The 57026-nt window shown below is 58.0% G+C and carries 51 protein-coding genes, 2 rRNA genes and 1 pseudogene; 33 read left to right on the top strand and 21 right to left on the bottom strand.

Going from position 1 to position 57026, the window contains the following annotated elements; translation table 11 throughout:
• Positions 1-133: 133 nt before the first annotated feature.
• Positions 134-775: a DUF1345 domain-containing protein gene (locus ACIOWE_RS00270; RefSeq protein ID WP_401385831.1), complete on the top strand. Its 642-nt coding sequence runs from the start codon at positions 134-136 to the stop codon at positions 773-775.
• A 55-nt stretch (positions 776-830) separates the two neighbouring features.
• Here the strand turns inward: ACIOWE_RS00270 and ACIOWE_RS00265 are convergent, their stop codons facing one another.
• Together ACIOWE_RS00265 and ACIOWE_RS00260 are read right to left on the bottom strand one after the other, a co-directional pair.
• A complete protein-coding gene (locus ACIOWE_RS00265) occupies positions 831-3365 on the bottom strand; it encodes an autotransporter outer membrane beta-barrel domain-containing protein (RefSeq protein ID WP_401385828.1) in 2535 nt (844 codons plus the stop codon).
• 249 nt (positions 3366-3614) lie between these two features.
• The gene (locus ACIOWE_RS00260) at positions 3615-6446 is read right to left on the bottom strand and encodes a hypothetical protein (protein ID WP_401385825.1); all 2832 of its coding nucleotides are present in this window, start codon (positions 6444-6446) and stop codon (positions 3615-3617) included.
• Between the two features lie 232 nt (positions 6447-6678).
• Here ACIOWE_RS00260 and ACIOWE_RS00255 point away from each other — a divergent pair, with 232 nt between their 5' ends.
• The 5 genes from ACIOWE_RS00255 (at position 6679) to ACIOWE_RS00235 (ending at position 12010) form a co-directional block, all read left to right on the top strand.
• The gene (locus ACIOWE_RS00255) at positions 6679-7704 is read left to right on the top strand and encodes a LacI family DNA-binding transcriptional regulator (protein WP_401385822.1); all 1026 of its coding nucleotides are present in this window, start codon (positions 6679-6681) and stop codon (positions 7702-7704) included.
• Between the two features lie 160 nt (positions 7705-7864).
• Complete coding sequence (locus ACIOWE_RS00250; RefSeq protein ID WP_401385819.1) at positions 7865-8647, top strand: sugar phosphate isomerase/epimerase family protein; 783 nt, start codon at positions 7865-7867, stop codon at positions 8645-8647.
• The gene (locus ACIOWE_RS00245) at positions 8640-9662 is read left to right on the top strand and encodes a sugar kinase (protein WP_401385816.1); all 1023 of its coding nucleotides are present in this window, start codon (positions 8640-8642) and stop codon (positions 9660-9662) included. Before ACIOWE_RS00250 ends, ACIOWE_RS00245 begins: the two co-directional genes overlap by 8 nt.
• Positions 9663-9720: 58 nt before the next feature.
• Entirely contained in the window at positions 9721-11019 is a 1299-nt protein-coding gene (locus tag ACIOWE_RS00240) for an MFS transporter (RefSeq protein ID WP_401385813.1), read from the top strand.
• A gap of 13 nt (positions 11020-11032) precedes the next feature.
• A complete protein-coding gene (locus tag ACIOWE_RS00235; protein WP_401385810.1) occupies positions 11033-12010 on the top strand; it encodes a 2-hydroxyacid dehydrogenase in 978 nt (325 codons plus the stop codon).
• A gap of 128 nt (positions 12011-12138) precedes the next feature.
• On the opposite strand, the gene ACIOWE_RS00230 is transcribed toward ACIOWE_RS00235, so the two are convergent.
• The 4 genes from ACIOWE_RS00230 to ACIOWE_RS00215 all read right to left on the bottom strand — a co-directional run bounded on the left by ACIOWE_RS00230 (position 12139) and on the right by ACIOWE_RS00215 (position 17830).
• Positions 12139-13326 carry a pyridoxal phosphate-dependent aminotransferase gene (locus ACIOWE_RS00230; protein WP_401385807.1) on the bottom strand — a complete coding sequence of 396 codons (1188 nt, stop codon included), beginning with the start codon at positions 13324-13326 and terminating at the stop codon, positions 12139-12141.
• Positions 13327-13367: 41 nt separating this feature from the next.
• Complete coding sequence (locus ACIOWE_RS00225) at positions 13368-14993, bottom strand: methyl-accepting chemotaxis protein (RefSeq protein WP_401385804.1); 1626 nt, start codon at positions 14991-14993, stop codon at positions 13368-13370.
• A 345-nt stretch (positions 14994-15338) separates the two neighbouring features.
• Positions 15339-16481 (bottom strand): glycerate kinase, encoded by a 1143-nt coding sequence (locus tag ACIOWE_RS00220; RefSeq protein WP_401385801.1) that lies wholly within the window; start codon positions 16479-16481, stop codon positions 15339-15341.
• Between the two features lie 230 nt (positions 16482-16711).
• A complete protein-coding gene (locus ACIOWE_RS00215; protein WP_401385798.1) occupies positions 16712-17830 on the bottom strand; it encodes a sugar diacid recognition domain-containing protein in 1119 nt (372 codons plus the stop codon).
• Positions 17831-18001: 171 nt separating this feature from the next.
• On the opposite strand from ACIOWE_RS00215, the gene ACIOWE_RS00210 reads away from it, so the two are divergent.
• A complete protein-coding gene (locus ACIOWE_RS00210) occupies positions 18002-19312 on the top strand; it encodes an MFS transporter (protein ID WP_401385796.1) in 1311 nt (436 codons plus the stop codon).
• Positions 19313-19408: 96 nt separating this feature from the next.
• Here ACIOWE_RS00210 and ACIOWE_RS00205 read toward each other — a convergent pair whose 3' ends face one another.
• A complete protein-coding gene (locus tag ACIOWE_RS00205) occupies positions 19409-19765 on the bottom strand; it encodes a hypothetical protein (protein WP_401385794.1) in 357 nt (118 codons plus the stop codon).
• 98 nt (positions 19766-19863) lie between these two features.
• Between ACIOWE_RS00205 and ACIOWE_RS00200 the strand changes: the two genes are divergently transcribed.
• From ACIOWE_RS00200 to rarD, 3 genes are all read left to right on the top strand, one after another.
• Entirely contained in the window at positions 19864-20763 is a 900-nt protein-coding gene (locus ACIOWE_RS00200; protein WP_401385792.1) for a LysR family transcriptional regulator, read from the top strand.
• 68 nt (positions 20764-20831) lie between these two features.
• The gene (locus tag ACIOWE_RS00195; RefSeq protein ID WP_103307154.1) at positions 20832-21845 is read left to right on the top strand and encodes an aldo/keto reductase; all 1014 of its coding nucleotides are present in this window, start codon (positions 20832-20834) and stop codon (positions 21843-21845) included.
• Between the two features lie 192 nt (positions 21846-22037).
• Positions 22038-22919 (top strand): EamA family transporter RarD, encoded by an 882-nt coding sequence (gene rarD / locus ACIOWE_RS00190; RefSeq protein ID WP_401385789.1) that lies wholly within the window; start codon positions 22038-22040, stop codon positions 22917-22919.
• A gap of 84 nt (positions 22920-23003) precedes the next feature.
• Here the strand turns inward: rarD and hppD are convergent, their stop codons facing one another.
• Both hppD and ACIOWE_RS00180 read right to left on the bottom strand, forming a co-directional pair.
• The gene (hppD, locus tag ACIOWE_RS00185; RefSeq protein WP_201238039.1) at positions 23004-24080 is read right to left on the bottom strand and encodes a 4-hydroxyphenylpyruvate dioxygenase; all 1077 of its coding nucleotides are present in this window, start codon (positions 24078-24080) and stop codon (positions 23004-23006) included.
• A 247-nt stretch (positions 24081-24327) separates the two neighbouring features.
• Positions 24328-25275 carry a DMT family transporter gene (locus ACIOWE_RS00180; RefSeq protein ID WP_401385786.1) on the bottom strand — a complete coding sequence of 316 codons (948 nt, stop codon included), beginning with the start codon at positions 25273-25275 and terminating at the stop codon, positions 24328-24330.
• A 78-nt stretch (positions 25276-25353) separates the two neighbouring features.
• On the opposite strand from ACIOWE_RS00180, the gene ACIOWE_RS00175 reads away from it, so the two are divergent.
• From ACIOWE_RS00175 to ACIOWE_RS00165, 3 genes are all read left to right on the top strand, one after another.
• Positions 25354-26226 carry a LysR family transcriptional regulator gene (locus tag ACIOWE_RS00175; protein WP_401385783.1) on the top strand — a complete coding sequence of 291 codons (873 nt, stop codon included), beginning with the start codon at positions 25354-25356 and terminating at the stop codon, positions 26224-26226.
• Positions 26227-26341: 115 nt separating this feature from the next.
• Positions 26342-27877, top strand: a complete 1536-nt coding sequence (locus tag ACIOWE_RS00170) for an EAL domain-containing protein (RefSeq protein WP_401385780.1) — start codon at positions 26342-26344, stop codon at positions 27875-27877.
• A 236-nt stretch (positions 27878-28113) separates the two neighbouring features.
• Positions 28114-28479, top strand: a complete 366-nt coding sequence (locus tag ACIOWE_RS00165) for a histone-like nucleoid-structuring protein, MvaT/MvaU family (RefSeq protein ID WP_201238036.1) — start codon at positions 28114-28116, stop codon at positions 28477-28479.
• Between the two features lie 218 nt (positions 28480-28697).
• Here ACIOWE_RS00165 and ACIOWE_RS00160 read toward each other — a convergent pair whose 3' ends face one another.
• Positions 28698-29216, bottom strand: coding sequence for a DUF4946 domain-containing protein (locus ACIOWE_RS00160; protein ID WP_401385777.1), 519 nt, complete (start codon positions 29214-29216; stop codon positions 28698-28700).
• 139 nt (positions 29217-29355) lie between these two features.
• On the opposite strand from ACIOWE_RS00160, the gene gloA reads away from it, so the two are divergent.
• Positions 29356-29877, top strand: a complete 522-nt coding sequence (gene gloA, locus ACIOWE_RS00155) for a lactoylglutathione lyase (RefSeq protein WP_103307162.1) — start codon at positions 29356-29358, stop codon at positions 29875-29877.
• Positions 29878-30053: 176 nt separating this feature from the next.
• Here the strand turns inward: gloA and ahpF are convergent, their stop codons facing one another.
• The 3 genes from ahpF to ACIOWE_RS00140 form a co-directional block, all read right to left on the bottom strand.
• Positions 30054-31616: an alkyl hydroperoxide reductase subunit F gene (gene ahpF, locus ACIOWE_RS00150; protein WP_401385775.1), complete on the bottom strand. Its 1563-nt coding sequence runs from the start codon at positions 31614-31616 to the stop codon at positions 30054-30056.
• 130 nt (positions 31617-31746) lie between these two features.
• Complete coding sequence (ahpC, locus tag ACIOWE_RS00145; RefSeq protein WP_007912224.1) at positions 31747-32310, bottom strand: alkyl hydroperoxide reductase subunit C; 564 nt, start codon at positions 32308-32310, stop codon at positions 31747-31749.
• Positions 32311-32448: 138 nt separating this feature from the next.
• A complete protein-coding gene (locus ACIOWE_RS00140) occupies positions 32449-33387 on the bottom strand; it encodes a site-specific integrase (protein ID WP_401385772.1) in 939 nt (312 codons plus the stop codon).
• Positions 33388-33564: 177 nt separating this feature from the next.
• Here ACIOWE_RS00140 and ACIOWE_RS00135 point away from each other — a divergent pair, with 177 nt between their 5' ends.
• Positions 33565-34581: a DNA-binding protein gene (locus ACIOWE_RS00135; protein ID WP_401385769.1), complete on the top strand. Its 1017-nt coding sequence runs from the start codon at positions 33565-33567 to the stop codon at positions 34579-34581.
• Here the strand turns inward: ACIOWE_RS00135 and gorA are convergent.
• Together gorA and galU are read right to left on the bottom strand one after the other, a co-directional pair.
• Complete coding sequence (gorA, locus tag ACIOWE_RS00130) at positions 34578-35936, bottom strand: glutathione-disulfide reductase (protein ID WP_401385767.1); 1359 nt, start codon at positions 35934-35936, stop codon at positions 34578-34580. The genes ACIOWE_RS00135 and gorA overlap by 4 nt on opposite strands.
• A 127-nt stretch (positions 35937-36063) precedes the next feature.
• Positions 36064-36903: a UTP--glucose-1-phosphate uridylyltransferase GalU gene (gene galU, locus ACIOWE_RS00125; RefSeq protein ID WP_401385764.1), complete on the bottom strand. Its 840-nt coding sequence runs from the start codon at positions 36901-36903 to the stop codon at positions 36064-36066.
• 258 nt (positions 36904-37161) lie between these two features.
• On the opposite strand from galU, the gene ACIOWE_RS00120 reads away from it, so the two are divergent.
• Complete coding sequence (locus ACIOWE_RS00120; protein ID WP_401385761.1) at positions 37162-37350, top strand: hypothetical protein; 189 nt, start codon at positions 37162-37164, stop codon at positions 37348-37350.
• A gap of 146 nt (positions 37351-37496) precedes the next feature.
• Complete coding sequence (locus tag ACIOWE_RS00115) at positions 37497-37778, top strand: hypothetical protein (protein WP_401386454.1); 282 nt, start codon at positions 37497-37499, stop codon at positions 37776-37778.
• Between the two features lie 3 nt (positions 37779-37781).
• Here the strand turns inward: ACIOWE_RS00115 and ACIOWE_RS00110 are convergent, their stop codons facing one another.
• Positions 37782-38012, bottom strand: a complete 231-nt coding sequence (locus ACIOWE_RS00110; protein WP_103307170.1) for a hypothetical protein — start codon at positions 38010-38012, stop codon at positions 37782-37784.
• Positions 38013-38089: 77 nt separating this feature from the next.
• Positions 38090-38446: a hypothetical protein gene (locus ACIOWE_RS00105; protein WP_401385758.1), complete on the bottom strand. Its 357-nt coding sequence runs from the start codon at positions 38444-38446 to the stop codon at positions 38090-38092.
• A gap of 210 nt (positions 38447-38656) precedes the next feature.
• Between ACIOWE_RS00105 and ACIOWE_RS00100 the strand changes: the two genes are divergently transcribed.
• The 5 genes from ACIOWE_RS00100 to ada all read left to right on the top strand — a co-directional run bounded on the left by ACIOWE_RS00100 (position 38657) and on the right by ada (position 41792).
• Positions 38657-38959, top strand: a complete 303-nt coding sequence (locus ACIOWE_RS00100) for a DUF1883 domain-containing protein (protein ID WP_007912251.1) — start codon at positions 38657-38659, stop codon at positions 38957-38959.
• A gap of 34 nt (positions 38960-38993) precedes the next feature.
• Positions 38994-39161 (top strand): hypothetical protein, encoded by a 168-nt coding sequence (locus ACIOWE_RS00095; protein ID WP_177431470.1) that lies wholly within the window; start codon positions 38994-38996, stop codon positions 39159-39161.
• A gap of 94 nt (positions 39162-39255) precedes the next feature.
• Positions 39256-39966, top strand: coding sequence for a 2OG-Fe(II) oxygenase (locus tag ACIOWE_RS00090; RefSeq protein WP_401385755.1), 711 nt, complete (start codon positions 39256-39258; stop codon positions 39964-39966).
• 5 nt (positions 39967-39971) lie between these two features.
• Positions 39972-40637 carry a DNA oxidative demethylase AlkB gene (gene alkB, locus ACIOWE_RS00085; protein WP_401386451.1) on the top strand — a complete coding sequence of 222 codons (666 nt, stop codon included), beginning with the start codon at positions 39972-39974 and terminating at the stop codon, positions 40635-40637.
• Between the two features lie 87 nt (positions 40638-40724).
• Positions 40725-41792, top strand: coding sequence for a bifunctional DNA-binding transcriptional regulator/O6-methylguanine-DNA methyltransferase Ada (ada, locus tag ACIOWE_RS00080; RefSeq protein WP_401385753.1), 1068 nt, complete (start codon positions 40725-40727; stop codon positions 41790-41792).
• On the opposite strand, the gene ACIOWE_RS00075 is transcribed toward ada, so the two are convergent.
• A complete protein-coding gene (locus ACIOWE_RS00075; RefSeq protein ID WP_401385751.1) occupies positions 41789-42247 on the bottom strand; it encodes a GyrI-like domain-containing protein in 459 nt (152 codons plus the stop codon). The two genes, ada and ACIOWE_RS00075, sit on opposite strands and share 4 nt — an antisense overlap.
• Before the next feature lie 62 nt (positions 42248-42309).
• Positions 42310-43293, bottom strand: coding sequence for an MDR family oxidoreductase (locus ACIOWE_RS00070; RefSeq protein ID WP_401385748.1), 984 nt, complete (start codon positions 43291-43293; stop codon positions 42310-42312).
• A gap of 187 nt (positions 43294-43480) precedes the next feature.
• Between ACIOWE_RS00070 and ACIOWE_RS00065 the strand changes: the two genes are divergently transcribed.
• The 11 genes and pseudogenes from ACIOWE_RS00065 (at position 43481) to ACIOWE_RS00015 (ending at position 53887) form a co-directional block, all read left to right on the top strand.
• A complete protein-coding gene (locus tag ACIOWE_RS00065) occupies positions 43481-45928 on the top strand; it encodes an autotransporter (protein ID WP_401385745.1) in 2448 nt (815 codons plus the stop codon).
• A gap of 112 nt (positions 45929-46040) precedes the next feature.
• Complete coding sequence (locus ACIOWE_RS00060) at positions 46041-47105, top strand: NAD(P)H-dependent flavin oxidoreductase (RefSeq protein WP_401385742.1); 1065 nt, start codon at positions 46041-46043, stop codon at positions 47103-47105.
• Between the two features lie 166 nt (positions 47106-47271).
• Positions 47272-48039, top strand: coding sequence for a molybdate ABC transporter substrate-binding protein (gene modA / locus ACIOWE_RS00055; protein WP_103307180.1), 768 nt, complete (start codon positions 47272-47274; stop codon positions 48037-48039).
• Complete coding sequence (gene modB / locus ACIOWE_RS00050; protein WP_008082690.1) at positions 48040-48720, top strand: molybdate ABC transporter permease subunit; 681 nt, start codon at positions 48040-48042, stop codon at positions 48718-48720.
• Positions 48721-48723: 3 nt separating this feature from the next.
• Entirely contained in the window at positions 48724-49803 is a 1080-nt protein-coding gene (modC, locus tag ACIOWE_RS00045; RefSeq protein WP_401385739.1) for a molybdenum ABC transporter ATP-binding protein, read from the top strand.
• A 70-nt stretch (positions 49804-49873) separates the two neighbouring features.
• Positions 49874-50911, top strand: coding sequence for a DNA topoisomerase IB (locus tag ACIOWE_RS00040; RefSeq protein WP_401385736.1), 1038 nt, complete (start codon positions 49874-49876; stop codon positions 50909-50911).
• A gap of 260 nt (positions 50912-51171) precedes the next feature.
• Positions 51172-51525, top strand: a pseudogene (locus ACIOWE_RS00035) (ATP-binding cassette domain-containing protein); the annotation flags it as partial.
• Positions 51526-51615: 90 nt separating this feature from the next.
• The gene (locus ACIOWE_RS00030) at positions 51616-52695 is read left to right on the top strand and encodes an ATP-binding cassette domain-containing protein (RefSeq protein ID WP_401386449.1); all 1080 of its coding nucleotides are present in this window, start codon (positions 51616-51618) and stop codon (positions 52693-52695) included.
• A 71-nt stretch (positions 52696-52766) separates the two neighbouring features.
• Positions 52767-52997: a hypothetical protein gene (locus ACIOWE_RS00025; protein ID WP_401385733.1), complete on the top strand. Its 231-nt coding sequence runs from the start codon at positions 52767-52769 to the stop codon at positions 52995-52997.
• A gap of 121 nt (positions 52998-53118) precedes the next feature.
• A complete protein-coding gene (locus ACIOWE_RS00020; protein WP_008082703.1) occupies positions 53119-53349 on the top strand; it encodes a hypothetical protein in 231 nt (76 codons plus the stop codon).
• Between the two features lie 253 nt (positions 53350-53602).
• A complete protein-coding gene (locus ACIOWE_RS00015; RefSeq protein WP_401385730.1) occupies positions 53603-53887 on the top strand; it encodes a hypothetical protein in 285 nt (94 codons plus the stop codon).
• A gap of 107 nt (positions 53888-53994) precedes the next feature.
• Here ACIOWE_RS00015 and rrf read toward each other — a convergent pair.
• Positions 53995-54110, bottom strand: a 5S ribosomal RNA gene (gene rrf, locus ACIOWE_RS00010).
• Positions 54111-54261: 151 nt separating this feature from the next.
• A 23S ribosomal RNA gene (locus ACIOWE_RS00005) occupies positions 54262-57026 on the bottom strand; the annotation flags it as partial.

Raw genomic sequence — 57026 nt, 5'->3', positions numbered from 1 at the left:
CTCTGTGGGAGCTGGCTTGCCAGCGATAGCGGTGGGTCGGTCAACATCAATGTTGACTGTGCCACCGTCATCGCTGGCAAGCCAGCTCCCACATGGCTAAGGTGTCTGAATCACCCTGGCCCCTCGAGTCCCCATGCCCTTCCTCGCCCGCACCCACCCTCGCCTTTCCGCCGCCGCCCTGTTCGGCCTTGCCACTGGCCTGCTGGCTCCCGCCGATTCCATCGTCAGCAAAATCCTCATCGGCTGGAACGCCGGCGTCTGGACTTATTTGATCCTGATGTTCTGGCTGACCGTGCGCGCCAAGGCACCGGACGTCAAACGCATCGCCGAAGTCGAAGATGAAAACGCCGGGCTGGTGCTGTTTGTGGTGTGCATTGCCGCGCTGGCCAGTCTCGCCACCATCACCTTTGAACTCGCCGGCAGCAAGGATCTGGAAACCACGCGCAAACTGATGCACTACGGCTTTACCGCCCTGACGGTGATCGGCTCCTGGTTGTTGATCGGGGTGATTTTTTGCGTGCATTACGCAAGGTTGTATTACACCTGGGACGGCAAGGAACCGGCGTTGCGCTTTGCCGAAGGGCTGACCACTCCCAACTATTGGGACTTTCTGTACTTTTCGTTCACTATCGGCGTGGCGGTGCAGACGGCCGATGTCGGGGTGGCGACGCGGGACATGCGCAAGATCGTACTGGCGCAATCGTTGATAGGTTTTGTGTTTAACACCGCCATTCTGGGTTTTTCCATCAACATCGCCGCCGGACTCTTCGGCTGAGCGAACAAAAAAACGCCCCGGCATCTCTGCACGGGGCGTTTGTTGTTTCAGCGTCTCAGAAGAAGTAACTGACTCGCAAGCTGCCGCTCCAGTCCTGACTGACGGTGTTGCCCTTGCTGCCGCCTACCTGACCGGAAACCTGCCAGTTGCGTTGCGCCGGTGTCCACTTCAGGCCTGCGCCATATTCGACCGCGCTGCTGGCGCGATCATCATTGAAGCTGTCGTCGTTGATTTTGATCCGGTTGGTTTTGACAAACTCATGGTTAGCTCCCAACGACAGGCTCGGCTCCAGCAGACTGCCGTTTTCAAGAGCAATGACTCGTCCCCCCCTCACACCAGCATTGCCCTGGACCGAACGCATAGTGTCGGCCTCAACCTTGAGACCATTGTCCAGACGATAGCTTTCGCTCTGGGTCGCACCGGTGGACACCCGGACTTGAGGCTCGACAAACCAATTGTCCTGCAGACGAATGTGTTTGCCCACTGCCACCGAACCGCTGGCGCCCAAAGCCTTGTAATCACCCTTGGTCCGGGTGCCGTCGCTCATGGTGACTTTGGCTTTGTTGTCGAACTGGTTGATCTTGGCCATGACGTTGACGAACACACCGCTTTCAACATCGTACGTGCTGCCGTAAACACCGGCATTCAGACTGTCGACTGTCGCGCTGGAGCCGTATTTGAGGTCCATCTCGGTGCGACTGGAGCCCACAAAACCACCGATCACCCAGGCACGACCGGCGATGTCCACCGTGGTATCGGCACCACCGGTGATGCCACTCTGGTTCTGGATGTAACCGTCGCCATAGGCATTCTTGACGTTGTACTGGTTGCCATAAGTGCGCACCCAGACACTGTTGCTCAGTTTTGTGGTGTCACTGTCACTGGCCGCGCGAAGCGAAGCATCCGGCCGAATGCTCAACCCACGATCACCGATCTGGTCGCTGAGCATATTCATTTCTGCGTTCAGTACACTACGGGCACTGCCGGCCAGTGCCAGGGCGGTGTTGGTCGAGGTGCTGACGGTTTCCTTGTCGGGGTTGAGGTACAGGCCCTGCCCGTCCTGCTTCAGTCGGTAAACGAATGTACCGGCATCCACCGTGTCTTTATTGGCCAGAGTAAAGGCGGCGTTGCCGGCGGCGATATTGCCGACCTTCACCGGTTCTGCGGTCACCGGCGTGCTGCCCGTGGCAGACACCAGCAATTGATGCTGACCGCTTGCAGACCCGGTCACGTTCAGGAAGTCAGTACTGCCTGTTCCCAGGTCGGTGCCCATCACAAACGTGCCGTTACCGGTGAGATTACCGACATTCAACTGCTGGAACTGCTCGTTGGTGCCCATCTGCACGACACCGTTGTTCAGGTCCAGATGCTGAACTTCGTTGTCACCGGTCATGACCCATCGCGCAGCATTGTTGATGCTCAGGTTGCCCGAGTTGGTGATTTGGCCGGTGAGTACCGAACTATTGTCCAGCAACACACTCCCGTTGGCATCGCTGGTGACGTCACCGGTCAGCGTGCTGGAATTATTCAACGAAAGGACCGCGACATTATTGACGTTACCGTTGATGGCTGAGCCGTGGTCCACGCTGACGGAGGCCGCTGTTCCCGCGACGCCTTCTACGTTGCCGTTCAAGGTACTGCCGGCGTCGAACCTGGACTGGGTGACATTCCGCAGATTGCCGTTCAGCGTGGCTGCATTTTCCATGATGAGTGAAACCGTACTGCCGGTCTCGGCAAGCACATCGCCGGTCAGGGTACTGCCATTGACATTGAAGTTGGCGGTGGAGCGGTTGATCGCCTGCAACACCAAGCCATCGCCGCCGACCAGTTCGGAACTGCCGCTGACATTGATGTTGGCGACAGTCCCGGCGCTGCCCGAGGAACCCAATACGATTGCAGATCCGGTCCCGCCGGTCACGCGGGTGTTGTTGAGCGTTACGGTGCTGGCGTTGACACCGACCGTGTCGGTCACGATTTGCAGGCCGTCCTTTGCGCCGGTAATCGTGCTGGCGGTCGCTGAAAGTGTTGCGCCACCCAGTTGCACACCGTAACTGGTGGCCCCGGTGCCGACGACAGTGGAGTCGTTAAGGTTCAGCACGGCAAAACCTACCGCTTGCACGCCGCCGATCGCACCGGTGATGACACTTTTGCCAGTAACGGTGGCAGAGGATGATGCAGGGGTGGTGATGTTACGTCCCAGCAAAAGCCCGAAACTGTTGGTGCTGGTGATAGTCGAGTTGTCGATCGTTGCAGTGCTGTCGATCAGTTGGATGGCTCCCCGGCCCGCTGCGCTATTGACGGTAGCGCCGGACATTTTCAACGAAGAGGTGTTTGCATCAATACGCTGACTCTGGCCACCGTTGAAAACGACATTGGCACTCTGTGAACCGATGGTCAACGCTGTCGAATTGTCGATGGTCAGCGTCCCCCCTTGGGACACCACCCAGGCTTCTGGCGCCGGTGGATTGGTGACTACTTCACTCTCGCCTGGCAACAGGGTTCGACTGTAAGCCTGGGGCGCAACGATCAATGTCGCCGCCATCATCAATCTGATGGCGCTCGGGTGTCTGGAACGAAAAAAAATGGGCATGGGTACTTCCTCAAATCCGAACAATTACAACCTCTGTTTTTTCGGCAGTGTTGCAAGCGCCCACCTAAAAAACGTCCGACAGACTAATAAGAAAACCGAATATTTTATGTAGGACTAATCCTTATATGCACAGCGATATATCCTTCCAGCGTGCAGGCATAATCCGAATTCTCCTGATGAGTGGTAAAAATCGCGAGAGAGACAATTGCCCCTCTCGCGATGCAAAAGATCACTCGATTTATCGCAACCCTAGACTGGCGCTGCTGTCAGATCGCAATATTGGAAGCTGTTATTGATCGTATCCAAAAGTTTAATGACCGGCGTTGATGATTGCAGGCCACCTTGGGCTTCATACCAGTATTTCCCCCATGCAACTGCACCTCGCTTAGGCTGTGCGGCCTTGAAGTTTGCATCAGTACCCACACCAGCAACATCGGGCACGTTCGCCGCCGCAATGGTGTAAGGCGCCGAGACCTTTGTACCGGCAATCAACGCAGTACCCGCGGCATTCGAGTGCGCTTCAAAATGTACCGTGATATTCGTGCCCGGCGGCAGCAGCGGATCTTTTCTGATTTGCAGTCCCAGAACATAACTACTCGTAGGACTGATCATCGCGTAGCACTCGATAAAGTCGCGAAGAACAGGGTTACGGATTTTGATCGTAGGCTCCGGCAGAACGATCGGAATCCGATTGACTGTTACTGTTTGCGGCAAGGACTTGTTAACGTTCTTGCCTGTTCCGGTCTTCTCAATCGTGTAGCGAGCTGTATCGCTTGGCGGTGTCAACTTGGACATTTCACTTGCAGGAATCGGAACTGAAAACTCTGATACAGCGACAAGCGGACTGAACTCCGCAAAAGCTATAGCGGAAGCCCCCAAGTAACACTTGACGGTATGCTCCGGTTCAAAATCCGGATCTGTAAGACCGTTTGTTACTTTGAATGTACCCTGCTTGTCGCGATCTGTAGCCTCCACCACGTTAGCAATATTGGAGACTCCCGTTACAACCGGTAGTTGGAGATCTGGATTGTTCAGATCAGGAGGTGTTGGTGGTTTCAGACCCGCAATATCGAATGCCAGGCTAATGGTTGCAGTAGGTGAAATAGCATTACTCGGAATACCGGTTCGTTCTATTTCATAGTGAAGCACGGCGTCCTTGGGCTCGTCGGCACCGGCAAATATTTTATCAAGAGCATCGTAGGCAAGATCGAAGCTCAAATTAGCGTTAGCCCATGGCTGTTTGGCCGTCTCGAAGAAGTTGGTGACATCAAGGGGATCGGTAATGACCAAGAAGATTTGGTCCCCCGTCACTGCGTGTTCGATAAATGCGTTTTCGACGATTGCCGCAATGCCGCCTTCAAAGTTTTCCCAATAGAGCGGTTCGCTGTAATTTGGATCGGTTTCAGGCACCAGCGGAGCTTTTTTGGCCAATGGGGGTTGCGGCAATGCCAATGTCAGAATCGGAGTAGAAACAGACTCCTCGCCCAGATTACCCAGCCAGTCATCCCAGCGATAAATCAGATTGACGCGTCCATTCGCGAATTGAAGCAACTCGCTGCTGAGAATACTAAAGGCACCCGTAGCAGGGACCGCGCCGTTAAAGAGTTGAACTCTTTGTGAACCTAGTGTCGCGGAGTTCAACCAGACGGTCAGGTTGTCGTCAAGACGACGCCCGAAATAAGTAACATTCACCGTGAAATTCATATTCGCATTAGCAGTTATCCAGGCCTGGTCAATATTGCGCAACGGAAGCGGAGTGCCGTTGACAAAAACAGGAGCTGGTGTCGGCTTGATTTTTCTCGGAGGGTTTTTTGTATTGACCGGTGCGAGCTGATCTACCGTAAAATCCAGAGTATTGGACGGGTCGAAGTTACCGCCCCCTCCTTTATAAAGCTCAATCTCAAGTTCCCAGATAGTCGGACCGGTTGAGGTAGCCTTTTCAGCGAACAAAACCGCATTCAACGGCAGTGGGATCGTGCCAGGCGGCCGAGTGGCAATCGGACCAAGCTCGATGGTATTTGGGTAAGGAAGCCAGATCAGCTCTCCTTTTTCACGGTACTTGACATCAATATTGTCTGCGTCCAATTCATCGGGCGTACGAGTGAAATTGATGTTCAAAACACCAGAGTCCATTACAGCTTTTGCGATAAAACCACCCGCCAGTGTATCAACTGCAATATCCGCCAAAGGCCCAGTGTCAGCTGAAACTTCAATAGAAACTGGCCGTTGTTTTTTAGGTACAAATATAATTCCCATTATCGTCTCTCCTTGCGAGTTCAGGCCGAAAGGGCCAGGTTTACCAGGTGTAATTCGATCGACTTTCACCAATCCTTTTTCTGACTCAGCAATGATCCTGCGACCCCTGAACAATTGGCAGACAACGATAGCGGAATCATTGTCAATCAACGAACTGATGTGATTCTGGAACGGCACTACATAGTTGAAGCCATTTGTTATATCTGTAGCGGAAAGTGTTTTATCCCAGCGACCATACGCTTCTGGCACTTCCGGACCACTTCCGTTAAGACTCCGATATCCCCTCCATTCAATCCACGCGACATCCAAGGGCTGAGCAATATTATTGAGAGGCCGAATTCGGAGCGTGCCACCACTTGTCAATGGAGGGTTCGTATTGTTATTCCAATATCCCCAGAGTGTTGCGTGCACCGCCAAGGGTTCCGGAAAGCTCAACAGCGCTGTGTGATCAATGGTCAGTATGCGCGATGGCGAATTATCCGGATTACCGCCACTTCCCTTCCAGAACTTGTAATAAACTTGCGCCACACCGTCAGTTGCCATTTGTTGCGGCGTCAGGGTCACATAAACAAAAGGATCAATAATCCCCGCAGGATAGGTATGGTCAAAAATAGTCGTTTCTATTGAATTCTGAACCCAAAACACCATCAATTGGTCATCGGGTCCGGTGTCATCCGGGCGAGGAATAACGATACGAGTGCCCTTCAACAAAATATCTCTGGGGATATGTCCGTCCAGATCATTGTCATCAACACCTTCGACTGAGAGTGGCGCGGCAAATACACCGTTTGACGGACTATTTTTGGTAATACCGACTGAACTCATGATTTCCATCCACCACTAAAAGTTAAGTTCCGCGTGTAAAAAAACTTGCTGATCCGTTGAGCGAATTAGGCGCTTCCGCCCATCATTCGCCAACTGTCAGATCTGACAGGTGTCGCTACCGTCTGTCGGAAACGGCAGTTTGCTTTTCCTCTAACGGCCAGCTCTTCACTTGACGCAACCCAAGAAATTGTTGTTTCCTGAAACCGGTTTCAGACAATAAGAAGACTCAACCGTGAATGACTTCTCCACCGCCCAGCGCAGCCGCGTGACCATGCTCGACGTTGCCGAACGCGCCGGTGTATCCAAGGCGAGCGTCTCGCGTTTCATCGGCGATGACCGCGCCCTGCTCTCCGATGCCATTGCTCAGCGCATCGAGCAAGCCATCGCCGAACTCGGCTACCGCCCCAACCAGATGGCCCGAGGCTTGAAGCGTGGCCGCACGCGTCTGATCGGCATGCTGGTGGCCGACATCCGTAACCCTTATTCGATTGCCGTGATGCACGGGGTGGAAACCGCTTGCCGTGCGCACGGCTACAGCCTGGTGGTGTGCAACACCGACCGCGATGACGAGCAGGAGCGTCAGCACTTGGCGCTGCTGCGCTCGTACAACATCGAAGGCCTGATCGTGAATACCCTCGGCCATCACCGTGACGAATTGCACGAGTTGCGTCGCGAGATGCCGCTGGTACTGGTGGATCGCAAGGTCGACGGGCTCGACAGCGACATGGTCGGGCTGAACAACCCGCAGGCCGTGGAAATCGCCCTCGCCCACCTTGAGCAGCGCGGTTATCGCGATGTGCTGCTGGTCACCGAGCCGTTTGACGGCACCAGCTCGCGAATCGAGCGGGTCAGCAGTTTTCAAACGCAGGTTGCGCAGCGTTCCGGGTTGACCGGAGCGGTGCTGGAAACGGGCGATGATCTGGCCACTCACCTGCAAACTTTTTTAAACACTCCGGGGCCGGGTCCGAAAGCGCTGTTTTGCGCCAACGGCGTGGCGGCGCTGGCGGCGACGCATGCGTTGCGCAAGACCGGTTCGCGGTTGTTTGAGGATGTCGGGCTGATGGCTCTGGATGATCTGGATTGGTATCCGTTGGTGGGCAGCGGGATTACTGCGCTGGCTCAGCCGACGCAAGAGATTGGCGCGCGGGCTTTCGAGTGTCTGCTCAGGCGTTTACGGGGGGATGATGAGGCGGCGCGGGTGCTGGATTTTGCGCCGGTACTGATTGAGCGTGGTTCGACTCTGGGGATTTTGCGCTGACTGATCGGGCGCCATCGCTGGCAAGCCAGCTCCCACAGTGTCCGTGGCGCACACATAACCTGTGGGAGCTGGCTTGCCAGCGATGAGGCCCAAGAGAACAGCATAGAAGCATCTAAAAAAATTTGAACAAAAATGAAACCGGTTTCAGAGGTAAACAACAATGAATAAACCTGCCGTTTCCATCAGCCTGTCCAGCTACGGCGCCGAGCTTGTGCGCCAGCGTGGACAAGACTTTTTTATCGATGTACTCGCCGTTGCCGGTGCTGATCGCATCGAGTGGCGCGAGGAACTGCTGACCCGGGAAAACCCCGCGCAATTGAGCGAAGCCGCCGCCGCGCAAGGTCTGCAAAGCATCTACTCATCGCCGACCGAGCTATGGCTCGCCGGCCAGCCACGCGCCAACCCCGAACTGATCACCGCCCTGCAGCACGCCGAGGCGTTCGGTTCGAAGTGGCTGAAAGTCTCTCTTGGCTACTTCACCGACAACTGTGATCTGTCAGCCCTGAAACAACTGCTCGAGTGCAGCCCGGTGCAACTGCTGGTGGAAAACGACCAGACCTTGCAGGGCGGTCGAATCGAACCGTTCCAGCGCTTCTTCGCCGCAGTCGAACAGCACAACCTGCCGATCAGGATGACGTTCGACATCGGCAACTGGCAGTGGCAGGACCAGTCCGCCGCCAACGCCGCCCGCCTGCTCGGGCGCCATGTCGGCTACGTGCACTGCAAGGCTGTGGCCCGGCGTGCCGACGGCAAACTGGTGGCGGTGCCGCCGGGCGTCAGCGACCTGCATCTGTGGGAACAACTGCTACGGCATATGGCCCAAGGCGTTATGCGTGCAGCCGAGTATCCGTTGCAGGCTGATGATCTGGTCGCGTTGACCCGTGAACACGTCGCCACCCTCGCTCGCCTCGGCCAATCCCGTCTGGAGCCTGTCCATGTCTGAGATCGATATTCTGTCGTTTGGCGAAACCATGGCGATGCTGGTGGCCGAGCAATGCGGTGATCTGGCGCGGGTCGAGCAATTTCACAAGCGCATTGCCGGTGCGGACAGCAACGTGGCGATCGGCCTTTCCCGCCTGGGTTTCAATGTCGCGTGGCTGAGCCGAGTGGGTAACGATTCGCTCGGCCGTTTTGTCGTCGACACGTTGACGCGCGAAGGTCTGGATTGCTGGAACGTTGAGGTCGACCACCAGCATCCGACCGGTTTTCAGTTCAAATCCCGCACCGACGATGGCAGCGATCCGCAGGTCGAGTATTTCCGTCGCGGTTCGGCGGCCAGTCGTCTGTCGCCACAGTCGATCAGTGAAAGTCTGCTGAGTGCCCGGCATCTGCATGCCACCGGGATTCCACCGGCGCTGTCGGCCTCGGCGCGGGAGATGTCGCGGGAGCTGATGACTCGTATGCGCCATGCCGGGCGCAGCGTGTCGTTCGACCCCAATCTGCGCCCGAGCCTGTGGGCCAGCGAGCGCGAAATGATTAGCGAGATCAACCGCCTCGCCGCCCTCGCCCACTGGGTTTTGCCGGGATTGAGCGAAGGTCGTTTGCTCACCGGTTTCGAGGACCCGGCGGACATCGCCGCGTTCTATCTCGATCAGGGCGCCGAAGCGGTGGCGATCAAGCTTGGGCCGCAAGGCGCCTATTACCGTACGCAGCTGGATCAGGGCTTTGTCGCCGGCGTGCCGGTGGCCAAAGTCGTCGATACGGTGGGCGCGGGTGACGGCTTTGCGGTGGGGATGATCAGTGCCCTGCTGGAGCAGCAGAGTTTTGCCGAGGCGGTGCAGCGGGCGAACTGGATTGGCAGTCGGGCGGTGCAGAGTCGCGGGGATATGGAGGGATTGCCGACCCGGGCTGAACTCTTCAGCGAATTTGAGGCCGCCATCGCTGGCAAGCCAGCTCCCACATTGACCGTGCTGCATACAAAACCTGTGGGAGCTGGCTTGCCAGCGATGAGGCCCTGACAGACAAGCGATTCATTGAACCTGCTGCGACAAAAACAACAAGCTCAGGAGCAACACCATGACAACCGTAACCCTCGCCGCCCGCCGCTGGTGGTACATCATGCCGATCGTGTTCATCACCTACAGCCTGGCGTATCTCGATCGCGCCAATTACGGCTTCGCCGCCGCATCGGGCATGGCCGCCGACCTGATGATCACGCCGGGCCTGTCTTCATTGCTCGGTGCGCTGTTCTTCCTCGGCTACTTTTTCTTCCAGGTGCCGGGCGCGATCTACGCGCAAAAACACAGCGTGAAGAAGCTGATTTTCGTCAGCCTGATCCTCTGGGGCGGCCTGGCCACGTTGACCGGCGTGGTCTCCAACGCCTATTGGCTGATCGTCATCCGCTTCATGCTCGGCGTGGTCGAAGCGGCGGTGATGCCGGCGATGCTGGTCTACCTGTGCCACTGGTTCACCCGTGCCGAACGCTCGCGGGCCAACACCTTTCTGATCCTCGGCAACCCGGTGACGATGCTGTGGATGTCGGTGGTCTCGGGGTATCTGGTGCAGCATTTCAGCTGGCGCTGGATGTTCATCATCGAAGGTCTGCCGGCGGTGCTCTGGGCGTTCATCTGGTGGAAACTCGCCGATGATCGTCCGGCCCAGGCCAAGTGGCTCACCGAACAGGAAAAGCACGATCTGGAAAGTGCCCTCGCCGCCGAGCAGGTCGGCATCAAAGCGGTGAAGAACTACGCCGAGGCGTTCCGTTCGCCGAAGGTGATCATTCTGGCGTTGCAGTTTTTCTGCTGGAGCATCGGCGTTTACGGCTTCGTGCTGTGGCTGCCGTCGATTCTCAAGGCCGGCGCGCAGATGGACATGATCGAGGCTGGCTGGCTGTCGGCGCTGCCGTATCTGGCGGCGGTGATCGGCATGCTTCTGGTTTCGTGGGGCTCGGACAAACTGCAAAAACGCAAACGCTTTGTCTGGCCGCCACTGTTGATTGCCTCGATTGCCTTTTACGGCTCCTACGCGCTCGGCGCCGAGCATTTCTGGTGGTCGTACACGCTGCTGGTGATCGCCGGCGCCTGCATGTATGCGCCTTACGGGCCGTTCTTCGCCATCGTTCCGGAAATTCTCCCGGCCAACGTCGCCGGGGGTGCGATGGCGCTGATCAACAGCATGGGCGCGCTCGGTTCATTCGGCGGTTCGTATCTGGTCGGTTATCTGAACAGCTCCACCGGATCGCCGGGTGCTTCGTACCTGCTGATGAGCGGCGCACTGCTGCTGTCGGTGGTGCTGACCATTTTCCTCAAGCCCGGCGCCAGTGATCGCGTTGTGGCCAAAGCCGTTGCCACGCGTGCCGTGCCGGCGCATTCCTGAAGAGATTTTTGCCATGAAAAAACACGTCGTGCTGTACAAGAAACTCTCGCCCGCGCTGATGGCGCGGCTGCAAGAGCAGTTTGATGTAACGCTGATCGAAAGCCTCGACGCGCAAGGTCTGATGCAACTGCGCGATGCCCTGCCCCGCGCCCACGGTTTGCTCGGTGCCAGTCTGAAACTCGACGCTGCACTGCTCGATCTGGCGCCGCAGTTGCAGGCGATTGCCAGCGTTTCGGTGGGCGTCGACAACTACGACATCGACTACCTGACCCGGCGCAAAATTCTGCTGACCAACACCCCCGACGTGCTCACCGAAACCACCGCCGACACCGGTTTCGCCTTGATTCTGGCCACCGCCCGGCGTGTGGTGGAACTGGCCAACATGGTCCGCAGCGGTCAGTGGCAGCGCAATATCGGCCCGACGCATTTCGGCACCGATGTGCATGGCAAGACGCTCGGAATTATCGGCATGGGCCGGATTGGCGAGGCATTGGCTCAGCGCGGGCATTTCGGTTTTGGCATGCCGGTGCTTTATCACAGCCAGTCGCGCAAACCGGCGGTAGAAGAACGCTTTGCTGCGCAGTACCGCAGCCTTGAGGAGTTGTTGCAGCAAGCCGATTTCATCTGCCTGACCTTGCCGCTGACCGCGCAGACTGAAGGGTTGATCGGTACTGAGCAGTTTGCGCTGATGCGCCCGGAGAGTATTTTCATCAACATCTCACGGGGCAAGGTAGTGGATGAGGCGGCAATGATCGACGCGCTCCGCCAGCAACGGATTCGTGCGGCGGGGCTGGATGTGTTCGAGCGTGAGCCGTTGAATCAGGATTCGCCGTTGTTACAGCTCGATAATGTCGTGGCGACACCGCATATGGGTTCGGCGACCCATGAAACGCGTGAGGCGATGGCGCGGTGTGCGGTGGAGAATCTGCTGGTGGCGTTGGCTGGGGAGAAGCCTTTGAATCTGGTGAATCGGGCTGCCTGGCAGGGTTGAATTATTCGGTGGCTGTGATGCCGCCTTCGCGAGCAGGCTCGCTCCCACACGGGATCTTCAGTGTCCACAAAAACCAATGTGGGAGCGAGCCTGCTCGCGAAAAGGCCAGCCCAGGCAATCCTGAACCATCAGGCACTGCGCGCCTGTAACAGCTGCGCCGCACACAACGCGATTCGCGCACAGGCATCCGCGAGCTTCACTCGATCCAGCACCAGCCCGAGGCGGATATGCCCCGCCGCACTCGGCCCGAACGCCTCTCCGGCGAGCACTGACACGCCATAACCTTCGAGCAGCCGCTCGGCAAACGCCTGCGCGCCCAATCCGGTCTGGCGCACATCGACCATGACGAACATCCCGCCATCCGGTCGAATCGGCTGTAACCCCGGGCACCCGCGCAAGCGCTCGCACACCAGATCCCGGCGCAGGCGATATTCCTCGCGCATCTGCGACACTTCCGGCAGGTCCGAGGCCAGCGCGACTTCCGCGGCTTTCTGGACAAAATCCGGCAGGCCGAACAGCATGCTCAGCGACAGATTGACCAGATGCTCGGCCAAGGATTTCGGGCCGATTGTCCAGCCGATGCGCCACCCGGTCATGGCGTGGGATTTCGACAGGCTGTTGATCGTCGCCGTGCGCTCGGCCATACCCGGCAGGCTCGCCGGGCTGATGTGCCGGCCTTCGTAAAGGAGTTCGCTGTAGACCTCGTCGCTGATCAGCCACAAGTCATGGTGAATACACAGCGCCGCTAGTTCCTGCCAGATCAGCAGCGGCAGGCTCGCGCCACAAGGGTTGTTCGGACTGTTGAGCAGCATGGCGCGGGTCTTCGGGGTGATTCGCGCGGCAACATCGGCAGGGTCGACGCGAAAGCCGTTTTCCGGACGCACCGGCACCGGCACCACGGTCGCGCCGCAAGCGCCGAACACCCCTTCATACGTGACGTACATCGGCTCGGCGACGATCACCTCGTCGCCCGGATCCAGCAAGCATTGCGCCACCGAATACACCGCGCACTGCGCGCCGGGCATGACAATCACATGATCGGCGTCGACCGCCTGACCACTGCGTTGCCGGTGACGACCGGCAATCAACTTGCGCAGCGCCAGCCGGCCACGGACTTCGGAATAATGCGTATCGCCCGCCAGCAGGCTGTCGATGGCGCCGTGGACGATCGGCAGTGGTGTATCAAAATCGGGATCGCCCACGCTCAGCAGCAATATATCGACACCCTCGGCGCGCAACTCCAGCGCTCGGTCGTGAATCTGCCAGGCCGCTGCTCCCTCCCCGGCGATTCGTTGGGTCAAGGCTGAATAGCGCATGTACGTCTCCTGATTGCGCAGTCTCCAGCCTTCACCCTATCTCAAATCACAAAACGCGCCACCATGGCGTTCAAATCCACCGCCAGACGCGACAGTTCGTGGGTCGCGGCGCTGGTCTGGTTGGCGCCGGCGGCCGATTGCGTGGCCAGGTCGCGGATGTTCACCAGGTTGCGGTCGACTTCACGCGAGACTTGCGCCTGCTCTTCCGAAGCGCTGGCAATGACCAGGTTGCGTTCGTTGATCTGGTGGATCGACTGGGTGATCTGCTCCAGGGCAACGCCGGCAGCGCGGGCCATTTCCAGAGTGGACTGGGTGCGCTGATTGCTTTGCTGCATCGAGGAAACCGCTTCGCCAGTGCCGTTCTGGATGCCGGCGACCATTTTTTCGATTTCCTGAGTCGACTGCGCGGTGCGATGGGCCAGTGCGCGCACTTCGTCCGCGACCACGGCAAAACCGCGTCCGGCCTCACCGGCACGCGCCGCTTCGATGGCCGCGTTGAGTGCCAGCAGGTTGGTCTGTTCGGCGATGGCGCGGATCACGTCGAGCACTTTGCCGATGTCGCGACCTTGTGCGGCCAGACCTTCGATCATCTGCGCGGTGTTCTGCACGTCGTGGGTCATGGTCTGGATCGCGTCGACGGTTTTCACCACTTGATCACGACCTTCACGGGCGGCGTGGGTCGACTGGTTCGAGGCTTCGGACGTCGACACGGCGTTGCGCGCAACTTCCTCGACCGCAGCGGTCATCTCGTTGACGGCGGTGGCGGCTTGTTCGATCTCGTTGTTCTGCTGTTGCAGACCACGGGATGCCTCCTCCGTCACCGCGCTGAGTTCTTCGGCGGCAGCGCCCAGTTGCGTGGCGGAACCGGCGATCTGTTCGATGGTTTTGCGCAGGTTGGTCTGCATCGCGGCGAGAGCGGCGAGCAGGCGCGCCGGTTCGTCCTTGCCGTCGATTTCGATAAGTTTGGTCAGGTTGCCATCGGCGATGGTTTGCGCCGCCTCAACCGCACGGTTCAGCGGGGTGACGATGCTGCGCGTCAACAACAGCGCCAGCAACACGGTGGCGAGCGCGGCAACCACCGCAACGATGACGATGCCGGTAATGGCGCTGTCGTAATGATCGCCCGCCTGAAGCGATGCAGTTTTCGCATCGGCAGCGTTGATGGCGATCAGTCTATTCAACTGCTCGCCCATCTGGTCGGTACCGTCCTTGATCCGCGTGTTCATCAGAATGCGCATGTCTTCGAGCTTGTCCTGACGCGACAAGTCCATCATCTGGTTCTGCGCTTGCAAGTAGCTGTCCAGCGTCGATGTGAAGGTCTGGTATAGAGCACGTTCCTCACCACCGGCCGGCAGCGCAGCATAGCTGGCTTGAGCTGCGCGCAACTTGTCGAGCACCGCGCCAATGCGCCCCACAGTATCCTGCAAGTCGGAGGGTTCGCGATTGACCAGTGTGCGGTAGGACAAGATCCGCAGACGCAAAACGTTTTCCGTCACCGCGCTGAGTTGAGCCACGCTGGGAATCTGGTTCGACTCCATGTCGATGGAAGCCTGGCGGATGATCGACATGCGATTGACGGCGAACACGCCGAGCACGATCACCAGCAGGGCAATAAAGGCAAAACCGAGGAAGGCACGGGGCGCGATATTCAGGTTACGCAAGGACATGGTTGGACTCTCGGAAAGTAGAAACAACGAGCGTCCATGCCGTGATCACTGACCCGTGAGACGGGCTTCGGTCCGGCGTCACTGTGTTGGAAGGTTTTGTGCACGCCTGATAGCTATATCGGCCAGGCTTTAGGAAGGTTGTGGGTCAAGAGTAAATATTTTTCAGGCTGTTACGACAATGAAACATCTTGAAGCTACTCCCGCTCCTGTGGCGAGGGGATTTATCCCCGTTGGGCTGCGAAGCGGCCCCTTACAATCCTTCAAGCACTTCGCATACGCAGGATTGGCGACTGCTGCGCAGCCGATCGGGGATAAATCCCCTCACCACAGGGTTCTCGGTGCCGTTCAGGACTGGTGTCTGGCCAGTTGCCAGACGCGGGCGATGTCGGTGGCGCGTTCGCGCAGTAACCGTGGCGCTTCGGCGCAGGCCTGTTCCAGTGTCATCGGGCCGCTGGTCACGGCGAATGCGGCATCGATACCGTGACCATAAAGTTCCTGGTATCCCTCACCCAAAGTGCCGGCAATCACGATCACTGGAACCTGCGCCTGCTTGGCAATCCGTGCGACGCCGAACGGGGTTTTGCCACGCAGTGTCTGGGCATCGAAGCGCCCTTCGCCAGTGATCACCAGATCTGCGTCGTTGACGGCCTCGGCCAAGCCGACCAGTTCGGCGACCACTTCGACACCGGCCTGAAACTGCGCGCCAAGAAACGCCTTGGCCGCGAACCCCAAACCACCCGCCGCGCCGCTGCCCGGCTCATCACGCACGTCTTTGCCCAATGCTTGAGCACACAGCTCGGCGAAGTGGCCGAGGGCGTGATCGAGTTGTTGAACCTGAACGGGCGACGCACCTTTCTGCGGACCGAAAATCGCCGAAGCGCCGTGCGGCCCGCACAGGGGATTGTTGACGTCGGCGGCGATGTCGAAACGCACCTGCGCCAGGCGCGGGTCCAGTTCGCTCAGGTCCAGTCGTGCCAATTGCGCCAACGCCAAACCACCCGGCACCAGCGACTGCCCTTGAGCGTCGAGCAATTTCACTCCCAGCGCCTGCATCGCCCCGGCGCCGCCATCGTTGGTTGCGCTGCCGCCAATCGCCAGAATCACCCGTTGCGCACCAGCATCCACCGCTGCGCGAATCAGTTCGCCGGTGCCGAACGTGCTGCTGATGCACGCATCGCGCTGCCCCAGCGGCACCAGTTGCAGACCGCTGGCCTCGGCCATTTCGATGATTGCCGTGTGGTTGTGCGGCAACCAGCCCCACGCAGCGTCAACCGCTGCACCCAATGGGCCGCGCACGCGGGTACGGCGCAGTTCGCCTTCACACGCGGCAAGAATCGATTCGACGGTGCCTTCGCCGCCATCGGCCATTGGGCACTTGACCAGCGTGGCGTGTGGCCAGACTTGCGCCAGGCCCAGCGCAATGGCTTCGGCAACGCCTTGGGCACTCAGGCTGTCCTTGAATGAATCGGGGGCGATGACGATTTTCATGCGAATTCTCCTGTTCGAATGCCCCTCATGCTGCCAGTCGGCATGCACATTGACGCCTGTCCGCTGCACAAATGGCGCGGGGGTTTATTGTTCATTTCTACAAAAGCCCTGGAATGGATGGCGAATCCCCCGGCCTCATCGCTGGCAAGCCAGCTCCCACAGGGATCTTCGCCGAACCGGCAAACTGTGGGAGCTGGCTTGCCAGCGATGGCGTCAGCAAAGAAAACCGATTAATTCGGATCAGTCTGTGGCAACAACTGCACGCCAAGGTAGAGGGCCAACATGCCCTCCAGCCGTAAAGGATCCACTCCACTGATCTCGGCAATCCGCTCCATCCGGTAACGCAGGCTGTTGCGGTGAATCCCCAGCGCATCGGCACACGCCTGACTCTGCCCATCGTGATCACACCAACTGCGTAGCGTCGCCAGTAACTGGCCGTTGCCATCCTTGGCGATCACCTTGCGCAACGGTTTGAGCAATTCGTCCAGCGCGTCATCATTGCGATGACGCCACAACATCACCGGCAAGCGGTAGCGATTGAGGATCAGCAGACGCGAGTGCGGTAACACCTCGCGGCCATAAGCGAGCAAGTCCGCCACGCGTCGATAACACCGACGCAATCCGGCCAGGCCATCCGCCTGCCCGCCCACGGCGATGCGCAGAATGTTCCAGCCCAACGCATCGAGCTTTTCCAGTAGACGATCATGTTCGATGGTCAGGCTCGCCGGCCGACACCACAGCAACGACGACTTCGCCGATGTCACGCACCAACTGTCCGGGAAGCGCGAGTTCAGCCAGGCACTCAGGGCCTCGACGGTTTGCCCCGGCCCGTGTTCAGTGCCCAACTCGAACAGATACGGCACTCGGGTCATTTGTGGCTTGAGCCCGAGTTGCTGCGCTTCATCGAGCAAGCGTGGCGAGTCCCCCGCTTCACTCAACAGCAACGCCAACAAATCATCGCAACGCTGGCGCCGCCATTGCTGCTCGGCCTGCTGATTGCGCTGGCCAACCAGCATCTCCGCCGTCATCCGCACCAGCTCGGCGTAAGTGCGCAGTTGTTCCGGTTCTCCGGTGATGCCAAGCACGCCGATCAAACGCTGATCGAGCAACAGCGGCAAGTTGATCCCGGGTTGCACGCCTTTCAGGTGCAGGGCGGTCGGCCCGTCGATCTCCACGACCCGACCGTTGGCCAGCACCAGTTGCGCGCCTTCGTGGCGGGTGTTGATGCGCTCCGGTTCGCCACTGCCGAGGATCAGCCCCTGGCTGTCCATGACATTGACGTTGTACGGCAAAATGGCCATGGCCCGGTCGACGATGTCCTGCGCGAGGTCGTGATCGAGTTCGAACATAACGGAGAAAATCCTTATAGACAGGCACGGACGGTTGTTCACCCGCACAGGGCTTGGCGCAAAACCCTGTGCTCAGGCACAAAGACAATCCGGCCAAAGGTGGCCGAGACTCTCAGGGCGATCAACGTTACCCTTTGCATCGCAAAAAATCATAATAAAGAGAGAGCCGCTATGTCGCAGAGCGCCGCAGCTACCCAGACCATCGAAGACGATAAAAACGCCGTTTATAAACGCATCACCCTGCGTTTAATCCCCTTCATCTTCATCTGCTACCTGTTCAACTACCTCGACCGGGTCAACGTTGGATTCGCCAAACTGCAGATGCTCGATGCACTGAAATTCAGCGAAACCGTATACGGCCTCGGGGCCGGCATTTTCTTCATCGGCTACGTGCTGTGCGGCGTACCGAGCAACCTGGCGTTGACCAAGTTCGGTCCACGGCGCTGGATTGCCGTGATGATGATCACTTGGGGCACGCTGTCGACCTGCCTGTTATTTGTCACCACACCGACCGGGTTCTACACCCTGCGTCTGTTTACCGGGGCGGCCGAAGCCGGATTCTTCCCGGGCGTTGTGCTGTATCTCTCGCAGTGGTTCCCGACGTTCCGCCGTGGTCGGATCATGGCACTGTTCATGTCGGCGATCCCGGTTTCCGGTTTACTCGGCAGTCCGTTTTCCGGCTGGATTCTCAATCACTTCGCTGCGGGCCAGGGCGGCCTCGCCGGCTGGCAGTGGATGTTTCTGCTGCAGGGCATTCCGACCGTTGTCCTTGGCGCGCTGGCGTATTTCCTGCTCAGCGACAGCTTCGCCAATGCCAAATGGCTGACCCCGCACGAGCGCGCGGTACTGGAAGCCGATCAGGCCGAAGACTTGGCGAACAAGCCGAAAACCACCTCCGACTCACTGCTTGCGGTATTCAAGAACCCGGCGATCTGGGCGTTTGGCCTGATTTATTTCTGCATCCAGAGTGGCGTGTACGCGATCAATTTCTGGCTGCCGTCGATCATCAAGAACCTCGGTTTCAGCGATAACCTGGTGATCGGCTGGTTGAGCGCCATTCCGTATCTGCTGGCGGCGGTGTTCATGCTGGTCGTCGGGCGCTCGGCGGATCTGCGCAAAGAGCGCCGCTGGCATCTGGTGGTGCCGATGCTGATGGGCGCTGTCGGCCTGATCATCGCGGTGAATTTCGCCGCCAACCCGGCGATTGCGATCTTGGGTCTGACCATTGCAACCATGGGCGCGCTGACCGGTCTGCCGATGTTCTGGCCGGTACCGACCGCCATGTTGAGCGCAGGCGCTGCCGCCGGTGGTCTGGCGCTGATCAACTCGATGGGGCAGATGGCCGGGTTCCTCAGCCCGTACCTGGTGGGTTGGGTCAAGGACAGCACCGGTTCGACCGACGCGGCGTTGTACCTGCTGGCCGGGGTGATTGTCGGCGGGAGCTTGCTGGCGCTGCGCATGACGCGGACGTTGCGGGCCTGATTCAGACAAGATCAAAAGATCGCAGCCTGCGGCAGCTCCTACACGGGATAGACGTAAACCCTTGTAGGAGCTGCCGCAGGCTGCGATCTTTTGTTTTTAAGCCAACGCATCCAGTTCAAGCACCAGCCCACCCGGCATCTGCACGAAAATCTGCCAGATCCCCTCCCCCGGCACCTGCGCCAACTGATACGGTAATCCACTGTCACGCACTCGCTGCAACACGGTTTCTGCCGGCGTATCGGTGCGAAACGCGATGTGGCTCAGTGCGGTCTCTTCGAACGTCGGCTGCTCGATCACATGCACCAGCGCGTGCGCATCCTGATACAGCCAGCGTCCGGGAAACGGAAACGGCGGTCGGCGACCCCGAGTCAGTCCGAGCAACGCCGCGAAGTTTTCCTGCAACGTCTCGCCGTCAGCGCTGTTAAACGCCAGATGATCGAATGTCCAGGTCATGCGTATCTCCTGTGGTGATTCGTTGATTGAAGTATCGACACTTGCCAATCACGGAAAAATCCCGCTAAAACGCAAAGATCTTTAAAGGATTTTTATCAATGAGCTCGATTCTCGATCTGGAGATCTTCGTCCGCGTGGCCGATTCCGGGAGCATTTCCGCCGCTGCCCGCGCTTTGGAACTGACGCCGGCCGCTGCCAGCATTGCCTTGAAGCGTCTGGAAACCCGACTCGGCATCCGTCTGCTCGCCCGCTCCACTCGCAGCATGCGTTTGACCGAAGAAGGTCGGCGCTATCTGGAAAGCGTGCGCCTGGCCCTGGCGACGCTGGCCGAAGGTGAGCAGACGCTCAAGCAGCAGACCGAAGGCCTGAGCGGTGTGCTGCAACTGGCGGCACCGTCGGATTTCGGGCGCAATGTATTGCTGCCGTGGCTCGACGAGTTCAAGCGCGAACACCCGAACATCCAGCTGCAATTGCTCCTCAACGACCGCCATTCGGACTTGTTTCGCGAGACCGTGGACGTGGCACTGCGCTTCGGTGTGCCGAGCGATTCAACGCTGGTGGCATTGCCGATTCTGCCGCAACACCGCCGAGTCGCCTGCGCCAGCGCGGACTATCTGGCACGGCGTGGCACGCCACTCCATCCCGCCGAATTGAGCGAACACAGTGCCCTGCTCTATTTGCGCAACGGTCGGCCCTACAACACCTGGCGCTTCAGTCGCGGTGACGAAACGCTGGAAATCGAAGTTCGCGGCGACTATCTCAGCGACGATGGCGAGGTTGCTCGCCGCTGGGCGCTGGCCGGCCATGGCATCGCCTACAAGGCTTGGCTCGACGTCGTCGAAGATGTCCGCAGCGGACGTCTGGTGACGCTGTTTGATGATTGGCAAGGTGAGAGCGCGCCGTTCAACCTGTTTTGCCCGCATCGGGTGCAAGTCTCGGAGCGGGTCAAGGTGTTGCAGGCGTTTTTGCAGGAGCGCTCCCAGGCGTGGAGCCGATAATTCACTTTGCCGCGTCGGACGCTTCTGGTATTTGATTAAGGTTTTCCCACAGGCAAAAGGATTTCGGCATGAGCTATCGCACACTGGGTCACTCGGGGTTGCAGGTGTCCACCCTGACGCTCGGCACGATGATGTTTGGCGAACAGACCAGCACCGAGGAATCGCTGCGCATCATCGACAAGGCCTGGGATCAGGGCATCAACTTCATCGACACCGCTGACGTTTACACCAATGGCCGTTCTGAAGAGATCGTCGGCGAAGCGATTGCCGGTAATCGTCACGAGTGGGTGCTGGCAACCAAGGTCGGTTTCGGCCCGGTAGACGGTGTGCCGAACCGCAGCGGTTTGAGCCGCAAACACATCTTCAATGGCCTCGATGCCAGTCTGACCCGTCTGGGCACCGACTATCTCGACATCTATTACCTGCACCGCGAAGACCACAACACGCCGCTGGAAGTCACGGTGTCGGCAATTGGTGACCTGATCCGTCAGGGCAAGATTCGTTATTGGGGTCTGTCGAACTATCGCGGCTGGCGGATTGCCGAGGTGATTCGCATTGCTGACCAACTGGGTGTCGATCGCCCGGTGATCAGCCAGCCGTTGTACAACATCGTCAACCGTCAGGCCGAGACCGAACAGATCACCGCTGCGCAGACTTATGGTCTGGGCGTCGTGCCTTACAGCCCGCTGGCCCGTGGCGTGCTGAGTGGCAAGTACGCACCGGACGTGACTCCGGACGCCAACAGCCGCGCCGGGCGTCAGGACAAGCGCATTCTGGAAACCGAATGGCGGGTGGAATCGCTGCGCATCGCCCAGCAGATCCAGCAATACACCGAGGGACGCGGTGTTGGCATTGTCGAGTTTGCGATTGCCTGGGTGCTGAACAACAGCGCAGTGACTTCGGCGATTGTCGGGCCGCGCACCGAGGCCCAGTGGGACGCGTACACCAAGGCGCAGGCAGTGAAGATCACGGCGGAGGACGAGGCGTTTATTGATTCGCTGGTCACGCCGGGGCATGCCTCGACACCAGGGTTCAACGATGTGAGCCATTTTGTGTCGGGCCGTAAACCGCATCAGGCCTGACCCGATTACTGTAGGAGCTGCCGCAGGCTGCGATCTTTTGATTTTTTTTCGGATCAAGATCAAAAGATCGCAGCCTGCGGCAACTCCTACAGGGTGGAAGGAGTGTTGAAAATAATGGCCATCCGGCCATTATTCAGCACAAAAACCACGTATCCTTCGCGCCCCGTTTGATCACCCACCCGCGAGGACAGTTTGTCTAAAGGTATCGCTTTATCGGTTTCAGCCTCGGTGCTGTTTGCCGTCATGTATTACTACACCTCGTTGCTCACCCCGTTGAGTGGCATGGAAATCTTTGGCTGGCGGATGCTGCTGACGGTGCCGTGCATGACCGTGTTCATGCTGGTATCCGGTGAATGGCGGCGGGTGCTGGAGCTGGTGCGCCTGATGGCGGCGAAGCCGAAATTGATCGCCGGACTGATCGTCTCGGCAGCTTTGCTCGGCGTGCAGTTGTGGCTGTTCATGTGGGCGCCGCTCAACGGTTACAGCCTCGATGTGTCGCTGGGCTACTTCCTGTTGCCACTGGCCATGGTGCTGACCGGTCGGATTGCCTACGGCGAAAGCCTGTCTTACCTGCAAAAGATCGCCGTGTTTTTCGCAAGCCTGGGCGTGTTGAACGAGTTGTATCAGGTCGGTGGATTTTCCTGGGCGACCCTGGTGGTGGTGATCGGCTATCCGCTCTATTTCGTGCTGCGCAAATACCTGAAGACTGACAATCTCGGCGGCCTGTGGGTCGACATGACCTTGATGTTGCCGGTGGCTTACTGGTTCGTGCACGGCGGTGATCAGGGTTTTGGCGTGTTCGATCAATACCCGGGGCTGTTGTGGCTGATTCCATTACTCGGCTTGATCAGCGCTTCGGCATTGGTGGTTTACATCATTGCCAGCCGTTTGCTGCCGTTCAGCCTGTTTGGTTTGTTGAGTTACGTTGAGCCGGTGTTGCTGCTCGGTGTGGCGTTGTTGCTCGGTGAGAGCATCAAGTCAGGAGAATGGCTGACCTACATTCCGATCTGGCTGGCGGTTGTGGTGTTGGTGTTTGAAGGGTTTAAACATTTGATGCGCCAGCGACGGCCTTAAAAGCAAAAAGATCGTCCGATCGCGGCCCGCGCCTTCGGACGATCTTTTGATCTGAAAAGCCTGGCCGAAGCCAGGCTTTTTTGTTTACTCGGCGGTCAGTACACCACGGCGCACCTGGTCACGCTCGATCGACTCGAACAGTGCCTTGAAGTTGCCCTCGCCGAAACCATCATCGCCTTTGCGCTGAATGAATTCGAAGAACACCGGGCCCATCAGGGTTTCCGAGAAGATCTGTAGCAGCAGACGTCTGTCGCCCTGCTCCGACGCACCATCGAGCAGGATGCCGCGCGACTGCAGTTGATCAACCGGCTCGCCATGGTTCGGCAGGCGGCCTTCGAGCATTTCGTAGTAGGTGTCCGGCGGCGCGGTCATGAAGCGCATGCCGATCTTCTTCAGTTGATCCCAGGTCTTGATCAGGTCATCAGTGAGGAACGCAACGTGCTGAATGCCCTCGCCGTTGAACTGCATCAGAAACTCTTCGATCTGCCCGGCGCCCTTGGACGACTCTTCGTTCAGCGGGATGCGGATCATGCCGTCCGGTGCGGTCATCGCTTTCGAGGTCAGGCCGGTGTACTCGCCCTTGATGTCGAAATAACGGATTTCGCGGAAGTTGAACAGCTTCTCGTAGAAGTTCGCCCAGTAGGCCATGCGACCGCGATACACGTTGTGCGTCAGGTGGTCGATGATCTTCAGGCCGGCACCGACCGGGTTGCGGTCAACGCCTTCGATAAACACGAAGTCGATGTCATAGATCGAGCTGCCTTCGCCGAAACGGTCGATCAGGTACAGCGGCGCGCCGCCGATGCCTTTGATCGCCGGCAGATTCAATTCCATCGGGCCGGTTTCGATGTGAATCGGCTGAGCGCCGAGTTCCAGTGCGCGGTTGTAGGCCTTTTGCGAATCCTTGACCCGGAACGCCATGCCGCACACCGACGGGCCGTGCTCAGCCGCGAAGTACGAAGCAACGCTGTTCGGTTCATTGTTGAGGATCAGGTTGATCGCGCCCTGACGGTACAGGTGCACGTTCTTGGAGCGGTGGGTCGCGACTTTGGTGAAGCCCATGATCTCGAAGATCGGCTCCAGGGTGCCAGGGACCGGCGAAGCGAGCTCGATGAATTCAAAGCCCATCAGGCCCATTGGGTTTTCGTATAAATCTGCCATGGTGGCGCCTCATCATTTCTTATCAATTAACCAGGGTTATTTGTCAGTAAATGCTGAGACCGAAGGGTGGCGCGCAGGAGATGCCACGCACACTGCGGGCGAGGAAGTCACCGTAGATCAGTTGAAACCCGAATATCTTCATTGTCGACCCAAGGCTCTAGCGGGCGAGGCTTCTGCTGCCAGAAGACGATTATTATTGTATGCGTAACCCGATTCTACACAGCGTAAATAGGCTTGTCTGCTCTCTCTATAAAATCCGCTTTTCTGGCGAGGGTGCAAGGGGTTTGTTGCACAGGTAGATGCCCGCCAGGATCAACACCCCGCCCAGGCACATGGCCAGCGTCAATTGCTCACCGAGCAGCAGTGCGCCGAAGATCACGGCGGTCAATGGATTCAGGGCGATGAACACGCCTGAACGTGTTACACCGATTTTGCGGATGCCCTCGTAGTAGCCGATGTAAGCCAGCGCCGAGCCGAAAACACCGAGGTAGATCAGGCTCGACCACTGCGGCGTGCCGAGTTCTGTCAGGGCGGTCCAACTGACTTCGCCGCGCAGCGCTGCCAGCGTCCAGAGCATCAACGTGCCGATAAGGATCGAATACGTCACGGTCTGCACCGAGCCCAGCGTCTGGTTGAGACTGCGGGAAAACAGCGAGTAAACACCCCAGCCAAAAACGCACCCCAGAATCAACAGATCGCCGATCCACGCGTCGGGCGTTGTGGCCAGCAGTTGCGGATTGCGACTGACAATCACCAAACCGGCGCCGAGGATGCAGATCGCAATACCCGCGACTTTCACGCGTCCCAGGCGTTCCTTGAACAATGCCCAGGATGCGAGGCCGATCATCGCCGGGTTCAACGCGACAATCAACGAGGCTCGCGAAGCGTTGATGTACTGCAAGCCATAAAAGAAGCACAGGTTGTAGAAAAAGATGCCACAGAAGCCCAGCAGTGTCAGTTGCAGCCATTGCCGTAGCGTGGGGCGCGCCAACGGAATCCGCATGATCCACAAGAAACCCAGCAGCGCGGCACTGGCCAGCAAGAAACGCAGACTGGCGGCAAAAACCGGGCTGAGGCCGCCGGCCAGAAATCGCCCGGCGACGAATGTCCCGCCCCAGATCATGGTCACGACCGCCAGCACCAGATAGACCGGCATGTCGGATGGGGTTGTACAGGTTTGCTCTACGTTACGCATGACACTCCAAACCAAATCGCTTGAGGATGGCGTTATCATTCATCTCATTCTTCATCATCGTAAAATGAGCAATTACTCATGACCCTCACGCAGCTGGAGATATTCTCGCTGGTCGCCGAGCTTCGTGGTTTTACCCTCGCGGCCCATCGCCTGGGAATTTCACAGTCGGCGGTGTCCCATGCGATGAAATCGCTGGAGCAGGAACTCGGCGTCGAACTGCTGCGCCGGCATCAGTCACAGGTAGAGCTCAGTGATATTGGTGAGCAATTATTGCTGCGCGCCCGGGCGATGCTCGGACTGGCCAATACCCTGCGCCAGGAGGCCGCCGATGCCCGAGGCATGAAAAGCGGTACGTTGCGTATCGGCTCATTCGGCCCGACCTCATCGATCAAGTTACTGCCAGAGATCCTGCGGCGTTATCGCGAAGCCCATCCGGGCATCGAAGTACACGTGGATGAAGGCCCGGACCGGCAAGTCATGCAGTGGCTGGAAGAGCGCCGTATCGACGTCGGTTTCGTGGTGCTGCCCGAAGAGCGTTTCGATACCTTTGCGTTGATCGAAGATCAAATGGTTGCCCTCCTCCCTATCGCCCATCCCTTGGCCACGCGAACCGAGTTGAGCCTGAAAGAGCTTTGCACCGATCCGTTCATCTTGACCGAGGCCGGGTCGTCAGAGCTGGTATCACGATTGTTCAACGCGGCACGCCTGACACCGAATATTCGCTATCGCTGCTCGCAATTGCTCAGCACGCTCGACACGGTCAGCCGGGGCGACGCTATCACGGTGGTCGCAGAAGGTTCGCTACCGGACTCGCCACATTGCGGCTACGTAGCAATACCGCTGTCGCCAAGCGTTAAACGTCAGATCGGCCTTGCCGTCCTCGACCAACGTCAGGCCTCACCCGCAACACTGGCCTTTATTGATATGGCTACACGGATGAACCAGCGCTGAGCGGCGCAAGTGTTATCGGCCATCTATCATCCCATTGGCTGAACCGTTTTCCCCCGATGCGCCACTGCCCGGTCGGCATTCGAGAGTTCTCATTTTTTTGCGACAGGATGCGCCCATGCCGTTAACCGTCAGACCCCGCCGCAAGCGCAGCGCCCGCATCACCGTAACACTGCTCAGCGGCCTGCTTCCGGTGTTGCTGGGCAGCGTGATTCTTTACATGCAGGCCGAGCGCACGCTCCAGCAGAGTTCGCAGCTGACCGCCGAAGAAGCGTTGCGCCAGTTCGAGTTGATGCTCGACAACACCGCGCAGGCCGCCCGGGAGTTGCTGCCGCTGGCCGGACAATCGTGTGAAGACGTCAAATTGGCGCTGCGCGAGCAAGTAACTCGCCGCCCTTTCGTGCGCTCGACCAATCTGGTGTGGGACGACAACCTCTATTGCAGCTCGTTGTTCGGCGACTATAAGGAAGCCGTTAACGCGGGTGACTACAACCAGGGCAAGTTGTGGTTGATGAACGGCAATCCGGTCACGCCCAATACCGCGCTGCTGGTGTATCGACTCAGTGAAGGTCGCGGCGGTGCACTGACGACGCTGGACGGCTATCACCTGAGCAACATATTGCGTTTGATCGGCCGGCAGACGCTGCTATTACTGCAAGTAGGCGACAACTGGCTGTCCGCCGATGGCAAAGTTCATCAGGGTGCCCTCCCCGCACTGCCAGTCGCGCAGAGCGTGCTCAATTCGTCGCGCTATGCGTTCAGTGTGTCGGCGGGATTTCCCAAGGGTGAGACCTGGCGCTTTATGGCCGACGAATACCCGCCATTGCTCAGCCTGTTGATTTTTTTTGGAGTGATTTCAGGCGCGATCGGTCATGTCTTGCAGAAGCGTTCCACCTCGCCGAGCCATGAAATGCTCCGCGCGCTGGAGGCCGGCGAGTTCATTCCCTATTTCCAGCCAGTGGTTCACGGCGACACTAAGCAATGGTCGGGCGCCGAGGTACTGATGCGCTGGAATCATCCCAAAGAGGGGCTGGTGCGCCCGGATCTGTTTATTCCGTTTGCCGAACATTCGGGATTGATCGTGCCGATGACCCGCGCCTTGATGCGGCAGACCGCAGCGTTGCTCGGACCTCAATCATCGAGCTTCACTACGCCCTTTCACATCGGCATCAACATCACCGCCAGCCATTGTCAGGACCTGGCGTTGGTGAAGGACTGCCGGGAGTTTCTCACTGCCTTCGCGCCCGGCAGCGTCAACCTGGTGCTGGAGTTGACCGAGCGCGAGCTGATCGAGCCGACCGACACCACGCGACAATTGTTTGAGCAACTGCACGCCCTGGGTGTGAAGATCGCCATCGACGACTTCGGCACCGGGCATTCGAGCCTGGGTTACTTGCGCAAATTCAATGTGGACTTCCTCAAGATCGATCAGAGTTTCGTCGCCATGATCGGCATCGATGCGCTCTCACGGCATATTCTCGACACCATCATCGAACTCTCGGCCAAGCTTGATCTGGGCATTGTTGCCGAAGGTGTCGAAACTCAGGCGCAGGCCGATTATCTGACCGCGCATAACGTTAACTTTCTGCAGGGCTATCTGTACGGCAAACCCATGCCGGCAGCAGACTTCATTAGTGCATTAAGTCACCATTAACTAAAAGGGATAAAGCGCAGACCGGCTGACAAGACGCACCAAATTGATACAAAAGACCACTGCTGTTACATGAAGACAACATCAGGATTTACTCCAGACGCATTAACAACTACAATTTTTCTTGCCTGCGCAAAGATTGGCAGGTGAGCCAATTATCACCGAGTCGCTACAAGGCTCTTGGCTTATAGCTTTGTTTGCGGTTGGTATCAGCCAAATACACTATTGGAGTAAAGATATTGTCCAGACTCGCTGAATTTCGTGCAGCTGAAAAGGCCCTTCAGGAACAGCTCAAGCAGCTGGAATCGCTGAAGAACGATGCCGGGCTCAAGAAAGAAATCGAATTCGAAGAAAAGCTCCAGGGGCTGATGAAACACTACGGCAAAGGCCTGAAAGACATCATCGCCATTCTCGATCCGAACCCGACAAAATCCGCTCTGCAAGCGTCTGCAGCGCCTAAAACCCGCCGCGCTCGCGTGGTCAAGGTCTATCAGAACCCGCATACCGGCGAACTGATCGAGACCAAGGGCGGCAACCACCGCGGCCTGAAGGCCTGGAAGGAACAATACGGTGCCGCTACCGTTGATTCCTGGTTGCGCGGTTAATCCCTCGCCAACATGAAGCCCTGCACGATGCAGGGCTTTTTTATTGACAATATCTAACAAATGAAATGAATTTCATCGAGCAAGTTGCGATTTCTCTGTAACGTCACTGAGCCAGAAACCTAAACATTTTGCTGCATCCTGTTGCGAGCGAAGGCCAACCTTTAACTTTGTGCTTAATCCCTTCGGGTATCTAACCGGGCTGCGAAGAGAACAGACGTTTAAAGTTTCAAGCTGTTTCTAGCCGCCGTTATTTCGTCGGCGCTTGCCTTATAAATCTCGGCCTGACCGGCATAGGAAAGAACATAAGCCTTATCCGCTTCGACTGCCGCGACGAGCGTTTGCGATAACACGTGCCGGCCATTTTCGGTCACCGTGCAAGTCGTCTCTAGCGCGGGCAATGAACCGAGGGTCGCCGGATGCACCTTGTTGCAGACACTTTGATAGCCGCCCTGAAAAAAGTCCTTCTGGACCGATTTACGCATCTCCAGCAGCACGCCTTGCAAGTTGACCTGATGATCACTTTCGACCTGAGTCATGGTCAGCTCCATCACCATGACCTGATTGCCATCGGCATCGTTCTTGACCGCGCGCTGCCTGGAAACTTGCGCAGTAGTATCAGGCAATGCCTCGACTTCCCAACCGGCGGGCCAGGTGATGCTCGGCGCATCGGCCAGCACCGTAGCCGAGACAAGAGACAAACCAAAGAAAACTAACAGGGTTTTGCACAGTCGGATCATTGCCGGACACACTCGCGGATTGAGCCATAAAGTCTGAGCCCCGCCCGGGCGCAGGGCAAGCCCGCCCTTTCATTTGGCGATGCCGGCAGGCATGCGTATCATTGCGTCCATTCACTCGCCCATAGTTATTGGAGGGCCCATGAGCCTGCACGAACTGAACACTTTCCCCGGCGTTACCGCCACCCCAGACAGCGCAACCCGCAATTTCGTTTTCAACCACACCATGCTGCGCGTGAAGGACATCACCAAGTCCCTGGATTTCTACACCCGCGTACTGGGCTTCTCGCTGGTTGAAAAGCGCGATTTCCCGGAAGCCGAATTCAGCCTGTACTTCCTCGCCCTGGTCGACAAGGCGCAGATCCCGGCCGACGCCGCTGCCCGCACCGAATGGATGAAATCGATTCCAGGCATTCTGGAGCTGACGCATAACCACGGCACCGAAAACGATGCTGATTTTGCCTATCACAATGGCAACACTGATCCGCGTGGTTTCGGCCACATCTGCATCTCGGTGCCGGATATCGTTGCCGCTTGCGCGCGCTTTGAAGAGTTGGGCTGCGACTTCCAGAAGCGCCTGACCGATGGCCGCATGAAGAGCCTGGCGTTCATCAAGGATCCGGATGGTTATTGGGTCGAGATCATTCAGCCAACGCCGTTGTAACTGACAGCACAATCCCCCTGTAGGAGTGAGCCTGCTCGCGAAGGCGTCCGGTCAGCCAACATGATCGTTGAATGACACACCGCTTTCGCGAGCAGGCTCGCTCCTACATTTGGATTTGTCTCAGGTATAAAAAAACCCGTGATCGCTCACGGGTTTTTTCATTTATGGCCCTACGGTTACGCCGGCGCCGAAGTGCGGATCAAGTGATCGAAAGCACTCAGCGAAGCCTTGGCGCCCTCGCCCACCGCGATCACGATCTGCTTGTACGGCACGGTGGTCACGTCACCCGCAGCGAAGATCCCCGGGATCGACGTCTCACCACGGTTGTCGACAATGATCTCGCCACGCGGTGACAGCTCGATGGTGCCTTTGAGCCAGTCGGTGTTCGGCAGCAGACCGATCTGCACAAAGATCCCTTCCAGCTCGACAGTGCGCAGCTCGTCAGTGTTGCGATCCTTGTAGCGCAGGCCGTTGACCTTCTCACCGTTGCCAGTGACCTCAGTGGTTTGCGCACTGGTGATCACCGTTACGTTCGGCAGACTGTGCAACTTGCGCTGCAACACGGCGTCGGCACGCAACTGCACGTCGAACTCCAGCAGCGTTACGTGGGAGACAATACCGGCCAGGTCGATGGCCGCTTCAACGCCGGAGTTACCGCCGCCGATCACCGCCACACGCTTGCCTTTGAACAATGGACCGTCGCAGTGCGGGCAGTACGCCACGCCTTTGTTGCGGTATTCCTGCTCGCCCGGCACGTTCATTTCACGCCAGCGCGCACCGGTCGCCAGAATCACACTCTTGGCTTTGAGGGTCGCGCCACTGGCGAAGTGGACTTCGTGCAGCTCGCCATTCTTGCCGGGGATCAGCTTGTCGGCGCGCTGCAGGTTCATGATGTCGACGTCGTACTGTTTGACGTGTTCTTCCAGCGCGGTGGCCAGTTTCGGGCCTTCGGTTTCCTGCACGGAAATGAAGTTCTCGATGGCCATGGTGTCCAGCACCTGACCGCCAAAGCGCTCGGCTGCAACGCCAGTGCGGATGCCTTTACGAGCAGCGTAGATGGCTGCCGAAGCACCAGCCGGGCCACCACCGACGACCAGCACGTCAAAGGCTTGCTTGGCGCTGATTTTCTCGGCCTGACGCTCGATGGCGCCGGTGTCGAGTTTGGCGAGGATCTCTTCCAGGCCCATGCGGCCCTGGCCGAAGTTTTCACCGTTGAGGTAGATGCTCGGCACGGCCATGATCTTGCGATCGTTGACTTCGTCCTGGAACAGCGCACCGTCGATGGCGACGTGGCGGATGTTCGGATTGAGCACGGCCATCAGGTTCAGTGCCTGGACCACGTCCGGGCAGTTTTGGCAGGACAGCGAGAAGTAAGTCTCGAAGCTGAACTCGCCTTTGAGCGAGCGTATCTGCTCGATCACTTCAACGGTGGCCTTCGAAGGATGGCCACCGACCTGCAGCAGGGCCAGCACCAGCGAAGTGAACTCGTGGCCCATCGGGATCCCTGCGAAACGCAGGCTGATGTCAGCACCGGGGCGATTGATCGAGAACGATGGTTTGCGGGCATCGTCACCGCTGTCGATCAGGGTAATTTGGCTCGAAAGACTGGCAACGTCTTTCAGCAGTTCCAGCATTTCACGGGATTTCGCACCGTCGTCGAGGGATGCAACGATCTCGATCGGCTGGGTGACCCGTTCCAGGTACGATTTCAACTGGGCTTTAAGATTGGCGTCCAACATACGGGCGATCTCCTGAATAAATTTGAGGCGAAAAAAAACGCCCGAGCGAATCTCGCCCGGGCGTTTTTATTGGGCGGTGCAGCGTACTTAAGTAGGTGCGGAGTACCGCCCTGAGTTGCGTGTCACAGACTTAGATCTTGCCGACCAGGTCCAGCGACGGAGCCAGAGTGGCCTCGCCTTCTTTCCACTTGGCTGGGCAAACTTCGCCTGGGTGAGCAGCAACGTACTGAGCGGCCTTGATCTTGCGCAGCAGCTCGGAAGCGTCACGGCCAACGCCGCCATCGTTCAGTTCAACGATTTTGATCTGGCCTTCAGGGTTGATCACGAAAGTGCCACGGTCAGCCAGACCAACTTCTTCGATCAGCACATCGAAGTTGCGGGAGATGGCGTGGGTCGGGTCGCCGATCATGGTGTATTCGATTTTGCCGATGGCTGGCGAAGTGTTGTGCCAGGCAGCGTGGGCAAAGTGGGTGTCGGTGGAAACGCTGTAGATCTCTACGCCCAGTTTCTGGAAGGCAGCGTAGTTGTCAGCCAGGTCTTCCAGTTCGGTTGGGCAAACGAAGGTGAAGTCGGCTGGGTAGAAGAACACGACCGACCACTTGCCTTTCAGGTCAGCGTCCGAGACTTGAACGAAGTCGCCGTTTTTGAACGCGGTAGCTTTGAACGGTTTTACTTGGCTGTTGATGATAGGCATTGATGACTCTCCGTCAGTGGTTATGAAGTTGATGGGGTGAATCCTACCCACTCACTCGACGGATGGCTCATTGGCAAACCTGATGCTGCTGATTTGTTTTCGCTATTAGCTGACTGTATTAATAGAAGAAAACGATATCTACGACGAAGCCGGTTTATCCGTAATCCGAGCCATCCCTTGAAAGGGGCTGGCCTCAACATAGCGCATGGCTGACTTCATGTCCTTCCAGCCGACGTAACTCATCAACGATTTCAGATCCCAGCCACTTTGATGAGCCCAGGTTGCAAAGCCGCGGCGCAGCGAATGGCTGGTGTAGTTTTCGGCAGGAATGCCGGCGCGCTGCAACGCCTGGCGCAGCAGAGGAATGATGCTGTTGGCGTGCAGCCCTTCCTCGTTGAGATTGCCCCAGCGGTCGATACTGCGAAAAACCGGTCCGCGCACCAGCGCCGCCTCGGTGATCCAGTCAATGTAAGCCTGCACCGGGCAGAGCTTGAGCAGTGCCGGGGCTTGATACGTTTGGCCGAGGTTTTCCCGATCACCCTTGCTGCGCGGCAAATACAGAGTGATTCCTTTGCCGGCGTGTGCCTGCACGTGCTCGATTTGCAGGCGGCACAACTCATCGCTGCGAAAGCCGCGCCAGAATCCCAGAAGAATCAGTGCGCGATCACGGTAAGCCTTGAGCAATAACGGGCGGTCCTGCTGCTCTCTGGCGGTTTGCACTTCATGCTCAAGCCAGTCAATCACGCGCTGCAGATCCTGCAACTGCAACGGCTCGGCCTGTTTCTCCTGTGCGGGATGCAAGGCGCGAATGCCTTTGAACACCTTGCGCACCACCGGCGCCTTGGTCGGATCGGCAAACCCTTGGCTGTTGTGCCACTGCGCCAACGCCGACAGACGCAACTTCAACGTATTGATTGAAAGCTCTCCTGCATGGGCAACCAGATACCTCGCGACGCTATCGGCCGTCGCCGGCAGGAAACCGCCCCACTTCACTTCGAAATGCTCGATGGCTGCGCGATAACTGCGGCGGGTGTTGTCACGGGTGGCGGCTTGCAGATAGCGATCCAGATCGCTCATGGGCAGTTTTCTCGCTGGCGTACTGATTCAAGGGTGCAGAAACGCATTTTGCCGTCTGACACTGGGTAATACCAGTATATCCCGTGTCTTTTATATCAACGATTTAACTTTATTTTCAGCATGGTACACTGCGTACTTTAGTGGCATGTACCACAGTACGTAAACGTAGGAGTTCACATGGCCCGTGGCGGCATTACCAAAGCCCTGGTGCAGATCGCGCGCACCGCGATCCTCGCCCGTGGCGAACACCCGAGCATCGATGCAGTACGCATTGAAATGGGCAATACCGGCTCGAAAACCACGATCCATCGCTATCTGAAAGAGCTGGATGACGGCGCTCAGCCCATTGAAGCCTCGGCTGAACCCATCGACGATGAATTGACCGCCCTCATCTCTCGCCTCGCCCAACGCCTCAAAGAACAGGCGCAAGAGCCGATCGAGCAAGCTCGCGAGGAGTTTGAGGAACAGCGCCAAGCGCTGGAGTCGGAGCTGAAACAAACTCGTCAGGCCCTGGAAAAGCTCGAACACGAGCACGACATTCAAGGCGCCGCCCTTGAGCGTGAATCCGAAGCACTGAGCAACACCCGTTCGATGCTGCAGACCGAACAGACCCGCAATGCCGGTCTGAATCAGGCATTGGCGGACTTTGAATTGCGCTTGCAGGACAAGGACGAGCAGATCCGCTCGCTGGAAGAAAAGCACCTGCATGCCCGCGATGCGCTGGAGCATTACCGCAACGCGACCAAGGAGCAGCGCGAGCAGGAACAAAGCCGCCACGAAGGCCAGGTTCAACAATTGCAGGCAGAACTGCGCCAAGCGCAACAAAGTGCGCTGGTACGTCAGGACGAGGTCACGCAACTGCACCGCGACAACGAGCGCCTGCTCACGGAAAACCGTGGCACCCAGCGCGAACTGAGCCTGATGCAGGACCAGCTCAAGCACAGCAATCAACGTCAGGATCAACTGCTTGAACAAGCGGCCCGTGTCGATAGCGAACGCACCCTCCTCCAGGAACGTTTGCGTGTGGCAGCACTGGAAAGCCAGACACTCAAACAGAGCGTCGACGAGCAAACGCTGCTGAATCAGTCACTGAAAAAGGAATTGAGCAACACACAGGCGAGCCTGGAAGAAAGCCAGCGTCTGGCAGCTACCGTGGCGGCAGCGCCAGACTCAGCCAAACCGAAAGACGCTTAAGCGCCGACCGGTGTACGCATGGTGACAAACTCTTCGGCGGCCGTCGGGTGCACCCCGATTGTGTCGTCGAAGTCACGCTTGGTCGCGCCAGCCTTCAGCGCGATCGCCAGGCCCTGGACGATTTCGCCGGCATCCGGACCGACCATGTGGCAACCGAGGACTTTATCGGTCTTGCCATCGACCACCAGCTTCATCAGGGTTTTTTCCTGACACTCGGTCAAGGTCAACTTCATCGGCCGGAAGCGACTTTCGAAGATCACCACGTCGTGGCCGGCTTCGCGCGCTTCTTCTTCGGTCAAGCCAACGGTGCCGATGTTCGGCAGGCTGAACACTGCAGTCGGGATCATCTTGTAATCCACCGGACGATATTGCTCCGGCTTGAACAAGCGTCGTGCCACCGCCATGCCTTCGGCGAGTGCCACCGGAGTCAATTGCACGCGACCGATCACATCGCCCAGCGCCAGAATCGATGGCTCGCTGGTCTGGTATTGCTCGTCGACTTTGATGAAGCCCTTGTCGGTGAGTTGCACATCGGTGTTTTCCAGCCCCAGATTGTCCAGCATCGGACGGCGACCGGTCGCATAGAAGATGCAATCCGCTTCCAGCACGCGACCATCCTTGAGCGTGGCTTTCAGACTGCCATCGGCCTGCTTGTCGATACGCGCAATGTCGGCGTTGAACTGCAGATCCAGGCCACGTTGGGTCAGCTCTTCCTGCAAATGCTTGCGCACCGAACCATCGAAACCACGCAAGAACAAATCACCGCGATACAGCAGCGTGGCGTTCGCCCCCAAACCATGGAAGATCCCGGCGAATTCGACCGCGATGTAACCACCACCCACGACCAATACGCGCTTGGGCAGTTCTTTCAGGAAAAACGCTTCGTTCGAACCGATCGCATGTTCGTGCCCCGGAATCTGCGGAATCTGCGGCCAGCCACCGGTGGCAATCAGAATGTTTTTCGCAGTGAAGCGCTCGCCATTCACCTCAACCTCGTGCGGGCCAGTGATCTTCGCGTGCGCCTCATGCAAGGTCACGCCGCTATTGACCAACAGGTTGCGATAGATGCCATTGAGGCGATTGATCTCGCGATCCTTGTTGGCAATCAGCGTCGGCCAATCGAAATTCGCTTCGCCCAGGCTCCAGCCGAAACCGGATGCCTGCTCAAAATCTTCGGCAAAATGCGCGCCGTACACCAACAGCTTTTTCGGCACGCAGCCAACATTGACGCAGGTACCGCCCAGATAACGGCTCTCGGCCACCGCCACTTTCGCGCCAAAACCGGCCGCAAACCGCGCAGCCCGCACACCGCCGGAACCGGCACCAATCACATAAAGGTCAAAATCGTAGGCCATTTCTATCTCCTCGGCAGGCGATCAGCATACCCGCAGACGGTTATTGGGCAAGCGCTGACATTTATATCGGGGCAGAAAAAGAAAAAGCCACCCGAAGGTGGCTTTTCGTACAGACAATCAAGCGCTCTTAGTAAGCCTTGCCAGTCTTGTAGAAGTTCTCGAAGCAGAAGTTGGTCGCCTCGATGTAGCCTTCAGCGCCACCGCAGTCGAAACGCTTGCCTTTGAACTTGTAGGCCATGACGCAGCCGTTCTGGGCTTGCTTCATCAGGGCGTCGGTGATCTGGATTTCGCCGCCCTTGCCTGGCTCGGTCTGTTCGATCAGGTCGAAGATGTCCCGAGTCAGGATGTAACGACCGATGATCGCCAGATTCGACGGTGCGTCTTCAGGCTTTGGCTTCTCTACCATGCTGGGTACGCGGTAGATGTCGTCGCGGATCATTTCGCCGGCGATGACGCCGTACTTGCTGGTTTCCTGCGGGTCGACTTCCTGGATGGCGATGATCGAGCAGCGGAACTGCTTGTACAGCTTGACCATCTGGGTCAGTACGCCGTCGCCTTCGAGGTTGACGCACAAGTCGTCCGCCAGCACCACGGCGAACGGTTCGTCACCGATCAGCGGGCGGCCGGTCAGGATCGCGTGGCCCAGACCTTTCATTTCGGTCTGACGGGTGTAGGAGAACGAGCACTCGTCCAGCAGCTTGCGGATGCCGACCAGGTATTTTTCCTTGTCGGTGCCTTTGATCTGGTTTTCCAGCTCGTAACTGATGTCGAAGTGGTCTTCCAGGGCGCGTTTGCCACGACCGGTAACGATGGAGATTTCAGTCAGGCCAGCGTCCAGAGCTTCTTCAACGCCGTACTGGATCAGTGGCTTGTTTACCACCGGCAGCATTTCTTTAGGCATGGCTTTAGTCGCTGGCAGGAAGCGAGTACCGTAACCGGCTGCTGGGAACAAGCATTTCTTGATCATATAAGTCCTTGAAAGGGCTGTGTGTACGAGTTTCGGCGCAGTCTAATCAGGCGGCGTGCACCTTACAATGCCCCGCACTGGCTAACCGATGCCAACATAGAGAAATATTCTCGCCGATAGTTCCATCGGCGAATGTGGACAGCGAAATCAGCGTAGCTCAAAGATGCCGCTTGACGGGTTCACCATACGCTCATCGCCCCCCAATGCGAGCATTTGCCGGTATCATGGCGCCTTTGAACCAGTGAACGAGACAGATAGATGGCCGAAGCAAAAATCATCAACGGGTATACGGTCGGCAAGGGCAAAGATGGCCAGTGGCACATCACCGCCGGCAATGGTGAAGATGTTTCCGGACCGCTACCCAGTGAAGCGATGGCGATTGAAGTAGCATCGGTGCTCGAATACACCCCTCCCGCGCCGAAACGACGCGGCAAGAGTCAAGACTGATCGGCTGCCCATGCCCCCAAGCCCTGCCATTGCGCAGGGCTTTTTTGTGCTCATGCGCAAACAAGTGGCCAATCGCTATAACCTTTTCACACTGGCGCTGTCAGAGCGTCTAGTCCCCCCCTCGCTGAAGACGACAAACCATGAACATGAACAGATTTTTGCCATTGATTGCGGTACTGGCATTGAGCGGCTGTGCCACGTCCGAACCGACCACCCTGCACAACGGCGAACAGGGCCTGACCATTGATTGCTCCGGAGAAGCCAATTCCTGGGCCACCTGTTATGAGAAGGCGGATGCCTCATGCGCCGGCACCGGTTATCGCATCGTCGGCACTGACGGCACGCCGGCCTCCAAGGAAAGCGACAAGACCCTGGGCGTCGATGTCGGCAACTACAAGAACCGCAGCGTCGTGGTGGTCTGCAAATAGACGCTACATGTGGATTTCAGCGAACTTGATCCCGAGCCCGCGTACCACTTCGATCAGATCGTCGAGCCGATTGAATGACTCGACTTCGTCGTTATCGTCCACCAGGAAATAACTGCGCCCGGCGCTTTTCTTGAAAAACACGATCCACTCGCCCGAATTCGCCGGGTTCTGGATGACATGGGTGGCAGAGATCAGGCCCTCTACATGGCGTTCTCGTACTTGCTCTCGCTTCATCGCGGCTCCAGAAATAAAAATGCCGTCGCAGCATGACTGTGACGGCACTGATGCTGATGCTGATGACCTGTAGTCTATCAGCCGGAAATGCAGGCATTGGCAGCGTTACGCACATCACGCGGGCGCACCGGCACATTGGACATGCGCTCATGCAACTTGATCGCGCTGCCACCGGAGCGATCTTCGATATCAAACACGGCGGCCGGGCCTGACGACAGCTTGCCCGGAACAATCACGCGAACCCCGTCCTTGTGCGGTTGCATTTGCAAGGCACCGCGGCTGTCAGCCAGCTTGTCCGCAAGGCATTGCGCGTATTCATGGGGCTTCTTGCCGGAGATCACGCTCATGGTGGGTAGCGTTTCATTGATTTCGGAAACGCTCGCACAACCACCCACTGCTAAAACCAACGGCAGACACCACACACCCCACTTCATACAAAACCTCCGTTAAAGACCGTCCGACAGCACAAATGCCGTTTTTCTCCGGGGCCTTCTGCATTTAACCCGCATCCAATTGCGAATATCTGTTCAAAATTGTCAAACCAACGCCCGACGGCCAGATAATAACCCGTGCGGGCTGATAAACTGCGCGCAATTAAAAGCTATCGTTTTGATTTTGTAGAAAAAGCCCTTCTGGAGGCGCCCATGAAATTCATTCACCAGCGCGAGCACCTCAACGAAGACGACATCGTCGTCATCCAATGCTCGCAAATGTGCAACATCCGTCTGATGAACGACGCCAACTTCCGCAGCTTCAAAAATGGTGGTCGTCACACCTACCACGGCGGCGCTTTCGACACGTTCCCGGCCCGCATCACTGCGCCGAGCACCGGTTTCTGGAACATCACCATCGACACCGTCAACCGTCGAGCGATCAGCGTAACGCGCAAACCGACGCTGACGCATTCGATCAAGATCATCCGCCGCTCCAGCACCAAACTCAGCTGAGCCGGCCCGCCTTTTACTGACAGGAAAAATGACCGTGGCCCAAACGACCAAATACGTCATCAAGTACAAACTCAACGGTGAGCGCCGCTTCGAGTTCGCTCAACTGGAAAGCAATAGCGTCGAAGAAGCCAAGGATGCTCTGGCCAAGATCCACGACGCTACTGATGTGATCAGCGAAATTACCGTCAGCAAAGCGCTGTAACGCCCCGACACGAATTCGACCGCAAGCGGCGGAGTTTTCTGCCGCAAGGGTGTGCATAGACTGACTGCCTCGACCTTGAGTCAAAGGAGTCAGCATGTCGATGTCACCCTCCCGGCTGGATTCGCTCGATTGGGCAAGCCTGGAACAACCGCTGGATCAGGACGGCTGCGCGATCATTCGCAATCTGCTGCCGGCCGAAAGCTGTGATCGTCTGAGCGCGCTGTATCCGCAGGCCGAACCGTTTCGCTCGCAGGTCATCATGGCCCGCCACGGTTTCGGTCGCGGGGAATACAAGTACTTCCGCTATCCCCTTCCCACCGTCGTTGAACGCCTGCGAACTGCGCTTTATCCGCGCTTGGTGACAGTCGCCAACCGCTGGTACGAACGGATGCGCCTGGCCACTCGTTTCCCGCCGACTCATGACGAATTTCTTCGGTGCTGCCATGCCGCCGGCCAGGTACGCCCTACTCCACTGCTATTGCAATACGGTCCGCAGGACTACAACTGCCTGCATCAGGATCTGTACGGCGAACTGGTCTTTCCGCTGCAAATAGCGGTTCTTCTGTCAGAGCCGGGGAAAGACTTTAGCGGTGGCGAGTTCGTGCTGACCGAGCAACGTCCACGTATGCAATCCCGCCCGCAAGTACTGGACCTGAAAAAAGGCGATGCGGTGATCTTCGCCGTCAACCAACGCCCGATCCAGGGCGGACGTGGCGACTACCGGGTGACCATGCGTCACGGCGTCAGTCGCCTGCACAGTGGAAAAAGGCATACCCTAGGCATCATCTTCCACGACGCCACATGACCGCCATGTACCCGCACACTTTCGATCTGTTCGCCGACAACGAACCTGCACAGCAGCCCCGCGCCGAACAGATTGGCGAACAATCGTGGGTGCTGCGCGGATTTGCCCTGCCGCTGATTGATCAACTGCTGCCAGCGCTGGACGCGATCCTGATCGCAGCCCCGCTCCGGCACATGGTCACACCGGGCGGATTCAGTATGTCCGTAGGCACCAGCAGTTGTGGGGAGTTGGGCTGGATCACTGATCGCACCGGCTATCGTTACTCCCGCGTCGATCCGCTCAGCGGACAGCCCTGGCCGCACATGCCGCAGGTATTCGCCGATCTGGCGCATTCGGCAGCGCAGGACGCCGGTTTTGCGGATTTCAGAGCGGATTCCTGCCTGATCAACCGCTATGTCCCCGGCGCCAAGATGTCTTTGCATCAGGACAAAGACGAAAATGCCTACGCAGCGCCAATCGTTTCGCTGTCACTGGGCTTGCCGGCCATGTTCTTGTTCGGCGGTTTCGCCCGAAGCGACAAGACCCGGCGGATCCCTTTGTTGCATGGCGATATGGTGGTCTGGGGCGGCGTTGATCGCTTGCGCTTTCATGGCGTGTTGCCGATCCGCCAGGGCCGGCACCCGCGCCTCGGCGAACAACGGATCAATCTGACGTTTCGTGTCGCTGGATGAGCCTGGAAAGTTTGACCGCAAGGCCCGGAGTGTTGTGTCCAACAGTGCGGATTAACCTGACTCAAACAGGTCAACGGATTAACTCTCATGAAAACGCTGTCGATCACTCTCAACACCGAAGACGATCCACGCTGGGCCGCCGTGGTTGCACGCGACCCTCGGGCGGATGGGCAATTTGTCTACGCGGTTAAAACCACCGGCATCTACTGCCGTCCGAGCAGCCTTGCGCGTTTGCCGAAACCACAGAATGTGGAGTTTTTCGACACCGCCCTCGAGGCCGAAGCCGCCGGGTATCGCCCGAGCAAACGGGCCAGCAAGGATCAAACAGATGTCGCGGCGCAGCACGCCGCCACTGTGGCAACAGCTTGCCGCCAGATCGAATCCGCCGAAACTTTGCCCGCACTCAATGTATTGGCTGAAACAGCAGGCCTGAGCCCGTTTCATTTTCACCGGGTGTTCAAAGCCGCGACAGGGCTGACGCCCAAAGGTTACGCAGCAGCTCATCGCTCACGCAGAGTGCGTGAACGTCTGGCGGACGGCGGTTCAGTGACCGACGCGCTGTACGACGCCGGCTTCAACTCCAACAGCCGTTTCTATGAAGCCGCCGATCAGTTGCTGGGCATGAAACCCGGCGATTACCGCGCAGCCGGGCAGAACAACGACATTCGGTTCGCCGTTGGACAATGCTCGCTCGGGGCCATTCTGGTGGCACAAAGCGACCGAGGGGTTTGCGCGATCCTGCTGGGCGACGATCCTCACCAATTGGTGTGCGACCTGCAGGATCAATTCCGCAAAGCCAACCTGATAGGTGCCGATGCCGGGTTTGAAGAGTTGATCGCCAAAGTGGTGGGTTTTATCGAAACCCCGGCCATTGGCCTGGACCTGCCGCTGGACGTGCGCGGCACGGCGTTTCAGGAGCGCGTGTGGCAGGCGCTGCGGGAAATTCCGGTTGGCAGTACCGCGAGCTACGGCGAGATTGCCCAGCGCATCGGCGCACCGACGTCCATGCGCGCCGTGGCTCAGGCCTGCGGCGCCAACCGTTTGGCCGTAGCGATTCCTTGCCATCGCGTGGTTCGCAGCGATGGCAATCTTTCCGGGTACCGGTGGGGTGTCGAACGTAAACGGCAACTGCTCGAACGCGAAACGCAGCCCTAGCGCACGCCGATGTAGATCGACACTGCTTCGGGGCCGGTGTAGGCCTCGAAGTCAGTGGCGAATCGACGCTGGATCTGCGGATTGGCTTCGAAGAAGCTCCAGACTTTGCCCCATGTCGAGATCACTGCCTCAGGCATTGGACCTTGCGCTTCGAAGACCAGATAGTCGCCCGCTTCGATGACTATCGACTTAAAGTTCTCGGCCAGCTTGTTGACCGCGACGCCGGCCGTGACATCAAACTCGCCCGAAGCATCCGACTGGTAAGCCGAGTACACGCCATACACCGGTGAACCGGTTTGTTTGCCGGGCATCTCTTCGGCCAGACCTTTACTGAAAAAGTCGCCCCACATCGGGCCGATTTTCGCTGTATCGGGTTTGTGTTCTGCTGCGTTGGTCGTGCGTACTTGAACGCCTGAAACCGTGAACGATTCGATCTGTTGCCGTTTCAAATCCATCGAAAGTGCCACTCCCTTGATTAGAAGTGCGGCCCCGCAGAGCCGCGATGGCGCCTACTTTGTCAGCGATTGACGTCGACGACAACCCTGCCGCGCAACTGTCCCGCGAGCAATTTCGGTGCCGCCTCAATGGCTTCGCTCAAGGCAATTTCGTGACTGATCACGGACAGCAACCCGAAATCCAGGTCTTTGGCCAGCCGATCCCACGCCTCAAGTCGACGAGCCTTGGGCTGGGTCACGCTGTTGATTCCGGCGAGCGTCACGCCACGCAGAATAAACGGCGCCACAGATGCCGGGAAATCCATGCCTTGCGCCAGACCGCACGCCGCAACGGTGCCTTCTGAACGGGTACTGGCGCAGGCGTTGGCCAGCGTATGGCTGCCGACCGAATCGATCACCGCCGCCCAACGTTCTTTCGCCAGCGGCTTGCCCGGCTCGGACAGGGTCGCGCGATCAATGATTTCACTGGCGCCCAATTGCTTCAGGTACTCATGCTCGGAAACCCGGCCCGTGGACGCTACCACCCGATAGCCGAGCTTGCTCAACAGGGCGATGGCGAAACTGCCAACGCCGCCATTAGCGCCCGTCACCAGCACTTCGCCTTGCTCCGGCGTCACGCCATTACGTTCCAGCGCCAGAATGCACAACATTGCGGTGTAACCCGCCGTGCCGATAGCCATGGCCTGTGCGGGAGAAAATGCCTTGGGCAACGGAATCAGCCAGTCACCGTTTAGCCGGGCTTTTTGCGCCAGGCCACCCCAATGACTCTCGCCCACGCCCCAACCGTTGAGCAGCACCTGATCGCCAACTTTATAGTCAGGGTGCGAACTGACCTCGACAGTGCCTGCCAGATCGATCCCCGGCACCAGTGGAAACTTGCGCACCACCGGGCTGCTGCCGGTAATCGCCAAGCCGTCCTTGAAGTTCAGCGTGCTGTACGCGACGTTGACCGTCACATTGCCCTCAGGCAGTTGTTCTTCGTTGATCTGTTGAAGGTTGGCGTGATAACCGCTGTCGTCTTTATTGATCAAAATGCCGTTGAACATGGCTGCCTCTCGTCGATGGGTTTCAGGTTCTCCACCTTGAAATACCACATCGCAACACATTGCCACACTCGACTTTCCGCCAATCCCTGAATTTGCCGGGTGTTTCCGGAGCTGGCGACTATGCTTTTTCGACGATGCTGCTTTTGCTGTTTTTCTTTCAAAAACCGGTCTGTCGATGGAGCTGACAATGTCTTACCCGCGCTCGCTATTAGTGATGCTGATGCTGGGCCTCTTGGCCTTGGGCAACGCCTGGGCGGCACCAGCTGCCACGACCACTGACGCAGCCCCGAGCGAGCCGACATGGCCGCAAGTCATCACCAGCGGCAAGGCCAAACTGACGGTGTACCAGCCGCAACTCGATAATTGGGATGGTTACACCCTCAATGCCCGCGCCGCCGTTGAAGCCACTGGCGCCGATGGCAAGTCCACCTACGGCATTGTCCAGTTCAGCGCCCATACGCTGGTCGACAAGGCCACACGGTGGGTCGCACTCGACCAGTACAAAATCATCAAGGCTGATTTCCCGGCTGACGCCAGTCAGGCTGACACCTGGGTTGCGGCGCTGCAAAAAGACGCGGCCAATCGCAAGAAAACCATTTCACTGGATCAACTGGAAGCCGCCGTCGGCGTGTTGTCGGCTGAACAGAAAGCCGACAGCGCACCGCTGGAAAACACCCCGCCGGCGATCATCAGTTCCGATGTTCCGGCGCTGCTGGTTTATATCGATGGCGATGCGGCTTACCGGCCGGTGGAAGGCACCGCATTGCAACGCGTCATCAATACCCGTCCCTTGCTGCTCAAGGATGCCCAGGGCAAACATTACCTGCATGTGTTTGACGGCTGGATGGTCGCCGACCAGTTGAGCGGCGATTACGCGCGCCTGCCCTCGCCGCCCGCCGATCTGGAGAAAGCCAAACAGGCTGCGATCAAGACCCGGCAGGTGGATCTGTTGACCGGGCAAAGTGATCCGAAAGACAAAATCCCCAGCCTGGCCAAACCACCGCAGCCGAAGATTTTCATCGCCACCACACCGACCGAACTGCTGGTGACCGACGGCGCCGCACAGTGGTCACCGATCCAGGGCACCAGCCTGTTGTACGTGAGCAATACCACCGGACATATTTTCAAGGAAATCGGTGACCAGAACAGTTATGTGCTGATCTCCGGTCGTTGGTTTCGCGCCAGCGACATGAACGGCCCGTGGACGTTTACCCCGGCAGACAAACTGCCGGCCGACTTCGCCAACATCCCCGACGACAGCCCGAAAGAAAACGTCAAGGCCTCGGTCGCCGGCACTCCGCAAGCCAAAGAGGCGGCGATTGCCGCGACCATCCCGCAGACCTCGGCGATCAAGAAAAGCGCGGTAAAAATGACCGCGCCGCAATTCGATGGCGAACCGCAACTCAAGGCCATCAACACCACGCCGCTGCAATATGTAGTCAACAGCGCAACGCCGATCATCCGGGTCGACAACAACAGTTGGTATGCGGTGGAAAACGGGATCTGGTTTACCGCCACTAGCGTCAATGGCCCGTGGGTCGTGGCGAGCTCCGTGCCGGCGGTGATCTATTCGATCCCACCGAGTTCGCCGATGCATTACCTCACTTACGTCAAAGTCTACGAGGCCAGTGGCGATACCGTAGTCGTCGGCTACACCCCGGGTTATCAGGGCTCGAATCTGGATCCCGCCACCGGCGTTGTGGTGTACGGCACCGGTTATCCCTATACGCCGTGGGTCGGCAGTGTCTGGTACGGGCCACCGGTGACCTATGGCTTTGGCGTCGCCATCCGCTATACACCCTGGACCGGTTGGACCTTCGGTTTCGGCTTTGGCTGGAGCTGGGGCGGCAGCACCGTCGCCATGGGTTGGGGCTGGGGCGCGTATCCGTGGTGGGGCAATTATGGCTGGGGATACGCCTGGGGTCCGCACTTGTACCCGGCGCCACTGGCCTGGGGCGGTGCCGCTTACGGCTACCACGGTGGCGCCGTGGCATGGGGACCGGGTGGTTGGGCCGGCACAACGGGAAACATCTATCACCAGTGGGGTGATCGGGCGACAGTCAGCCGCTATGGCGCCGGTTACAACGCCTGGACCGGCAATCGCTGGGCGGGCCAGGTCGGCGCCTCCTATAACTCGCGTACGGGCGTGGCGGCTGCCGGCCAACGAGGAGCGGTGCATAACGTCTACACCGGCAACTATGCAGCGGGGCGCAGTGGTGCGGCGGTCGGTCCGAATGGCGGAGCGATCGCTGGCCAGAAAGTCACGGCAGGCAATGTGCGCAACGGCACGCAAGTCACCGCCAATCGCGGTGCCGTGTACAACCCCAATACCGGCAACACCACCCAATATGGCGGGGTTCGTGGGCGCAACGGCGGCGCCGCACACGTCGGCGACAACGTTTACGCCGGACACGATGGCAACGTCTACAAGAAGACCGACAACGGCTGGCAATCGATGGTCGGCGCCGGTGGTACGCGCAATGCGCCGGTCAACAACAACGCGCAACTGCAGAACCTCAATCGAGAGTCCGCCGCTCGAAACTTCGGCAACCAGCGCACCAGCAACTTTCACAACTCTTCGCAATTCATGAACCATTCCTTTGGTGGCGGCGGAGGCGGACTCCATCGACGCTGACAGTCTGCAACGCACGGTGTTCTGAATTTCAGAGTGGCCCTGAGTCGGGTTTTGCTGTTAAAAAACCGGCTCTGCCTCCCTGCCCCGTTTCATCGTTCGGAGTACCGCTTCAATGAGCCAATGGCCAGATACCCGCCTTCTCGATCTGCTCGGTATTGAACTGCCGATCATCCAGGGCCCGATGGCCGGTGCCACCAATTCATCCATGGTGATCGCCGTGTGCAACGCCGGAGGCCTGGGGTCAATGCCGGCGGCAATGCTGAGCATTGAGCAACTGCGCGAAGAGCTGAAGACGATTCGCGCCAACACCGAGAAACCGTTCAACGTGAACTTCTTCTGCCATCAGCCACCCGCCGCCGATGAGCAGCGCGCGATTGAGTGGAAGAATCTGCTGGAGCCGTACTACCGCGAACTGGGCGTCGACTTCGATGCACCGACTCCGGTTTCCAACCGGGCGCCATTTGATGCGGCCGCCTGCGAATTACTTGAGGAATTTCGACCTGAAGTCGTGAGTTTCCATTTTGGTCTGCCGGAAAAATCCCTGCTTGATCGCGTCAAGGCAACCGGCGCGAAAATCCTCTCATCCGCTACCACCGTCGATGAGGCGATCTGGCTTGAACAGAACGGCTGCGACGCGATTATCGCCATGGGCTATGAGGCTGGCGGCCATCGCGGGATGTTTCTCAGCGATGATTTGAGCAGCCAGGTCGGCACGTTTGCACTGGTGCCGCAGATCGTCGACGCGGTCAAAGTACCGGTGATTGCCGCCGGGGCGATTGCCGATGCTCGAGGCGTAGCCGCGGCATTCATGCTGGGCGCCTCGGCGGTACAGGTGGGCACCGCTTATCTGTTCACCCCGGAAGCGAAAATCAGCGCCTCGCATCACAAGGCTCTGCGCACGGCCAAAGAAAGTGAAACAGCCGTCACCAACATTTTCACCGGACGTCCGGCGCGGGGTATTCTCAATCGCGTGATGCGCGAACTCGGCCCGATATCACCGAAAGCGCCGGCATTTCCTTTGGCCGGTGGTGCCCTGATGCCCCTGCGAGCGAAAGATGATGCACAATTCGCCAACCTCTGGGCCGGTCAGGCTTTCACGTTGGGCCGGGATCTGAGCAGCGCCGAACTGACTCGGCAGTTGGGAGAGGATGCACTGGCGAAGCTGACACACCGTTGAACCCAAACAGGGTGAGGACAAAATGCCTCACCCCATTTATTAACAGCGCTTCCTGTTTGCCGGCATTTCGCTATATATTTCGCTATATAGCGATTTCACCCCTCGCATAGGCAGTCCACCTCCAACAATAACTGCCGCCTGCACCTGCCAACAACGGAGCTGTTACATGACCATTCGTGCCTCACGTTTTGCCCCTACCTGCCTGGCCTCTTTGCTCGCCGTGTTCGCCATCGGCGCTGCCCAGGCCGATGAAGTGCAGGTGGCGGTTGCCGCTAACTTCACCGCACCGATCCAGGCCATCGCTGCCGATTTCGAGAAAGACACTGGTCACAAACTGGTCGCAGCCTACGGCGCCACCGGCCAGTTCTACACCCAGATCAAGAACGGCGCGCCGTTCGAAGTGTTCCTTTCGGCTGACGACACCACCCCGGAAAAGCTCGAAAAAGAAGGCGATACCGTCAAGGGCTCGCGCTTCACTTACGCCATCGGCACCCTGGCGCTGTGGTCGGCCAAGGACGGTTACGTCGATGCCAAGGGTGAGGTTCTGAAGAAAAACGAATACCAGCACCTGTCCATCGCCAACCCAAAAGCCGCGCCTTATGGCCTGGCCGCCACGCAAGTGCTGGAAAAACTGAAACTGACTGAAGCGACCAAAGCCAAGATCGTTGAAGGCCAGAACATCACTCAGGCCTACCAGTTCGTCTCCACTGGTAACGCCGAGCTGGGTTTCGTGGCGCTGTCGCAGATCTACAAGGACGGCAAAGTCACCAGCGGTTCGGCGTGGATCGTGCCGGCCAGCATGCATGACCCGATCAAACAGGACGCGGTCATCCTCAACAAAGGCAAGGACAACGCTGCCGCCAAGGCACTGGTTGAATACCTCAAAGGCCCGAAAGCCGCTGCGGTGATCAAGTCTTACGGTTACCAACTCTAAATGTCGCTGACGAGTGCCGATTTCGCGGCGATCTGGCTGACCCTGAAACTCGCGTCCCTGACCACTGCGATCCTGTTGGTTGTCGGCACTCCGATTGCCCTGTGGCTGTCGCGCACCCGCTCATGGTTGCGCGGCCCGATCGGGGCCATCGTCGCCCTGCCCCTTGTGCTGCCACCGACCGTCATCGGCTTTTACCTATTGCTGATGATGGGGCCGCACGGGTTCCTCGGCCAGTTCACTCAGTGGCTGGGCCTTGGCACCCTGACGTTCAGTTTCACCGGACTGGTGATCGGTTCGGTGATCTATTCCATGCCGTTCGTGGTGCAACCGTTGCAAAACGCGTTCTCGGCGATCGGTACCCGCCCACTGGAAGTGGCCGCGACCTTGCGCGCCAATCCGTGGGACACCTTTTTCAGCGTGATTCTGCCGCTGGCTCGCCCCGGTTTCGTCACCGCAGCCATTCTCGGCTTCGCGCACACCGTCGGTGAGTTCGGCGTGGTGCTAATGATCGGCGGCAACATTCCCGACAAGACCCGAGTCGTCTCTGTACAAATCTACGACCACGTCGAAGCGATGGAATATGCCCAGGCCCACTGGCTGGCTGGCGCGATGCTGGTGTTTTCGTTTCTGGTGTTGCTGGCGCTGTACTCCAGCCGCAAGACCCGCGCGGGCTGGAGCTGATTGATGATCGATGCACGTCTGCAACTTGCTTACTCAGGCTTCAGCCTGGATGTCGATCTGCATTTGCCGGGGCGTGGCGTCACCGCGCTGTTCGGCCACTCCGGCTCCGGCAAAACCACTTGCTTGCGCTGCATTGCCGGGCTTGAACGTGCCGAGCATGGCTTTGTCCGGATCAACGATGAAGTCTGGCAAGACAGCGACAACGGTATTTTTGTCCCGCCGCACAAACGCGCACTGGGTTACGTGTTTCAAGAAGCCAGCTTGTTTCCTCACTTGTCGGTCATCGCCAATCTGCAGTTCGGCCTCAAGCGTATCGCCAAATCCCAGCGTCGGGTCGACCTGGCGCAAGCCACCGAACTGTTGGGCATCGGACATTTGCTTGAGCGTCATCCGCAGCATCTTTCCGGCGGCGAGCGTCAGCGTGTCGGCATCGCCCGGGCACTGCTGACCAGCCCGAAATTGCTGTTGATGGACGAGCCACTGGCGGCGCTCGACAGTCAGCGCAAAAACGAAATTCTGCCGTATCTGCAACGTCTGCATGACGAATTGGACATTCCGGTTTTATATGTCAGCCATGCGCAGGATGAAGTCGCGCGCTTGGCCGATCATCTGGTGTTACTGAGCGACGGCAAGGCCTTGGCCAGCGGCCCGATCGGCGAAACCCTCGCCCGGCTCGATCTGCCAATGGCGATGGGTGATGACGCCGGCGTGATCATCGAGGGCCAGGTCAGTGCCTACGATGCCGATTATCAGTTGTTGAGCCTGCAACTGCCGGCCACCGAGATGAATATTCGCGTGACCCACGAACCGATGTCGGTCGGCCAGGCCTTGCGTTGCAAGGTACATGCGCGGGACATCAGCCTGACCCTGCAAAACAGCGAGTTGAGCAGCATCCTCAACCGCCTGCCGGTCACGGTAGTCAGCGAACAGGCGGCAGACAATGCCGCCCATGTGCTGATCCGTCTCGACGCTGGCGGCACGCCGTTGTTGGCGCGCATTACACGGTTCTCCCGCGACCAACTGGGCGTGCATCCGGGCCAGCAACTCTGGGCACAGATCAAGGCAGTCGCGGTGCTGGCCTAAATAATTCGGCACGACGGCGTAGGTGTGCGGTCAATCGTTTTACAGACCGCCGCCATCCAAGGAAGCTGCCATGCCCGACACCGAGCTGACCGACGCCCTGCCATCCGACCTGCATTACGTCGATGACGCGCAGCCCGGTTTCACTCGCAAAAAGCTGCGCGGCAAATTCAACTATTTCGAGCCGTCGGGTCAGCGCATTACCGATGCGGACGAAATCAAACGCATCAACGCCCTCGCGGTGCCACCTGCCTATACCGAAGTGTGGATATGCCCCGACCCGCGTGGCCACCTGCAAGCCACCGGGCGCGATGCACGCGGTCGCAAACAATACCGCTATCACGCACGCTGGCGCGAAGTGCGCGATGCCGACAAATACTCGCGGCTTCGTGAGTTCGGCATGGCGTTACCGAAGCTGCGCAAGCAATTGGAAGCGCTGTTGGCAGCACCCGGTTTCAGTCGCGACAAAGTCATGGCCACGGTGATCACCCTGCTCGACGCCACCCTGATCCGGGTCGGCAACACGCAGTATGCGCGGGACAACCGTTCTTATGGACTGACCACCCTGCGCAGTCGGCATGTCGAGGTCAACGGCAGCGCGATTCTGTTCCAGTTTCGCGGCAAGAGCGGTATCGAACACCAGATCACGGTGAAGGATCGACGTCTGGCACGCATCATCAAGCGCTGCCTGGAGATCCCCGGTCAGAACCTGTTTCAGTATCTGGATGAACATGGCGAACGGCATACCGTCAGCTCTTCCGACGTCAACACCTACCTGCAAACCCTGACCGGCGCCGACTTTACCGCCAAGGACTATCGCACCTGGGCCGGAAGCGCCCTGGCATTGGCGGTTTTACGCGAACTCAAACATGAGTCGGAAACCGAAGCCAAACGGCATGTCGTGGAGATGGTCAAAGGCGTCGCCAAACAGCTGGGCAACACGCCAGCAGTTTGTCGCAAGTGCTACATCCACCCGGCAGTGGTGGAGAAATTCATGCTCGGCGCCCTCGCCGAATTACCACGCCCCCGCGTGCGCAAAGGCCTGCGCGCCGAAGAAGTGGCGCTGGCGATGTTTCTCGAACGAATGAGTGAAATGGCCGACGCGACTTGATCAACTGCGCGTCGTCCTCTAGGCTAGCCACCTTTCCCTCCTCAGGATGATCGCAGAAGTGAACAACCCGGCTCTCTGAAAATGTAATCGCGACAGGTCGCTCAGTGGCGCTTGTCAGTTTTCACGACATTTTTCTGGAGGTGCCGATGACTCACGTCTCGCGTACGCCTGCACTCGTCTCCCTGAATCAAACGGGTTTTCAATTCGCCAACGGCGAGACGATTTTCAATGCACTGAATCTGAACTTCGATTACCTGCCAACCGCTATCGTCGGTCGCAATGGCATCGGTAAAAGCGTGCTTGCACGGCTGATTGCCGGACACTTGCAGCCTACCGCCGGCAGCGTGGTGAGTTCGGTTTCGGTGAACTACGTTTCACAAACCTTCGTCCCCACACCCGGACAAACGGTGGCAGAGGCTACAGGCACGGCGCCGATACTGGCGGCGCTGGAACGACTCAATCTGGGCTGCGCCAGTGCGGATGATTTTGACCTTATTGGTGAGCGCTGGGATTTGCCGGATCGCTTGCGGCAGTTACTGGATGGCGCCGGGTTGCCCCACATCGCAGCCAGCGATCTGACCAGGGCGCTCAGTGGTGGCCAGCAAGCCAGGATCGCCCTGATTGGCGCGCTGTTGAGTGAAGCGCAGTTACTGGTGCTGGATGAGCCGACCAATCACCTCGACAGCGCCGGCCGGCAATGGCTGATGAAAACACTTGAGGCATGGCGCGGAGGGCTGATAGTCGTCAGCCATGATCGGCAGTTGCTGGAACGAATGCAGCGAATCGTCGAGCTCACACCATTAGGCGCGACCGTTTTCACCGGGAGCTATTCCGAGTTTGTGCAACAGCGCCGAATCCACGAGGCAGCGGCGCAGGCACAACTTGATCAAGCCCGGATCGAACGCCAACGCGAACGTTCACGACTGCAACGCGAGCACGATACGATCCAGCGCCATGCCGCCGGCAGCCGACGCAATGCGCAAACTGCTAACGTTTCCGGCTTCGAGCGGGCGGCGATGAAAGCCGCCGCGAAGGAAATCATGGGGCATGTTCGCCTCGGCCACCAGGCACGTAAAACCGATCTGGACAGCCGTGTGCGTGACGCCTATGCGCATGTTGTGCCAGACAGCGAGGTCTTGATCAACCTGCCAGGCAGCGTTGTGCCGAGTAGCCGACAAGTCTGCACGCTGCTTGATGCCTGCCTGCCGTGGCTACCGCTCGACGCGCCCTCGACCCGGCTGAACCTCGCGATACACGGGCCGATGCGCATTGCCGTCAGCGGCCCCAATGGTTGCGGCAAATCGACTCTGCTGAACATGCTGGCCGGTGAACTGATACCGGGGTCCGGTGAATGCACGACCCACGTACCGTTTGCCTTTCTCGATCAGCAACTGACGCTACTGGATGATCGGACATCCATCGTTGAACAACTACAGGCGCAGCAAACGCCCTTGGATGAAGGCACCTTGCGCAGTTATCTGGCACACCTGCAACTGAGCGCGCAGCGTGTCATCCTGCCCTGTGCCTCGCTCAGTGGCGGTGAGCGCTTGAAAGCCGCGCTTGCCCTGGCGCTGTGGCGTCAGGTGCCCGCGCAATTGTTGCTGCTTGATGAACCGACCAATCATCTTGACCTGGCATCGGTAGAAGCTTTCGAGCATGCCTTGCAGACATTCCCCGGAGCAATTGTCGCGGTTTCCCACGACCAGGCGTTTCTACGCGCGTTAAACCCGACCCATGATTTGCATTGGCACGCCGAAGGCTGGCATTTGCAACCGACGAGTTGACCTGTCTATTTTTTGCACGATTGCAGGGGGCTTCTATAGTTGATGTGACACGAATCAGCTGCGGTGACGCCATGGAAGACATATTCGTCGTGAAGCGTTGCAACAAGATCATCATTCACGGTCGACGCGCCGGGGACAGCCAGCATGATCCCGCCGAAGCCATTGGTTGGTTCCGCATTTGCGATACACGCACAAATGGTTTCATCGGTGATGGCTACGATGCCGAAGATGATGCACGACGCGAATGCAATCGTCTCAACGCAGTCAGTTCACCCATACCGGCCCGCGAGTCTTCCGGCTGATGCCGAACACAAGCGGGTCTATACTGAAACCAGCTGAAGGAGCAGCGCCCCAACGGCAGAAGGCTCGCAACTCGCGGGCTTTTTGCTGCCGCTCAGCGGTTTCATTGAACGGAGGTGTTTCATGTCCGAAAAAGAGTCCATCACCACCCTCCTCACCCTGCTCGACGCCCGACAGGCGCGACTCGCGGCGGCCTGCAAGGAGATCGCCGACTGGGTCGACCACCAAGGCGGACACCCGACTGCCCTGCGCATCCGTGATCGCCTGAATGACATCGAGAAGGATGCCCCGCTGATTCGCAACACACTGTCGGCGCTCAAACCTGTCGATCGGCCACTGCCTCGATTCAGATAACGCTGGCCCTGGGCCTCATGAGCGGTGGCACAAGCGTCACCGCGCTTTCGGCTGTCCGGTATTTTTACTCTCGCTGCAGTGACGGATTTCTTTTCACATAGCCATCACATCCGTGTCCTTACAGTGGACTCACTCCTCTGGAAATACCTCTCACACCCGCCCGCATGCGGGTGTTTTTTTGCCTGCCGCACAGTCACAGAACGCCGCTGTATGCGTGCTGTCAAACCTTTACATGTCGCGAAGGAGACAGTTAATGGTTATCCATTTCAACGTCGACGGGCATCTGGCCTGCGGCCACAAAGGCAAACAACTCACATCAAGTAAAGAACTCAATCGTGTGAAGTGCCGCAGTTGCCGTAATACCGACGCCTTCAAACTGGCAAGAAAAGATCAACGCAACGCGGCTAGACGCATCGCACGGCAAGCAAAAGCCGCTCACGGCCCAGCGAACTGGCGGAATGAATGGATCGAGCGATTGAGCGCAATGGCAGGACTTCAGCGCTTGCCTCGAGGCTTTGCCGGTCAGGCGTTTGTTTAGATGTGCTTGAAAAAGGGCCGATCCAATCGGCCCTTTTTTCGCAAAAAACTTTTCTACGGGCAAAACAAAACCCCAACTGCTTTCGCAATTGGGGTTTCGGAATTTAATCTTGACGATGACCTACTCTCACATGGGGAAACCCCACACTACCATCGGCGATGCATCGTTTCACTGCTGAGTTCGGGATGGGATCAGGTGGTTCCAACGCTCTATGGTCGTCAAGAAATTCGGGTACTGAGTCGTGACCAGAGGGTCTCGCTTCAGCAAATTGGGTATGTGACAGCTTTCGGTGTTTGTGAACATCGAACTTTCGGTTCGTTTCGTCTTCACACACCGCAATCTGGTCTCTTCGACGCAAATTGCTTGGGTGTTATATGGTCAAGCCTCACGGGCAATTAGTATTGGTTAGCTCAACGCCTCACAGCGCTTACACACCCAACCTATCAACGTCGTAGTCTTCGACGGCCCTTCAGGGAACTCAAGGTTCCAGTGAGATCTCATCTTGAGGCAAGTTTCCCGCTTAGATGCTTTCAGCGGTTATCTTTCCCGAACATAGCTACCCGGCAATGCCACTGGCGTGACAACCGGAACACCAGAGGTTCGTCCACTCCGGTCCTCTCGTACTAGGAGCAGCCCCTCTCAAATCTCAAACGTCCACGGCAGATAGGGACCGAACTGTCTCACGACGTTCTAAACCCAGCTCGCGTACCACTTTAAATGGCGAACAGCCATACCCTTGGGACCGGCTTCAGCCCCAGGATGTGATGAGCCGACATCGAGGTGCCAAACACCGCCGTCGATATGAACTCTTGGGCGGTATCAGCCTGTTATCCCCGGAGTACCTTTTATCCGTTGAGCGATGGCCCTTCCATACAGAACCACCGGATCACTAAGACCTACTTTCGTACCTGCTCGACGTGTCTGTCTCGCAGTCAAGCGCGCTTTTGCCTTTATACTCTACGACCGATTTCCGACCGGTCTGAGCGCACCTTCGTACTCCTCCGTTACTCTTTAGGAGGAGACCGCCCCAGTCAAACTACCCACCATACACTGTCCTCGATCCGGATAACGGACCTGAGTTAGAACCTCAAAGTTGCCAGGGTGGTATTTCAAGGATGGCTCCACGCGAACTGGCGTCCACGCTTCAAAGCCTCCCACCTATCCTACACAAGCAAATTCAAAGTCCAGTGCAAAGCTATAGTAAAGGTTCACGGGGTCTTTCCGTCTAGCCGCGGATACACTGCATCTTCACAGCGATTTCAATTTCACTGAGTCTCGGGTGGAGACAGCGCCGCCATCGTTACGCCATTCGTGCAGGTCGGAACTTACCCGACAAGGAATTTCGCTACCTTAGGACCGTTATAGTTACGGCCGCCGTTTACCGGGGCTTCGATCAAGAGCTTCGCGTTAGCTAACCCCATCAATTAACCTTCCGGCACCGGGCAGGCGTCACACCCTATACGTCCACTTTCGTGTTTGCAGAGTGCTGTGTTTTTAATAAACAGTCGCAGCGGCCTGGTATCTTCGACCGGCATGAGCTTACGGAGCAAGTCCTTCACCCTCACCGGCGCACCTTCTCCCGAAGTTACGGTGCCATTTTGCCTAGTTCCTTCACCCGAGTTCTCTCAAGCGCCTTGGTATTCTCTACCCAACCACCTGTGTCGGTTTGGGGTACGGTTCCTGGTTACCTGAAGCTTAGAAGCTTTTCTTGGAAGCATGGCATCAACCACTTCGTGTTCTAAAAGAACACTCGTCATCAGCTCTCGGCCTTAGAATCCCGGATTTACCTAAGATTCCAGCCTACCACCTTAAACTTGGACAACCAACGCCAAGCTGGCCTAGCCTTCTCCGTCCCTCCATCGCAATAACCAGAAGTACAGGAATATTAACCTGTTTTCCATCGACTACGCTTTTCAGCCTCGCCTTAGGGACCGACTAACCCTGCGTCGATTAACGTTGCGCAGGAAACCTTGGTCTTTCGGCGTGGGTGTTTTTCACACCCATTGTCGTTACTCATGTCAGCATTCGCACTTCTGATACCTCCAGCAAGCTTCTCAACTCACCTTCACAGGCTTACAGAACGCTCCTCTACCGCATCACCCGAAGGTGATACCCGTAGCTTCGGTGTATGGTTTGAGCCCCGTTACATCTTCCGCGCAGGCCGACTCGACTAGTGAGCTATTACGCTTTCTTTAAAGGGTGGCTGCTTCTAAGCCAACCTCCTAGCTGTCTAAGCCTTCCCACATCGTTTCCCACTTAACCATAACTTTGGGACCTTAGCTGACGGTCTGGGTTGTTTCCCTTTTCACGACGGACGTTAGCACCCGCCGTGTGTCTCCCATGCTCGGCACTTGTAGGTATTCGGAGTTTGCATCGGTTTGGTAAGTCGGGATGACCCCCTAGCCGAAACAGTGCTCTACCCCCTACAGTGATACATGAGGCGCTACCTAAATAGCTTTCGAGGAGAACCAGCTATCTCCGAGCTTGATTAGCCTTTCACTCCGATCCACAGGTCATCCGCTAACTTTTCAACGGTAGTCGGTTCGGTCCTCCAGTTAGTGTTACCCAACCTTCAACCTGCCCATGGATAGATCGCCCGGTTTCGGGTCTATTCCCAGCGACTAGACGCCCTATTAAGACTCGCTTTCGCTACGCCTCCCCTATTCGGTTAAGCTCGCCACTGAAAATAAGTCGCTGACCCATTATACAAAAGGTACGCAGTCACAGAACAAAGTCTGCTCCCACTGCTTGTACGCATACGGTTTCAGGATCTATTTCACTCCCCTCTCCGGGGTTCTTTTCGCCTTTCCCTCACGGTACTAGTTCACTATCGGTCAGTCAGTAGTATTTAGCCTTGGAGGATGGTCCCCCCATATTCAGACAAAGTTTCTCGTGCTCCGTCCTACTCGATTTCATTGATAAGAGATTTTCGCGTACAGGGCTATCACCCACTATGGCCGCACTTTCCAGAGCGTTCCGCTAATCTCAAATCAACTTAAGGGCTAGTCCCCGTTCGCTCGCCACTACTAAGGGAATCTCGGTTGATTTCTTTTCCTCAGGGTACTTAGATGTTTCAGTTCCCCTGGTTCGCCTCTTGCACCTATGTATTCAGTACAAGATAACCATCTTATGATGGCTG

It is taken from the genome of Pseudomonas sp. NPDC087598 (assembly GCF_044743525.1).
Taxonomy (GTDB): Bacteria; Pseudomonadota; Gammaproteobacteria; order Pseudomonadales; family Pseudomonadaceae; genus Aquipseudomonas.
Note: the sequence above shows the minus strand (reverse complement) of the source record. Positions and strands in the feature narration are given on the sequence as shown.

What these genes read in the sequence shown, in the direction of transcription:
- modA (WP_103307180.1), top strand. Translation starts at nt 47,272, where the DNA reads ATGACCATTCGTGCCTCACGTTTTGCCCCTACCTGCCTGGCCTCTTTG.
- ACIOWE_RS00200 (WP_401385792.1), top strand. Translation starts at nt 19,864, where the DNA reads ATGAGCTCGATTCTCGATCTGGAGATCTTCGTCCGCGTGGCCGATTCC.
- ACIOWE_RS00180 (WP_401385786.1), bottom strand. Translation starts at nt 25,275, where the DNA reads ATGCGTAACGTAGAGCAAACCTGTACAACCCCATCCGACATGCCGGTC.
- hppD (WP_201238039.1), bottom strand. Translation starts at nt 24,080, where the DNA reads ATGGCAGATTTATACGAAAACCCAATGGGCCTGATGGGCTTTGAATTC.
- ACIOWE_RS00220 (WP_401385801.1), bottom strand. Translation starts at nt 16,481, where the DNA reads ATGAAAATCGTCATCGCCCCCGATTCATTCAAGGACAGCCTGAGTGCC.
- ACIOWE_RS00105 (WP_401385758.1), bottom strand. Translation starts at nt 38,446, where the DNA reads ATGAAGTGGGGTGTGTGGTGTCTGCCGTTGGTTTTAGCAGTGGGTGGT.
- ACIOWE_RS00070 (WP_401385748.1), bottom strand. Translation starts at nt 43,293, where the DNA reads ATGTTCAACGGCATTTTGATCAATAAAGACGACAGCGGTTATCACGCC.
- ACIOWE_RS00135 (WP_401385769.1), top strand. Translation starts at nt 33,565, where the DNA reads ATGGCCCGTGGCGGCATTACCAAAGCCCTGGTGCAGATCGCGCGCACC.
- ACIOWE_RS00230 (WP_401385807.1), bottom strand. Translation starts at nt 13,326, where the DNA reads ATGCGCTATTCAGCCTTGACCCAACGAATCGCCGGGGAGGGAGCAGCG.
- ACIOWE_RS00270 (WP_401385831.1), top strand. Translation starts at nt 134, where the DNA reads ATGCCCTTCCTCGCCCGCACCCACCCTCGCCTTTCCGCCGCCGCCCTG.
- ACIOWE_RS00030 (WP_401386449.1), top strand. Translation starts at nt 51,616, where the DNA reads ATGAAAACACTTGAGGCATGGCGCGGAGGGCTGATAGTCGTCAGCCAT.
- ACIOWE_RS00040 (WP_401385736.1), top strand. Translation starts at nt 49,874, where the DNA reads ATGCCCGACACCGAGCTGACCGACGCCCTGCCATCCGACCTGCATTAC.
- ACIOWE_RS00115 (WP_401386454.1), top strand. Translation starts at nt 37,497, where the DNA reads ATGAACAGATTTTTGCCATTGATTGCGGTACTGGCATTGAGCGGCTGT.
- ACIOWE_RS00140 (WP_401385772.1), bottom strand. Translation starts at nt 33,387, where the DNA reads ATGAGCGATCTGGATCGCTATCTGCAAGCCGCCACCCGTGACAACACC.
- ACIOWE_RS00235 (WP_401385810.1), top strand. Translation starts at nt 11,033, where the DNA reads ATGAAAAAACACGTCGTGCTGTACAAGAAACTCTCGCCCGCGCTGATG.
- ACIOWE_RS00250 (WP_401385819.1), top strand. Translation starts at nt 7,865, where the DNA reads ATGAATAAACCTGCCGTTTCCATCAGCCTGTCCAGCTACGGCGCCGAG.
- ACIOWE_RS00065 (WP_401385745.1), top strand. Translation starts at nt 43,481, where the DNA reads ATGTCTTACCCGCGCTCGCTATTAGTGATGCTGATGCTGGGCCTCTTG.
- ACIOWE_RS00015 (WP_401385730.1), top strand. Translation starts at nt 53,603, where the DNA reads ATGGTTATCCATTTCAACGTCGACGGGCATCTGGCCTGCGGCCACAAA.
- modC (WP_401385739.1), top strand. Translation starts at nt 48,724, where the DNA reads ATGATCGATGCACGTCTGCAACTTGCTTACTCAGGCTTCAGCCTGGAT.
- ACIOWE_RS00205 (WP_401385794.1), bottom strand. Translation starts at nt 19,765, where the DNA reads ATGACCTGGACATTCGATCATCTGGCGTTTAACAGCGCTGACGGCGAG.
- ACIOWE_RS00195 (WP_103307154.1), top strand. Translation starts at nt 20,832, where the DNA reads ATGAGCTATCGCACACTGGGTCACTCGGGGTTGCAGGTGTCCACCCTG.
- galU (WP_401385764.1), bottom strand. Translation starts at nt 36,903, where the DNA reads ATGATCAAGAAATGCTTGTTCCCAGCAGCCGGTTACGGTACTCGCTTC.
- ahpC (WP_007912224.1), bottom strand. Translation starts at nt 32,310, where the DNA reads ATGCCTATCATCAACAGCCAAGTAAAACCGTTCAAAGCTACCGCGTTC.
- ACIOWE_RS00215 (WP_401385798.1), bottom strand. Translation starts at nt 17,830, where the DNA reads ATGTTCGAACTCGATCACGACCTCGCGCAGGACATCGTCGACCGGGCC.
- ACIOWE_RS00020 (WP_008082703.1), top strand. Translation starts at nt 53,119, where the DNA reads ATGTCCGAAAAAGAGTCCATCACCACCCTCCTCACCCTGCTCGACGCC.
- ACIOWE_RS00240 (WP_401385813.1), top strand. Translation starts at nt 9,721, where the DNA reads ATGACAACCGTAACCCTCGCCGCCCGCCGCTGGTGGTACATCATGCCG.
- ACIOWE_RS00225 (WP_401385804.1), bottom strand. Translation starts at nt 14,993, where the DNA reads ATGTCCTTGCGTAACCTGAATATCGCGCCCCGTGCCTTCCTCGGTTTT.
- gloA (WP_103307162.1), top strand. Translation starts at nt 29,356, where the DNA reads ATGAGCCTGCACGAACTGAACACTTTCCCCGGCGTTACCGCCACCCCA.
- alkB (WP_401386451.1), top strand. Translation starts at nt 39,972, where the DNA reads ATGTACCCGCACACTTTCGATCTGTTCGCCGACAACGAACCTGCACAG.
- ACIOWE_RS00175 (WP_401385783.1), top strand. Translation starts at nt 25,354, where the DNA reads ATGACCCTCACGCAGCTGGAGATATTCTCGCTGGTCGCCGAGCTTCGT.
- ACIOWE_RS00245 (WP_401385816.1), top strand. Translation starts at nt 8,640, where the DNA reads ATGTCTGAGATCGATATTCTGTCGTTTGGCGAAACCATGGCGATGCTG.
- ACIOWE_RS00210 (WP_401385796.1), top strand. Translation starts at nt 18,002, where the DNA reads ATGTCGCAGAGCGCCGCAGCTACCCAGACCATCGAAGACGATAAAAAC.
- ahpF (WP_401385775.1), bottom strand. Translation starts at nt 31,616, where the DNA reads ATGTTGGACGCCAATCTTAAAGCCCAGTTGAAATCGTACCTGGAACGG.
- ACIOWE_RS00160 (WP_401385777.1), bottom strand. Translation starts at nt 29,216, where the DNA reads ATGATCCGACTGTGCAAAACCCTGTTAGTTTTCTTTGGTTTGTCTCTT.
- ACIOWE_RS00090 (WP_401385755.1), top strand. Translation starts at nt 39,256, where the DNA reads ATGTCGATGTCACCCTCCCGGCTGGATTCGCTCGATTGGGCAAGCCTG.
- ACIOWE_RS00075 (WP_401385751.1), bottom strand. Translation starts at nt 42,247, where the DNA reads ATGGATTTGAAACGGCAACAGATCGAATCGTTCACGGTTTCAGGCGTT.
- ACIOWE_RS00060 (WP_401385742.1), top strand. Translation starts at nt 46,041, where the DNA reads ATGAGCCAATGGCCAGATACCCGCCTTCTCGATCTGCTCGGTATTGAA.
- ada (WP_401385753.1), top strand. Translation starts at nt 40,725, where the DNA reads ATGAAAACGCTGTCGATCACTCTCAACACCGAAGACGATCCACGCTGG.
- gorA (WP_401385767.1), bottom strand. Translation starts at nt 35,936, where the DNA reads ATGGCCTACGATTTTGACCTTTATGTGATTGGTGCCGGTTCCGGCGGT.
- ACIOWE_RS00100 (WP_007912251.1), top strand. Translation starts at nt 38,657, where the DNA reads ATGAAATTCATTCACCAGCGCGAGCACCTCAACGAAGACGACATCGTC.
- ACIOWE_RS00170 (WP_401385780.1), top strand. Translation starts at nt 26,342, where the DNA reads ATGCCGTTAACCGTCAGACCCCGCCGCAAGCGCAGCGCCCGCATCACC.
- ACIOWE_RS00025 (WP_401385733.1), top strand. Translation starts at nt 52,767, where the DNA reads ATGGAAGACATATTCGTCGTGAAGCGTTGCAACAAGATCATCATTCAC.
- ACIOWE_RS00110 (WP_103307170.1), bottom strand. Translation starts at nt 38,012, where the DNA reads ATGAAGCGAGAGCAAGTACGAGAACGCCATGTAGAGGGCCTGATCTCT.
- ACIOWE_RS00265 (WP_401385828.1), bottom strand. Translation starts at nt 3,365, where the DNA reads ATGCCCATTTTTTTTCGTTCCAGACACCCGAGCGCCATCAGATTGATG.
- ACIOWE_RS00120 (WP_401385761.1), top strand. Translation starts at nt 37,162, where the DNA reads ATGGCCGAAGCAAAAATCATCAACGGGTATACGGTCGGCAAGGGCAAA.
- modB (WP_008082690.1), top strand. Translation starts at nt 48,040, where the DNA reads ATGTCGCTGACGAGTGCCGATTTCGCGGCGATCTGGCTGACCCTGAAA.
- ACIOWE_RS00260 (WP_401385825.1), bottom strand. Translation starts at nt 6,446, where the DNA reads ATGAGTTCAGTCGGTATTACCAAAAATAGTCCGTCAAACGGTGTATTT.